The organism is Bacteroides sp. M10 (assembly GCF_014334015.1).
Classification (GTDB): domain Bacteria; phylum Bacteroidota; class Bacteroidia; order Bacteroidales; family Bacteroidaceae; genus Bacteroides; species Bacteroides intestinigallinarum.
Window position 1 is genome coordinate 6700325 of record NZ_CP060488.1, and the last position, 45610, is coordinate 6745934.

At 40.8% G+C, this 45610-nt stretch carries 38 protein-coding genes, 1 tRNA gene and 4 pseudogenes (1 of these 43 only partly in view); 25 read left to right on the forward strand and 18 right to left on the reverse strand.

Translation table 11 applies throughout. From position 1 onward, the window contains the following. The 3 genes in view from H8796_RS25030 to H8796_RS25040 are tightly spaced (at most 41 nt apart) and all read right to left on the reverse strand, a layout consistent with a single transcriptional unit that may run on beyond the window. Positions 1-3014, reverse strand: partial view of a TonB-dependent receptor gene (locus tag H8796_RS25030; protein ID WP_117934189.1) — the 5' portion only. 34 nt of this gene lie to the left of the window's left edge; only the first 3014 of its 3048 coding nucleotides appear in the window; the start codon lies at positions 3012-3014; its stop codon lies off the left edge, out of view. 41 nt (positions 3015-3055) lie between these two features. Further along, the gene (locus H8796_RS25035) at positions 3056-4156 is read right to left on the reverse strand and encodes an ROK family protein (protein ID WP_117934191.1); all 1101 of its coding nucleotides are present in this window, start codon (positions 4154-4156) and stop codon (positions 3056-3058) included. Positions 4157-4193: 37 nt separating this feature from the next. Further along, entirely contained in the window at positions 4194-5924 is a 1731-nt protein-coding gene (locus H8796_RS25040; protein ID WP_117934193.1) for a class I mannose-6-phosphate isomerase, read from the reverse strand. 141 nt (positions 5925-6065) lie between these two features. On the opposite strand from H8796_RS25040, the gene H8796_RS25045 reads away from it, so the two are divergent. Further along, positions 6066-6794, forward strand: a complete 729-nt coding sequence (locus H8796_RS25045; protein ID WP_008998882.1) for a GntR family transcriptional regulator — start codon at positions 6066-6068, stop codon at positions 6792-6794. 119 nt (positions 6795-6913) lie between these two features. Here the strand turns inward: H8796_RS25045 and H8796_RS25050 are convergent, their stop codons facing one another. Beyond that, positions 6914-7705 (reverse strand): hypothetical protein, encoded by a 792-nt coding sequence (locus tag H8796_RS25050; RefSeq protein ID WP_117934195.1) that lies wholly within the window; start codon positions 7703-7705, stop codon positions 6914-6916. Between the two features lie 1198 nt (positions 7706-8903). Between H8796_RS25050 and H8796_RS25055 the strand changes: the two genes are divergently transcribed. The 5 genes from H8796_RS25055 to H8796_RS25075 all read left to right on the forward strand — a co-directional run bounded on the left by H8796_RS25055 (position 8904) and on the right by H8796_RS25075 (position 14925). Then, positions 8904-9581: a VWA domain-containing protein gene (locus H8796_RS25055; protein WP_117934204.1), complete on the forward strand. Its 678-nt coding sequence runs from the start codon at positions 8904-8906 to the stop codon at positions 9579-9581. A gap of 15 nt (positions 9582-9596) precedes the next feature. After that, complete coding sequence (locus H8796_RS25060) at positions 9597-10361, forward strand: VWA domain-containing protein (protein WP_117934205.1); 765 nt, start codon at positions 9597-9599, stop codon at positions 10359-10361. Further along, the gene (locus tag H8796_RS25065) at positions 10294-12291 is read left to right on the forward strand and encodes a PP2C family serine/threonine-protein phosphatase (protein ID WP_147340096.1); all 1998 of its coding nucleotides are present in this window, start codon (positions 10294-10296) and stop codon (positions 12289-12291) included. Before H8796_RS25060 ends, H8796_RS25065 begins: the two co-directional genes overlap by 68 nt. Before the next feature lie 2 nt (positions 12292-12293). Then, the gene (locus H8796_RS25070) at positions 12294-13733 is read left to right on the forward strand and encodes a hypothetical protein (protein WP_117934209.1); all 1440 of its coding nucleotides are present in this window, start codon (positions 12294-12296) and stop codon (positions 13731-13733) included. A gap of 64 nt (positions 13734-13797) precedes the next feature. Beyond that, positions 13798-14925 carry an SUMF1/EgtB/PvdO family nonheme iron enzyme gene (locus H8796_RS25075; protein WP_117934211.1) on the forward strand — a complete coding sequence of 376 codons (1128 nt, stop codon included), beginning with the start codon at positions 13798-13800 and terminating at the stop codon, positions 14923-14925. A gap of 179 nt (positions 14926-15104) precedes the next feature. Here the strand turns inward: H8796_RS25075 and H8796_RS25080 are convergent, their stop codons facing one another. Continuing rightward, the gene (locus H8796_RS25080; RefSeq protein WP_117934213.1) at positions 15105-15530 is read right to left on the reverse strand and encodes a DUF3836 domain-containing protein; all 426 of its coding nucleotides are present in this window, start codon (positions 15528-15530) and stop codon (positions 15105-15107) included. A 340-nt stretch (positions 15531-15870) separates the two neighbouring features. On the opposite strand from H8796_RS25080, the pseudogene H8796_RS25085 reads away from it, so the two are divergent. Beyond that, a pseudogene (locus H8796_RS25085) lies at positions 15871-16082 on the forward strand (LD-carboxypeptidase); the annotation flags it as partial. A gap of 2 nt (positions 16083-16084) precedes the next feature. Here H8796_RS25085 and H8796_RS25090 read toward each other — a convergent pair. The 3 genes and pseudogenes from H8796_RS25090 to H8796_RS25100 form a co-directional block, all read right to left on the reverse strand. After that, positions 16085-16270: pseudogene (locus H8796_RS25090) on the reverse strand (helix-turn-helix domain-containing protein); the annotation flags it as partial. 199 nt (positions 16271-16469) lie between these two features. After that, a complete protein-coding gene (locus H8796_RS25095; protein ID WP_370449144.1) occupies positions 16470-16919 on the reverse strand; it encodes a GNAT family N-acetyltransferase in 450 nt (149 codons plus the stop codon). Next, positions 16916-17068, reverse strand: a complete 153-nt coding sequence (locus H8796_RS25100) for a hypothetical protein (RefSeq protein ID WP_004326181.1) — start codon at positions 17066-17068, stop codon at positions 16916-16918. Before H8796_RS25100 ends, H8796_RS25095 begins: the two co-directional genes overlap by 4 nt. A 286-nt stretch (positions 17069-17354) precedes the next feature. Between H8796_RS25100 and H8796_RS25105 the strand changes: the two genes are divergently transcribed. Next, the gene (locus H8796_RS25105; RefSeq protein ID WP_117934215.1) at positions 17355-17954 is read left to right on the forward strand and encodes a DsbA family protein; all 600 of its coding nucleotides are present in this window, start codon (positions 17355-17357) and stop codon (positions 17952-17954) included. 35 nt (positions 17955-17989) lie between these two features. Here H8796_RS25105 and H8796_RS25110 read toward each other — a convergent pair whose 3' ends face one another. From H8796_RS25110 to H8796_RS25120, 3 genes are read right to left on the reverse strand one after another with little or no spacing between them, the layout of a single operon-like run. Further along, positions 17990-18193 (reverse strand): DUF3791 domain-containing protein, encoded by a 204-nt coding sequence (locus tag H8796_RS25110; protein WP_004299389.1) that lies wholly within the window; start codon positions 18191-18193, stop codon positions 17990-17992. Positions 18194-18202: 9 nt separating this feature from the next. Beyond that, on the reverse strand, positions 18203-18694 hold the full coding sequence (locus H8796_RS25115) for a DUF3990 domain-containing protein (RefSeq protein ID WP_117934217.1): 492 nt from the start codon (positions 18692-18694) through the stop codon (positions 18203-18205). Then, on the reverse strand, positions 18691-18957 hold the full coding sequence (locus H8796_RS25120; RefSeq protein WP_117934219.1) for a DUF3791 domain-containing protein: 267 nt from the start codon (positions 18955-18957) through the stop codon (positions 18691-18693). The genes H8796_RS25115 and H8796_RS25120 overlap by 4 nt, the downstream gene beginning before the upstream one ends. 330 nt (positions 18958-19287) lie before the next feature. Between H8796_RS25120 and H8796_RS25125 the strand changes: the two genes are divergently transcribed. The 3 genes and pseudogenes from H8796_RS25125 to H8796_RS25135 all read left to right on the forward strand — a co-directional run. Next, positions 19288-19767: an HU family DNA-binding protein gene (locus H8796_RS25125; RefSeq protein WP_004313515.1), complete on the forward strand. Its 480-nt coding sequence runs from the start codon at positions 19288-19290 to the stop codon at positions 19765-19767. A 139-nt stretch (positions 19768-19906) separates the two neighbouring features. Beyond that, positions 19907-20152, forward strand: coding sequence for a DUF4248 domain-containing protein (locus H8796_RS25130; protein WP_004299385.1), 246 nt, complete (start codon positions 19907-19909; stop codon positions 20150-20152). Between the two features lie 73 nt (positions 20153-20225). Then, positions 20226-20315, forward strand: a pseudogene (locus H8796_RS25135) (AraC family transcriptional regulator); the annotation flags it as partial. Here the strand turns inward: H8796_RS25135 and H8796_RS25140 are convergent. Then, the gene (locus H8796_RS25140; RefSeq protein ID WP_117934221.1) at positions 20305-21657 is read right to left on the reverse strand and encodes an MATE family efflux transporter; all 1353 of its coding nucleotides are present in this window, start codon (positions 21655-21657) and stop codon (positions 20305-20307) included. The pseudogene H8796_RS25135 and the gene H8796_RS25140 sit on opposite strands and share 11 nt — an antisense overlap. 105 nt (positions 21658-21762) lie before the next feature. On the opposite strand from H8796_RS25140, the gene lysS reads away from it, so the two are divergent. Genes lysS through H8796_RS25155 form a run of 3 tightly spaced genes read left to right on the forward strand, consistent with a single transcriptional unit; the run spans position 21763 to position 25868 of the window. Continuing rightward, the gene (gene lysS, locus H8796_RS25145) at positions 21763-23490 is read left to right on the forward strand and encodes a lysine--tRNA ligase (protein WP_004306657.1); all 1728 of its coding nucleotides are present in this window, start codon (positions 21763-21765) and stop codon (positions 23488-23490) included. Between the two features lie 26 nt (positions 23491-23516). Beyond that, the gene (locus H8796_RS25150) at positions 23517-24512 is read left to right on the forward strand and encodes an NAD(P)H-dependent glycerol-3-phosphate dehydrogenase (RefSeq protein WP_004299378.1); all 996 of its coding nucleotides are present in this window, start codon (positions 23517-23519) and stop codon (positions 24510-24512) included. 18 nt (positions 24513-24530) lie between these two features. Next, on the forward strand, positions 24531-25868 hold the full coding sequence (locus H8796_RS25155; RefSeq protein WP_117934223.1) for a glucose-6-phosphate isomerase: 1338 nt from the start codon (positions 24531-24533) through the stop codon (positions 25866-25868). 99 nt (positions 25869-25967) lie between these two features. Here H8796_RS25155 and H8796_RS25160 read toward each other — a convergent pair whose 3' ends face one another. After that, on the reverse strand, positions 25968-26474 hold the full coding sequence (locus H8796_RS25160; protein WP_117934225.1) for a DUF5035 domain-containing protein: 507 nt from the start codon (positions 26472-26474) through the stop codon (positions 25968-25970). A 190-nt stretch (positions 26475-26664) separates the two neighbouring features. On the opposite strand from H8796_RS25160, the gene H8796_RS25165 reads away from it, so the two are divergent. The 4 genes and pseudogenes from H8796_RS25165 to H8796_RS25180 all read left to right on the forward strand — a co-directional run bounded on the left by H8796_RS25165 (position 26665) and on the right by H8796_RS25180 (position 32529). After that, positions 26665-27474 carry a hypothetical protein gene (locus H8796_RS25165; RefSeq protein ID WP_117934227.1) on the forward strand — a complete coding sequence of 270 codons (810 nt, stop codon included), beginning with the start codon at positions 26665-26667 and terminating at the stop codon, positions 27472-27474. 36 nt (positions 27475-27510) lie between these two features. Continuing rightward, positions 27511-28194 carry an HAD family hydrolase gene (locus tag H8796_RS25170; protein ID WP_004312359.1) on the forward strand — a complete coding sequence of 228 codons (684 nt, stop codon included), beginning with the start codon at positions 27511-27513 and terminating at the stop codon, positions 28192-28194. Positions 28195-28313: 119 nt separating this feature from the next. After that, a pseudogene (locus H8796_RS25175) lies at positions 28314-31169 on the forward strand (bifunctional fucokinase/fucose-1-phosphate guanylyltransferase); the annotation flags it as partial. Between the two features lie 502 nt (positions 31170-31671). Next, complete coding sequence (locus H8796_RS25180; RefSeq protein ID WP_117934408.1) at positions 31672-32529, forward strand: Bro-N domain-containing protein; 858 nt, start codon at positions 31672-31674, stop codon at positions 32527-32529. A 63-nt stretch (positions 32530-32592) separates the two neighbouring features. Here H8796_RS25180 and H8796_RS25185 read toward each other — a convergent pair. Then, positions 32593-32664: transfer RNA gene (locus H8796_RS25185), tRNA-Arg, on the reverse strand. A 277-nt stretch (positions 32665-32941) separates the two neighbouring features. Between H8796_RS25185 and asnA the strand changes: the two genes are divergently transcribed. After that, positions 32942-33979 carry an aspartate--ammonia ligase gene (gene asnA, locus H8796_RS25190; protein WP_074559127.1) on the forward strand — a complete coding sequence of 346 codons (1038 nt, stop codon included), beginning with the start codon at positions 32942-32944 and terminating at the stop codon, positions 33977-33979. A 6-nt stretch (positions 33980-33985) separates the two neighbouring features. Beyond that, the gene (locus tag H8796_RS25195) at positions 33986-34648 is read left to right on the forward strand and encodes a uracil-DNA glycosylase (protein WP_117934231.1); all 663 of its coding nucleotides are present in this window, start codon (positions 33986-33988) and stop codon (positions 34646-34648) included. A 144-nt stretch (positions 34649-34792) separates the two neighbouring features. On the opposite strand, the gene H8796_RS25200 is transcribed toward H8796_RS25195, so the two are convergent. Further along, positions 34793-37510 carry a putative LPS assembly protein LptD gene (locus H8796_RS25200; RefSeq protein ID WP_117934233.1) on the reverse strand — a complete coding sequence of 906 codons (2718 nt, stop codon included), beginning with the start codon at positions 37508-37510 and terminating at the stop codon, positions 34793-34795. Between the two features lie 89 nt (positions 37511-37599). Continuing rightward, the gene (locus H8796_RS25205; RefSeq protein WP_008998896.1) at positions 37600-38136 is read right to left on the reverse strand and encodes an HDIG domain-containing metalloprotein; all 537 of its coding nucleotides are present in this window, start codon (positions 38134-38136) and stop codon (positions 37600-37602) included. Positions 38137-38206: 70 nt separating this feature from the next. Here H8796_RS25205 and H8796_RS25210 point away from each other — a divergent pair, with 70 nt between their 5' ends. The 3 genes from H8796_RS25210 (at position 38207) to H8796_RS25220 (ending at position 41350) form a co-directional block, all read left to right on the forward strand. Next, positions 38207-39373 carry an exo-beta-N-acetylmuramidase NamZ domain-containing protein gene (locus H8796_RS25210; protein ID WP_117934410.1) on the forward strand — a complete coding sequence of 389 codons (1167 nt, stop codon included), beginning with the start codon at positions 38207-38209 and terminating at the stop codon, positions 39371-39373. 130 nt (positions 39374-39503) lie between these two features. Then, complete coding sequence (locus H8796_RS25215; RefSeq protein ID WP_117934235.1) at positions 39504-40841, forward strand: YgcG family protein; 1338 nt, start codon at positions 39504-39506, stop codon at positions 40839-40841. A gap of 143 nt (positions 40842-40984) precedes the next feature. Beyond that, positions 40985-41350, forward strand: a complete 366-nt coding sequence (locus H8796_RS25220; RefSeq protein WP_117934237.1) for an MmcQ/YjbR family DNA-binding protein — start codon at positions 40985-40987, stop codon at positions 41348-41350. A 222-nt stretch (positions 41351-41572) separates the two neighbouring features. On the opposite strand, the gene H8796_RS25225 is transcribed toward H8796_RS25220, so the two are convergent. Both H8796_RS25225 and H8796_RS25230 read right to left on the reverse strand, forming a co-directional pair. Further along, positions 41573-42043, reverse strand: a complete 471-nt coding sequence (locus tag H8796_RS25225) for a GNAT family N-acetyltransferase (protein ID WP_004312343.1) — start codon at positions 42041-42043, stop codon at positions 41573-41575. An 18-nt stretch (positions 42044-42061) separates the two neighbouring features. Beyond that, positions 42062-43015 (reverse strand): transporter, encoded by a 954-nt coding sequence (locus tag H8796_RS25230; protein ID WP_083852305.1) that lies wholly within the window; start codon positions 43013-43015, stop codon positions 42062-42064. A gap of 81 nt (positions 43016-43096) precedes the next feature. On the opposite strand from H8796_RS25230, the gene H8796_RS25235 reads away from it, so the two are divergent. Together H8796_RS25235 and H8796_RS25240 are read left to right on the forward strand one after the other, a co-directional pair. Further along, positions 43097-44356 carry an N-acetylmuramoyl-L-alanine amidase gene (locus tag H8796_RS25235; protein WP_117934239.1) on the forward strand — a complete coding sequence of 420 codons (1260 nt, stop codon included), beginning with the start codon at positions 43097-43099 and terminating at the stop codon, positions 44354-44356. A 9-nt stretch (positions 44357-44365) separates the two neighbouring features. Beyond that, positions 44366-45259 (forward strand): MlaD family protein, encoded by an 894-nt coding sequence (locus H8796_RS25240; RefSeq protein ID WP_008998901.1) that lies wholly within the window; start codon positions 44366-44368, stop codon positions 45257-45259. Positions 45260-45610 lie beyond the last annotated feature (351 nt).

Below are 45610 nucleotides of genomic sequence, written 5' to 3' on the forward strand. Positions count from 1 at the left end.
CTTGCCACAGGATAAGCACGACCACTGCCGTCTCCGGTATATTCCGGATCCCATCCGCCTTTCATCTTTGTGAAAGTCAACGGGTTCTGCACGCTGGCAAAAATTCTCAAATTCTTGACATAGAGTTTTTTCATCCATTGCTGCGGGAAAGTATATCCGATCTGCGCATTTTTCAGACGCAAATATTTAGCGTCCTGAATCCAGAAATCTGATTTTGCAGCATTATTAGCAGATTCCGCTCCCATTGTCAGACGGGGATAAGTAGCATCCGGATTATTCGGAGTCCAACGATCCTGATGGAAATCCATTACCGGACCTTCATTATTATTATGGAAAGCCTCAACAGATTCCCCACGCATCCACTTGTTACGTTTTCCCACTCCTTGCCACATCATAGAGAAATCAAATCCTTTATATTCCAGCCCATAAGTAAAGCCGAAAGTATATCTCGGAAAATCATTGCCTACGATAAAACGGTCATCATCCGGCTTAATCACACCATCGCCATTTTTATCCAGATAGCGGATATCTCCCGGTTTCGGTGTAATACCTTCCAAATGGGGTCCTTTCTGACATTCTTCCTCATTCTGGAAAAATCCGTCTGAACGATATGCGTAATAAGAATACAAAGGATAACCTTCCTTAATAATGGTCTGTACATCGGAACCACCGATAATCTCCGTGCCGCGCGTATCTATTACTTCATTAAAGCTATCTGAAATATTTCCGGCAAAGTTATGCACAACCGGACCGGTTTTCAGGCGATAATTCACAGACAGCTCCCATCCTCTTGTCTCTACCTTACCAGCATTCTGAATCGGCGCACCATTACCAAACAGTCCGGGAACCGGTAAATTCACCAAAATATCTTTTGTACGATTATTGAAGCAGTCAAAAGTAATATTCAAATCATTATTCAATAACCCCAATTCAAAACCGATATTAGCCATACGGGTAGTTTCCCACTTTAGATCGGGATTTGCAGAAGCAAATTCAGCCGTCTGCGCCAGCTTGTCGCCGAAACTGATACCGTTCTTTACAGACACCGTCTGCATATATTGATAAGCACCAATACGGTTATTACCTACCAATCCCCAAGAACCTCTGATTTTCAAAGAAGGAACATACGGTTTCAATACAGACCAGAATTTTTCTTCCGAAATACGCCATCCTGCAGAGAAAGAAGGGAAGACTCCCGAACGGTTTCCTTTAGCAAAATAAGAAGAGTAGTCATTACGGATATTAAATTCCAGTAAATATTTCTCATCATAATTGTAAGTGGCTCTTGCAAAACCGGAATAGATAGCCCAGTCACTTGCCGAACCAGTATTGCTTACCTTATCACCACTCAAATCACCTACAAAAATGTCGTATTTAGAATCTTCCGTCAAGCGGCTGGTAGAGAATTGTTTTTCAGAGAAACCTTCATAAGCATAACCCAGTAATCCACCGATAGAGTGCTTTCCTATCTTCGTATTATAAGTCACCATCAGATTGGTAGTGATATTCTTAGAGCGGTAGAACTGTTCGGTCAACTTGTTTTCCGAATCTCCCGTACCTTCAAAAGCTTTCCGGTTTTCATGCAATTTATTATTCCACACGCGTCCACCAGCACTTCCTATCAGTTTCAATCCTTTATATACTTCCCATTCGGCTTGTATAGTTCCCAACAATTCGTCGTTTACATTCTGGCGATAACCACCTTCTTCCAAACGTTGCAAACCGTTTGAGTTACTTCCGGCAGGATAATTATAACTGCCATCCTCATTTTTGATCGGATAAATCGGCGGCATACGGTTTGCCTGCTCGATAATCCATTCCGTCCAGTAAGCATGTTCTTTAATGTCATTACGGGCAAACTGTGAAGTCAGATTCAACGTAAAATTATTCGTCACCTTATGGCTTACATTCAAACGGGCGTTGTAGCGTTTGTAGCCATAATCCGGCCCCTTGAACATACTGCTCTGATCTAAATATCCCAGAGAAGCCATATAAGACAGTTGGTCATTTCCTCCTGTCATTGAAACGCTGTGTGAGCTTTGAGGAGAATTGCGGTTATACAGTTCTTTCACCCAATTCACATTCGGGCCGCCATTTCGATATTGTGCAATCTGTTCGGGAGTGAATTTTGCCGATCTTCCCGAATTAACCGCCGCTTCATTATATAATTCCGCATATACCCATGAATCCGCAATTTTAGGCAGCGAAGTAGGTTGCTGAACACCATACATAAAATCATAGGAAATTTCCACCTTACCGGCTTTTCCTTTCTTTGTAGTTACAAGCACTACACCATTAGAAGCGCGTGAACCGTAAATCGCAGTAGAAGAAGCATCTTTCAAAATAGAAACTTGTTCAATATCTGCCGGATTCAAATTAGCCAGCGATCCTTCAATTCCATCAATTATCACCAACGGATCATTATTATTCATCGTATTCAATCCGCGGATGTTTATAGAAGGCACGCTACCCGGTGTAGAAGTTCCCTGCTGGATAACCAAACCGGGAGTAGTTCCCTGCATAGCCTCCAGAACGTTGGCAATAGGTTTTCCTTCCAATTCGTCCGTTGAAAGAGAAGAAACAGCTCCTGTCAGATTCACTTTCTTCTGTACGCCGTAGCCCACTACTACCACATCTTTCAACGCAACCACGTCCGACTTCAGCACCACATTAATCAATGTACGACCGTTCACCGGAACTTCCTGTGTTTCATATCCAATTGAGGAAACTACCAATACCGCTTTTGAAGCAACATTCAGTGTAAAATTTCCGTCCATATCCGTAGCCGTACCCGTAGATACCCCTTTCACCAGTACGGTAGCCCCAATCACGGGCTCTCCGTCTGCCATCACTTTACCTTTCACTGTGATTGTATTAGATTGCGCATACAGTTCGAAACCAACAGCCACATTCATACAAACAATCAACATAACAGCCAATAATTGCCAACTCGAAAATACCGTTCCAAAAAGCCGGCGGGCAAATTGCGCGTTCAATAGATTAGATTGTTTCATAAAATATTTTATATTTGAATTAATAGAAGAGTTATCATGTATTATAAGATATTAAGTTGGGACAAAGCAAAAGAATAAGCTCCCAAAGCGACCGCCCTGCTTGCCCCCAGAGAAGAAACGGCAATACCTATTTTCTTATGACAGGCATACTGCACCTGCCTCTCCGAAAATGGGATTTTCACCATCTTGTCCTTTTCTTCCAAGAATTTATCCCATGCTTCTTTTTCAGCCAGATTGAACACCTCCATCTGCAAACAAGGGAAAGAAGCTCCTGCAAAAGTGCCAATCTGTCGATTCATTTCATTCATGATTCCCGGAAGTATGTATTTAGCCGCTCCGGCCACTCCTCCGCCAATCACCACCAGACCGTCTACAATATTCAATGCACGGATAATGGCATCACCCGCCATTTCTCCCAATTCATTGAAACTCCGGACAGCAGCCTGCCGGTCTCCCTCTGCCGTTCCTTCGGCAATATCAAAAATATCTTTGGGAGTCAAAGCAGAAGCATCCTTTCCTGTCAGTTCCTGATATACTCGTCTGACGGCCCTGATACTGACACTTTCTTCCGCAATCATTTCGGGATATTTCTTGTTCCGCATAATCCAGACGTCGCCGCCGCAACCGTTATCTCCGGTCAGTAACCGGTTGTCAATCACCACTCCGGCACCAAATCCCGTACCCAGTGTTATTCCGAGCAGATTTTTATATACCTTACTGCTGCCTGCCTCTTTCAGACGCTTATTTACTTCGGGTAAAGTGCCCGCCAAAGCTTCACCATAGGCGAACAAATTACCGTCATTATTAATAAAAACCGGAATACCAAATTGCTCTTTCAAATAAGGTCCGAGTGCCACTCCTCCCCTGAAAGCCGGGAAGTTAGGCAAGTCACCAATAATTCCATGCTCATAGTCAGCAGGCCCGGGGAAAGCAAAACTGATAGCTACCGGGAGTTTAGGCAATCGTTTTTCAACTTCCAGGAAGCCTTCTACAAGAACAGACAAGCAACGCTCCAAGTCATCGGACGCTGCCGGAAGGCAAATAGGTTCCACTATTTCGCGACAGTCCTGTATGGCTGAAAACACAAAATTAGTGCCTCCCGCATCAAGCGTCATTACGATTCGTTCATCATGTTCGTACATAGTTTTCAAGATATTAGATGATTGAATTATTTCATTATTAAAAGCGTACGTAGGCTTTTATCGTTACACATTCTTCTCCTGCCGATTTACCATACGGGGCAATGGTATATTCTTTCACTCCGGCAGGAATGATAAATGTTTCCGCATAATGCACCACGAAAGGTTCAAAGGCGTGAGTAGGACTCTCAACAACGGCCTCTTCTCCCTCCAGCAGATTCAGCACATTTACACTGTCGTTTGTGTGATGCAGCACCGGTGACGAGAAACGGTGACGGCGGGTTTCGATAAATTCATTCGGATGCAATCCGGTACGTTCCTCAATCCACCCATCTCCGGAAGCCACTTCTTTAAACTGGTTGCGAAGATGTTCATTTACATATTCCGTATCCCGGTTCCAGTTGATTACGCATTTACCACGTTCCACATTGATTGGGCGTGGTTTTCCATCCAGTCCCAGACGTTGCCAGTCCCATAGTTTGAAAGTAAAGAGGTTCGGAGTCGAACTTATTTCAAGCACCATGCTATTCGCACCGGAACAATGAATCGTTCCTCCCGGAATCAGGAAGTGATCGTGTTTCTTTGTCGGAATCTTGTTGACATACTTTTCTGCGTCGAACACCAATTCACCTTTTTGTGCCTTACGCAAATCGTCGATCATCGCTTCTTTATCAACACCCGTTTTCACTCCCAGATAAACTACGGCATCTTCTTCCGCGTCTACCATGTAGTAGCTTTCATCCTGTGTATAGTACATACCGAAACTATCACGGATAAATTGAGTGGTAGGATGTACCTGCAAACTCAAATTACCTCCACCTATCGTATCCAAAAAGTCGAAACGGATGGGGAAGTCTTTTCCAAAGCGTGCTTCCACCGGTTCGCCAAGCAACTCTTTACTTTTCAGCAAAACCAAATCGACCGAAGGAAGTTCGAAGCGCACTCCGTTCACCTCAAAATAGAGGCTGTTTTCTTCGGGCACACAGTCAAAGCACCAGCCAAAATTTTCGCGTTCACGATCCAAGTCGCAAACTTCTTTCATCCATTGACCACCCCAGGGAGCCGGATCGAAGAAAGGAACTACCCGGAACGGTGTTTTCACCGTTGCCTCTACCCCTTTAAAGAAAGTATCCTTATCAATCATCTTCGGTGTTCCGGCCACATGGGTGTCAATCCAGAATTCTACCCTGTCAAACAATCTTTCCTTATACCTATCACATACTCTCCAATCATTGAAATAGCCTCTCTTGTATTGCAAAGAAACGGCATCTTTCCGATTGTCTATCCCTAAAGCTTTTACCTCATGCCGACGGAAACGTTGTTGAATTTCCCAACGTGCCATATCCGCATATACAATCATCGCATCCTGCGGAGCCACCATGGCAGCTCCCGTACCTATTATTACAATAGTATCCTCCGCTTCACTAATTTGCTTTTGCGCAGCAGCCAATTTATCCGCATCAAAATAATCTTCCAGCTTCAAATTGGTCACATAGCCAAACAACACATCTTCCGTCATGAAGCGTTCCGTCAAAGTTTGGATCTCTTGTTCCGGTTTCATCAAATCACGTACATTCATCACCTTTCCGGAGAATTCTTTTGAAAAAGCATCCAGCACTTCTTCTTCATATACTCCAGTATATAAATCCACTGCCAGCACTTTTCTTGCATCCATTTGCTTTTTTAACACAGAAATGATAGCATCCCAACCCTGAACAAGCATCCCCGTCAACTTCGTAGAAGGAAATTTATCATAATTAGCTTTTCTCATATTATAGTTGTTTTTAATTTTATATGTTCATACATATTTTAGATTGTGCAAATATATAGATTTTATTTTTATTCCAAACAAAACTTGGATTATTTTTTGATAAATCTTATATTTGCTGAAAATAAACCAATCAGGATAGATATGAAAATAGACCATAGCAGTGACAAACCTCTTCATATTCAGGCAGAAGAGATACTTAGAAGACTCATAGAATCTGAAGAGTACAAAAACGGGAAGCTATTTCCCAATGAAGTCGAATTGTCTGAACAATTACACATTTCAAGGAACACATTAAGACAAGCTATCAACAAACTCGTATTTGAGGGACTTCTGGTACGAAAGAAAGGATACGGAACGAAAGTGGTAAAGAAAGGTATCGTAGGCGGAGTAAAGAACTGGCTTAGTTTCTCGCAGGAAATGAAGATGTTAGGTATCGAAATTCGTAATTTCGAACTACATATCAGTTTGAAACGTCCGACTGAAGAAATCGGCACATTCTTTAATTTAGGTTCTAACCCTGATGCCCGCTGCGTAGTAATGGAGCGCGTCAGAGGAAAAAAGGAATACCCGTTTGTCTACTTTATCTCTTATTTCAACCCGAACATTCCATTGACTGGAGAAGAAGACTACACACGCCCATTATATGAAATGCTGGAAACTCAATATAACATAGTGGTAAAAACCAGCAAGGAGGAGATTTCAGCGAGACTTGCAGGGGAATTTATCGCAGAAAAACTGGAAATAAAATCCAGCGATCCTATATTAATAAGGAAAAGATTTGTTTATGATGTGAACGGAGTGCCGATTGAATACAACATCGGATACTACCGGGCAGACAGTTTTACTTATACAATAGAGGCGGAAAGATAAAGAGTATGTTCATACATACACGATATAAAAAGACTATTTTAAAGGCCGAAATTCTTATCTTCCTTTAAAATAGTCTTTTTACATTCCATTTCTTTGCATTATGCTTTATCCATTATTTATCATCTCTTCTCAAACCGACCAACAGAGTGTCCGGCAAGAATCCGATCCAGACTTTCATCCACAACACCTATCATCTGAAGCTTGGACAATAAATGATAATAGGAGATTTTTCCTACTCCTTCTATTCTCAACATACTTTTCCATCCTCTTCCCGATACTATTTCCAACAAATCTTTTACCGTTCGAACATCTTGATTATACAAAACATTAGCCAGCCGAGTATCAGCTACTTTACAAACGGGTAATTGAAGTATCCACTCCTCCTGCTCAATATTTATATTCTTATTATTATCTGACAAAGATAGAAAACGAGCATTGATAGCACGTTTTCGATAAGTAGCCAATATATCTTTCTTCAGTTTTAATCCTTTAAGTATAGAGTTATAAATTTGCAATGCCTTTTGATAGGTAATTCGATGCCTACCAGCCACTTTCTCTACTGATTCTCCTGTAGAAATAGAATAGAAAACATTGCGGGTAACAGGGTGAAGAATCAATGCTGCCAGTTCACGAATGATTATTTCATATAGAGGTTTACAAGTCTTCTGTGTTCTCAACACATACAGTAGATCATCGTATCTGGAAATGATAAAGTCACGTTCCAATTTCTTTTCTTCTACGATTTTAGAAAGGTAATCTGCTTCTAAACCAAGTCTTTTGTGAGCTTCCAGATAAGCATCCAAACTCTCATCATCCAAAAACAACTGATCGTCGATTCGGGAACTCGTAATGTATCCAAGATTTGCCCAATTCTTTAAAATAGCTTCTTGAATGTCGTGTCTTTCGGACATCTGTTTTGTTGTGAGCCAATTTGCCATAAAAAAACGGAACTAGATTAATAATATTAACTAGTTCCGTACCTTTTATTATAAAAGAGTACGGAGCTGTCACAATCCCGCCAGTAGGAGGTTGTAGCGAACACCCAACACACACGGGCAGACAGCCCGTACCCTATGAGAAGTCATAGAAGTACAGGCGTCTTCCCGGCGTGAGTTTAAAAATTCGCTACAATTTCCTACTGGGCCGAGGAAACACACAATCGCATACCATAAAACGGCATGCTACGTTCCAATGACAAAGGTACAAATACTTTTCGGAAAACAACAAAAGAGAGCCGCAAATGTTTTAGGAAAATCAAAGACAAAACAAGTTCTGCTACATATCTCCATTTTCCGACAGACTATCAATCACATAATCATGGATACAAAAAACGATTTATCTGTAACCTGATAGTGACTGCCTCTTACTTATCCTAACATTAGATTAGAAAGCCATTCATTTGTATGAAATAATTCTCACCATTCTTTGTATGATTCAGTCCTCTGTTTCTTCTCTTACACAAAATACATTTTCACCTATTCTTATTTATTTGCGCAGATTTTCGATAATTTTGTTTGATTTTACAGTTTATTTTCGTAGTCTTGTATTTCAAAACAAAACACCTTGAAGACATATATCTATTTTGATTATGGAAAACAGTAAAAAGTTAGCACACAAAATACATCTTTGTAAATACGAACACGCATTTATCAAGGAATCCTTCATTGTTCTAAAGAGTACTACTGGACAGAATATATTTGAAATGTTTATACCCAAAAACACAATAAAGAAATACTACGCCATACGATATATCGGTAATTATTTAAAGGTAACCAAACAAAGCCATCTACAGATGTGTATTTTTTTCAAAAATGCTTCTCTAGTTCTTGATCCCCACAAGCTTTATCATATAATGACGTTAATCATTAACGATATTATCGACCGGATTCCATTCGGACAGGTAGGTACTGCTCCACTTCGATATTCACACTATATTATTGGAGTAGAACATCAGAGTTCACGGCAGATAAGACAGGTGTTGACGAAAATTCATTCTCATAGCAGATTCCAATCATTCATGGATAGTTACTCATGTCAATCAACTCACAGGCTATCTCAATGCGGGAAGGATAAAAAATAGAATGCAAACTTATTAAAAAAATAAAGAAAATGGCAAAAAATGATTTTTCAGCAGAAGCTGCAGAGAACTTTGAACAAAAATGTTTATGTATTTTAGTTTTAGATGTATCTGGCTCCATGTCAGGCAAACCCATTGAAGAATTAAATAAAGGTCTTCAAGATTTTTACAATGAAATCTCTTCTGATGATACTACAAGTCAGCGTCTTGAGGTCTCTCTTATCACATTCAGCCATGTTGTCCAGACTTTACAAGAGCCCGCATTAGTTGAGAATTTCACCATGCCTACTCTCATTGCAAGTGGTTCGACAGCGATGGTTAATGCCGTAAATGAAGCTATTGACAAAGTTGCATCTCGTAAACAATGGTACAAATCAACCAATCAGGCTTACTACAGACCTTGGATCATACTAATGACAGACGGAGAGCCTGATAGAGATCAAGATGTTGATGCTCTCGCACAGCGCATCAAGCTGGACACGGTTAACAAACGCTATGCTTTTTTACCTATCGGAGTAGAGGGCGCAAACATGAAAGTACTGGACAAGATTCAGGGGAATATCCCACCAATGAAACTGCAAGGAACAAAATTCAGCTCTTTCTTTAAATGGTTAAGTGCAAGTATGGGAACTGTCGTAACTGCAGAAGAAGGACAACAAGTAGATTTGTCAGCTGGAGCAGATGACTGGATGGCCGCTTTTACAATCTAACAATATTCAACAACTATGGCAAACAATGATTTCTCAACGGAAGTAGCTGAAAACTACGAACCAAAGTGCTTTTGTATCCTCGTTCTTGATATTTCAGGTTCAATGAATGAAATAATTGAAAACACCTCTGAAACAACCCAAACAGGTCAAACCATTTTCGTTGATGGCAAAACCTACAATGTCGTAAACGGAGGCACTTCAAAACTTGATAACCTTAATAAAAGTCTAAAACAGTTCTATGATAACATTGAATCTGACGATACCATGAGCCAGCGTTTAGAACTTTCGGTAATCACATTCAATGATAATGTAACCATAGTACAAGAACCATCCTTAATATCCAACTGCGAAATACCAATCCTTGAGGCCAATGGAGACACAGCACTTGTGGATGCAGTATATGAAGCAATAGAACTAGTAGATGCCCGTAAAAAATGGTATAAAAGTACGAATCAGGCATATTACCGTCCATGGATAGTGCTCATAACCGACGGTGAGCCGGATGAATGCCAAGACATTGCCACTTTAGCGGAACGAATCAAGGAAGATACGGCCCATAAACGCTATGCATTTCTGCCAATAGGAGTAGATAATGCAAATATGTCCGTACTCCAAAGTATTCAAGGACAAATTCCTGCTATGAAATTGAAAGGAACCAAATTTAGTTCTTTCTTCAAATGGTTAAGTGGAAGTATGGAAGTAATAATATCAGGTGGAACAGGACAAAAAATTAATATTTCCAACGGTGCTTCCGATTGGATGGATTCATACACAATCTAATAAAAATAATATGAGGCGAACAATTACCATCTTATGTTTATGTCTTACTTGCATATCGCATCTTCAGGCTCAACTGAATGCTGAAACTTTGATAGACCAATATGGGGCTATAAGGAGTGATATAACAAAAGAAGCTTGCAAAATAGTAGGATTTAAAGATAAAGAAACTATCAAATTAATAAATAACAACAGCATCAACGACTTCAAGGAGGCATTGAATAAGCAAAAAGAATGGACACAATTTTATATGATTGTGAACTTTTCCAATAAGCCTCTTAATGGAACAAATATTGATGAATACAACAAAAAGATTTGCGATATTCGAAAAAATTATGAATTGAAATTGCTTGAGAACTATGCTGATAAACGAGACGCTATTATTGACGCATTTGGCAAATATATCGCGAAAATTTCCAGCCTTACTGAAGAATGCACTCTTTTCAACAGTGATAAAGGTAATAATTACAAAAATTATCTTGACAAATACAACAATGGACATTTTGTTAAATTGATAGAGACAGATGGCATTTCCCAAGACGAGAATAAATCTACAGAGAGCAAAGAGACAATAAAGGAGGGACAAAACAACGCGAATCCTGTCCCAAAAGGCTCACAGACAACAAACAATGACCCTGATAATCCAGCAAATAATATCACCATTCAATTTGATATTTCTCACATAAAATACCTTATCTATATATTGGCATTGATAGTGCTTATTGTGCTAACAAAAAAGTATCTAAAGTATAAAAAAATGGCTAAAACAAATATTATGATTGAACAACCCAAAGAGAATACTGAATCAAAAATAGATTTAAACAATGACCCTGAAGATACAGATAATAATAAAAATGATAACTGTAATTTAGAAAAAGAGCCCTCTGTACCAACTACAAACGAAACTGATATAGAATCTTCAAAGATTACACCGGCAACTGATGCCTCTTCCGATTCAGACGCTTTGACTCCACATGAAGATCCAGTCCCCCCTGTAGTACCAATCCCCCCTATTGATAAAGTAGATCCTCCCGCACCTAGTCCTTCTCAATCCCAAATAAATGCTTTTGCAGAAGATGCTGACGAGTGGATTATTGTAGGCGCATCCGTTCAAGGCAATGGTCATATAGCTACTAACACCCCTTGTCAAGACAACAATAAATACGAATATCTAGGTAATGGTTGGGGAATAGCGATCACTTCAGACGGTGCCGGTTCAGCCAAGAACTCTCACGTTGGTTCTGGAATTGTTGTAAATAGAGCAATGATCCATTTCAAAAATCTCATAAAAAAGGAAGAATGGATTAAAAAAGACAAATTGCCAACAGAAGTTCGTTGGACCAAACTTTCATACCAAGTTCTCAAATTAGTACATGATGAACTTGAAAGTTTTGCAAAAACAAAAGAGTGTGACTTTAAATCTTTAAGCGCAACGGTCATAGTGGTTATTCATTCTCCGACAGGATTGTTGGTAACGCATGTTGGTGACGGCCGTGCCGGATATAAAGATATGGATGGCGAATGGCATTCTATGATTACTCCGCATAAAGGAGAAGAAGCCAATCAAACCATCTTTTTATCATCCGAATTCTGGAATATTCCATTTTATGAAATGTCTGGTGTCATGGTACCAGAAGCCCGAATAATTAAAGAAAAAGTGCAGGCATTCACTCTCATGAGTGATGGCTGCGAAAACACTTCGTGGAAATTCAATCAATATGATGAATCCACAGAAAAGTATTATGATCCCAATTTGCCTTTTGCTAACTTTTTCGACCCAATACTCGCCACTTTTCGGTCATTCCGTTCTAAAAAAGTCTCGTTGGAAAAGAGAAAGACAAAGTGGCATGATTTTATCAAGGAAGGTAACAAGTCGTTTATCAAGGAAACTGATGATAAGACGATGATACTTGCAGTACTTTATAAGTTATAACTATGGAAGTATACACATCAAAGCATGAAAAAATAGTTCTAGCAGATGATGCTTTTTCTTCAGGTGGAGAAGGAGAAGTTCGGCATATCTTGTTTGGGCCATCCCGATTCAAAAATGTATGCGCCAAGATATACTATCAAAAAAAGCGTACCCAACAACAAGAAAACAAGATAAAATATATGGTAGCGACCCCTCCTGCTAAAGTCATAGGGGACGGTTTTATGATAGGATGGCCTCTTGATTATGTGACAGATGCCGGAGGGAATTTTCTTGGTTTCATCATGCCTCTAGCCTTTCCAGACAGCAAGCAGTTGATAACCTTGACAGCACCAAAACTCAATAAGAAACTTGGGACGCCATGGCATAACAGATATGATAGAACTAATGGGAAAAGTGCGCTTATCTCTCGCCTGAAGTTGATATGTAATATTGCAATACCGATACATATTTTGCATTCTACAGGTAAATATGTCCTAAAAGACTTCAAACCGGAGAATATATTGATCACTCATGACGGCCACGTAACTATTGTAGACATGGACTCTGTTCAGATCTGTGAAGGTTCAAAATTGTTATTTCCGGGAACTGCTGCTACCCCCAATTATATGCCACCCGAATATTATACTAAAGGTATTGGAAAAGCAGCGACTGTTCCCCTGAATAAATCTTGGGATAATTTTGCCATAGGTATCGTTTTCTATCAAATATTGTTCGGACTACACCCGTATGTAGTTACTCCAAGAGTTCAACAAGATGCGGATAGCAATGAGATATTCCAAAGTATTTCATCTAACCTGTTCCCTTTTGGACCTAATCAATATAAAATAGAAGGGTATCCAGATCTCCATAATAAGTTTAAAATACTACCGAAAACTGTACAATCATTATTTCTCCGTGCATTTTCTGACAATGCAAGCCAACGTCCAAATGCAGAAGAGTGGGGAAAATGTATATACGGTTTAGTAGTTAACGCAAACAATATTCCAACGCCACAACCCATGTCAATCCAGACACCACAACCAGCATCAAAGCCGACACCAGTGCCGAAGCCAACGCCAATACCTACTCCCAAACCTGCTGTGACACCGATTCCCCAACCGACGCCATGGCCATCGTCGGTTCCTACTCATCCAACAGAGAGCGAGCTCGACAGTTGGAACTGGGGTGCGTTTTTCTTCAACTGGATATGGGGGCTTTTCAATGGGGTATATTGGCCTTTATTACTCATCGCCATTGGTTGGATTCCATATGTCGGACAAATTGGAGCCCTTATTGGTGCAATTTATCTAGGTACCAAAGGCACAAGACAAGCATGGAATGCAAAAAAATGGGATAGCTGGAATTCGTTCAAGGAAACACAACATAAATGGGCTGTTGCAATATGGTGGGTACTCGGTGTCTCTTTCATATTGGGGCTGATAATTGGTAGTATGTCCTCCTAATATACTTGATGAGTAGTGTCATTAGCGACATTACTCATCAATATTTTACTTATTTTTAAATAATATGAATCAATACGATATTTTCATAAGCTACTCCAGAATAGACAGTCAGCTAGCAGCAAAAATACAAGAAATCTTGCAAAAGGCTGGATTCAAATGCTTTCGCGATGTAAGTATCCATACAGGTGACGCCTTTATGGAAACATTAGCAAATAGTATCATTGAAAGTCGTGTATTTCTTCTGCTGGGAAGTTCTCACGCTTATAAGTCAAGATATACTAGGAAAGAAATAAAATACGCATTTGACAAAAACAAACTAATATTGCCATATCTAATAGATGACACAAATTTACCTAAAGGATTAGAATTTCTTTTGAGTGATCTCAATAAGAGATGCATGAAAGAATATCCTATCAATTCTCTCATACAAGAATTAAAAGATATTATTCCCCATTCAACTACAACTACACCAACGCCATCACGACCACCTTTTATTGAGGGTAAACCTGTTACTTTCTCTGTCAATGGGATTAGCTTTAACATGATGCCAGTAAACGCCGGAAAGTTCATTATGGGATCGAAAGAAAAAAATAATGGTTACCCGGCTCATGAAGTTAGATTATTAAAAAATTACTATATAGGTGAAACGGAAGTGACCCAGGCCTTGTGGCAAACAGTCATGGGCAATAACCCATCGACTTTCAAAAAACACGACCTGCCCGTTGAACAAGTTAGTTGGAATGATTGCCAACTGTTCATTGCCAAATTAAACAAAATAACAAAATGTCACTTCCGGTTGCCTACAGAAGCCGAATGGGAATTTGCAGCCCGTGGAGGCAATCATTTTCAAGGCGATAACTATGCAGGAAGTTCAGAGGTTTGGAATGTTGCTTGGTATAATGGCAACAGCCAACAGTGTACACATCCCGTTAAACTGAAAGTCCCGAATGAATTGGGTATTTATGACATGAGTGGCAATGTAAACGAATGGTGTTTTGACCTTTACGGAAACTACTCAGATACACCACGTATTGATCCTCATGGAGCAAAGAGTGGTGAATTTCGTGTAATCCGTGGTGGTAGTTGGTACGAAAGTGAAGTAAAGTGTCGTATATACATCCGGAATAGAGCTAATCCCTCAATAAAGAGTGCCAATCTCGGACTACGATTAACATTGAGTTATGGAAGCTAACACCGCAAACGTTACTTGATACTAATGTTCCCACGGAATCAAAATAGTAAATACGACTCTTTGTTTTAATACTTCTATTCTTTATGCGTACATTATAAGAAACAATAATAAAAGCCGGTCATTGAATGAGCTTCCCAATAACCGACTTTTACAATTTATCTGTTATCCTATATCCTGTTTTATTTTGTGCTTGCCAGCAACAGAGTTGCATTGTTGTCATTCAGCGCATAAACCGCCTTTTCTACATTACTGTTATAAGTCTTGCTTCTATCATCCCAACGAGCATAGTCCACAGTCACTTCATTGGCACTGTATTCCACATTCATTCTGAAGTAAGGAGTCCAAACTTCCTTTACACTATCCCACTTGGCGGCTTCTTTGCTTATCACACGATTTTCGTTATCGTAAGTATAAGTATAGCGAAGGTGGCGATACAAGTGACCGTCTTCATTACGATAAATATTCTTAGCGGTTATTACTTCACCAGTCATTTCATTATTGGTTACAAATTCTGTAGGGTTCATTGCACTTGCAGAGAAGTTCATTACACTTGCCATTACTACGGCTACCATCACAACTGCTTTTGAGAATAAATTTGTTTTCATAATCGTTATTTTTTATTGTTATTATTCTTCGTTTATAGTGGTTGTTGTTTCGCAACCGCTTTCGCTTATATATAGTCAATCGGCGTGCCAAAACAATAAATCTCTGATAATCAACAGATATTCAAATTTACACGATGTTCATTATCGGACAACTGTCCGCACAGAAGCGGACAATAACAGCCCGATTGTTACTTTTTCTATGTATAAATCAGTCCAACGACCATTGATTTGAGTCGTTTTAAAGTTTATGCAATCCAGTTTTAATGAGGAAACATATCCGGCATCATTTTTTTCGTGTATTTTTGCAGAAGAATCACTCAAGTAACAAAACAATATGAAGATAGTCAAGAATCAATTCACCAAATATGAAGAAGATGGTTCGCCAGGCAAAGATTTATATGCTGCGCTGGCTGATCTGGTGAAAGAGTATGACTATCCGGTCTGCTTCAATTTTCCGGCAGAGCACGTGACTCATAACCTGCCGCTCATTAATGGAGCGAAAGTGGAATTTATCGTCGGGAAAAGGAGGTGGAATTAAAGTTCGTTTTTTAGAAGATAGAAACAGTAGGCAACCCCTTTTCCACTCGTGAAACCGTAAGTTCCGAACAAGTAGCGCGTTCTGCTACCTGTGCAATACTCAAATTTCGTCTCAAACGAGCCAATTTTATTTGTTCGCCCACAATCTGCATTTTCGAAATCAACTTGCGGGGAAGTTTAGTTCCCATCGTACTCTTTGTCATAATCGTAATCTATCATATAATATACAAAGATAAGATTTATTATTTATTATATGATTGGTTGATAAGAAAAAGATTGGATCAGGCGTATGTATACAAAAAGGCAGACTTCAATAAAAGGTTTTTCGTTTCATATATAGAATAAAAGGTACACCATTTTGTTTTGTATACAAAACAAAATATTTGATAAAGCTGCTCTAATCTATTTCACAATATCATTCAAGTCAAAATAAAGCAAACGTGTAGCAGAATCCACATCTTCATTATTCAAAGGAATAAATCCATTTTTCTCATAAAAAGGAACAGCTGCCGCATACGCATCTACAGTTAAAAAGCGACAACCCGTTTTATTTTCAATAACAAAGTAACTTTTGATAAAATTCAACAGGAATGAGCCTATTGATTGACCTTTCACAGATAAATCGACTCCTAAACGACAAATTTTAGCGGCAGGATAACTTTTTAAACGTTTCTCATTCACAAACCGATGCTTTCGAAAACGATTAAATTCTGTTTTATTCTCAAAATCAGACAAAGAAATACGATCATTAGCAAGGCTAAAATATGCGACTGTTTGTTGTCCCATTTTATTTTCAAGTACATAACTTACAGCTAACAAAGCTTCCCGATAAAAAAAAGATTCATTTTTTATTTTTTAAAGATTTTCATTGCCAGTTCATAGTCTTTCAACCTTTTTTCCCGCTGCTCCGGCGTTTCACTACGCTTCTCTTTCATCCGTTCTTCAAATCGCCGAGCATCTTCTCCGAAAAGTATCGGAGTTTCCTTAATTGGCCTTGCCATACTTATACAACTCCTTTCTTTTGGTTTATACGCTACAAAAGTAATTGAATAAATCAGGAAGTACAAGTTATTACGAAGTTATCTTATTCATATAAAAAACTACTCTACAATTAAAGCACCTCTCTCTTGCATAAAGTAGCTACTTTTGTAGCACATATCAATTCGTTCCACAAATATGGAACGAAACAATAACAAATGTGGAACTAAAGGGAAACAACTGTAGAACTAAAAGTCAACAGTTGTAGAACGAATTAATAGTAACTATAAAATCATTAAACATTAGTATATGAGTGCAATATATGACCTATTTGAGACTCCTAGTCCAAACAAAGAAGAGAAACAACCGCTACACGCCCGTATTGTCTCCAAAGGAACCGTAGGTAAAGAAGAGTTTCTGGATCGTGTCCACAAGTTTACCGGTATCAGCAGAAGTTTATTGGCAGGAGCCATGGAAGCCTTTGCCAATGAAGCACGGGATTTACTAGCCGACGGCTGGAATGTAGAAATAGGGAACTTCGGATTCTTCTCTACCTCGCTGCAATGTCCGCCGATTAAAGATAAAAAAGAAATTCGGTCAGCGTCTGTCCAAATGAAAAATATTAATTTCCGCGCAAGTCGTCCATTCAAGAAAGAAGTAGGCGACAAAATGAGGCTGCAACGAGGAGAATCTATCACACGCCCTAAGAAAAATAGTATCTCCCGAGAAACGTGTCGCGCCCGCCTCAACACATATCTGGAAAATCACCTATTTATCAGCCGAACAGATTATAGCCATCTGACAGGACGAAATAAAAAAGTGGCTATTGAGGAATTAAATTCCTTTATCACTGACGGAATAATACAGAAAGAAGGGATTGGAAAGTTGACTGTATATATAAAGGTATAAACTCTTGGAACAGAGAATTAAGAGTTACAACAAGATTATTGTTGTTGTAACTCAAGTATGATTTCATCAGTGATGTAAGCATCACTCAACGTTATAAGCGGATATTGTTTATTAAGAAGCAATGCATATACCTTACTGTTATAAAACAAGTGTAATGCTTTTTCGGGGGAAATATTCAAACGCTCCGCTAATTGCATCACTACACGAGTGTATTTATTCCATACTAATACATCTATCATAAGCGTAAGTTATTTTATTGTTATATATTCTTTGAAAGAGAGACACTCGTCAATAAGACGTTGATTGAGAATGCATAACTGATTGTTGGGCTGCTCAAAACGCAAACGTCCTAAAGCGACTTCTTTAGTAATCTGGTTTTCCATGAAATTTTCTATTGTGTCGAAAACCCGATCATTAGCAATACCGCCTTCTACAATGTCGTACTCCAACCATGGCTGTTTTCCTAAACGACTACTGACAATAAATTCCAACCAGTCATTGTCATACCCGTCAAAGCGAAGCCATTTGTATCCGGATGAAGTTATCTTTTCAAGGTCAAGCTCATATATGTTTACTACAGATGTGCTGCCGGGATGGCGTAGTGCCATGACAGCTCCCCAACGTTCAGCTTGGGCATAGATATCTGTCACATAGAATCCTTTACCAAAGTCGAGGTTTTCACGTCCGACACCGACCAAAGGATATTCTACGGCCTGCGTGCTACCATGATAGACTTTCATACAGGTTCTCCTTTCTCTTTATAATGAGCTTCCCAATTTTCAAGAGCTTCTATCAACGTATCGGCTATGTACTCACGACTCTGGGTGTGGAGCATGTCATATCCACTTATCAGGTATTGACGGATAAGGTTCAGCTTTTCCAAACGGTTATAGAGAGCAGGAGCCGGAACACCCAACTTCCGGGCGGCACTCTCAATGGCAAAAATCACAAACTCCATCACTTTGCCATCAATAACAGGGGCTGATTGGTTTGAATGTAACATAGCTATATCTCTATTATCTTGGTGTAATATGTACAAATATAGTGTTTATTCTTGCAACATTCATCGTTTTTCAGCATAATTTATGATTATCAAGAGCGTTTGAGTATCGTGAAACTGATTGAAATACTCCCTATTTGGAAACAGCTATTAAAGCAGAAGATCTAAAAATCTATAAATCAATAATATACAAACAAAATAAATAAAAGTGAATCAAAGTACGTACATCTAGGACCGTTAAAGCACCTCTCCGGAAAGTACCCATAGTATCTTTGCATCGTGATCACAAAGAGAATTGATAAGTAAAGTAACCAATTAAAAAAACAAAAAACTATGGCACTTAGATACGTCATTAAAAAAAGAACGTTCGGCTTTGATAAAACTAAAGCTGAAAAGTATGTAGCACAAAATGTAATCACCAACACGGTGGATTTCAGAGATTTGTGCGAGGAAATCACCAAAGTCGGAATGGTTCCCAGTGGAGCGGTAAAATTTGTACTCGATGCTTTGATCGATACATTAAATCTCAACCTTAGAAAAGGTATCTCTGTTCAGTTAGGAGATTTCGGATGTTTCCGTCCAGGTATGAATTGCGAAAGTCAGGATACTGAAAAAGAGGTAGATAGTGATACGATACGCAGAGTAAAAATCATTTTCACTCCGGGCTACAAATTCAAAGAGATGCTAAGCAAAGTCAGTGTTCAAAAAGCGGTGGCTTCCGATGATGGTTCCATCAGCCCGGAACAACCGGACCCCAACCCGAATCCAAACCCGGATGACGGCAAAGGAGAAGCACCGGACCCGGCAGCATAAGATTAATTATCAGCCTTTAAGAGCAGGAAAACAGTACCCGCCTACGGGCGGATACTGTTTCCCAAAGTATTCCTGTAAAAGACTTGACAACGCCTTTTTTATTTTGTATCTTTACAACATCTTAAAACATTATATCAACATGAAAGAATTGCCATCAGAAGAGGAAGAAATTCCGTTTCGCATTAAAACTTATAAGAAAAAAGAATTGGCTTGTATGTACAATCCGAACATTACACCCCGTTGCGCCATACGCATATTCACCAAATGGATTAAAATAAATAAAGAACTGCTCCGGTTATTGACTGCCACAGGTTATCATCCGCGTACACGAACGTTCACTCCCCGACAGGTACAAATCATAACCAGTATTCTGGACATTCCATAAGGATGTCCAGAATACTGGTATTATTTGCAGTTGTCCCGCTGCTTTCAAATAAGCCATATAATCCACATACTATTTCACTACACAATCATTCTTCGGGAAATATTTCAAGCAGTATGTCGGTATATCTCCTAAAGAACATCGGAACAAACTTATCAAACAGTAACTTTCTTAAATTGTCGGAACTGCCACCACAACATTCCTCCGGATATAAGACTAGCCGCCAAATCTGCCACAGGCATACTGGCCCAAACGCCCATTTGTCCATAATAGTGAGGTAGAATCAACAGGCAGGGAACCAGAAATAACATCTGCCGCGTCAGCGACAAGAAAATGGCTTTACTTGCCATTCCGATACTCTGAAAGAAGTTGGAAGCTACCATCTGAAACCCAACAATCGGGTAGAAAAATACCACAATACGAAAACCTTTAGAAGCAATGCTGATTAATTCTTCGTCCGAAGTAAAGATGGAAGATACGATTTCCGGAATGAACATACCTATCAGGAAACCAATCGTCGTCACTACAGTAGCACAGCAAATGGTTGCTTTCAGTACTTTCGTCACACGAGGATAGAGCTTCGCACCAAAATTATATCCCGCAATAGGTTGCATTCCCTGGTTCAATCCCAACACAATCATAATAAAGACAAAAACAATACGATTAACAATACCGAATGCACCGATCGCCAAATCACCTCCATGCTCTTTTAATCCCTGATTAATCAGAATCACAATAAAGCAAGAAGCCATATTCATCAGGAAGGGAGACATACCGATAGCCAATGAATCCAATACGATTTTCCGTTTCAAACGGAAAATACCCTTTTTCAACCGTATCAGTTCATCTTTGCGGCAAAACAAATGAAGCTGCCAGACCAATGCGATCAACTGTGCACAAACCGTAGCCGTAGCCGCCCCACGGATTCCCCAGTCGAATACAAAAATAAACAATGGAGCAAGCAATACATTAATTATCACTGTCGTTATTGTTGCCATCATCGCTTTCTGCGGATGGCCCGAAGCACGGAGCACTGCATTCAGCCCCAAATATAAATGGGTAACCACATTTCCGAGCAAGATAACCTGCATAAATTCACGGGCATATTTCACCGTTTCATCGCTTCCCCCGAAAAAGTAAAGTATCGGATCGAGAAAAGGAAGAACGATTACCGTAAAAGAGATACCTATAATAAGATTTAATACAAACACATTTCCCAAAACCCGCTGTGCGGTATCATAATCTTTCTGTCCCAGCTTCACCGAAATCAATGTAGCCGCACCGACACCGACCAGCGAGCCGAAAGCCGCGGCAAGATTCATTAGCGGGAAAGTCAGTGCCAACCCGGAAATAGCCATCGCACCCACCCCGTGACCGATGAAAATACTATCTACCATATTATAAAGAGAAGACGCCGTCATGGCGATAATTGCCGGAATGGCATACTGCATTAAAAGCTTCCCAATCTTTTCCGTACCCAACGCAGTGGGTGTCTTTTGTCCTGTCATACCTATTAGTTTGAGGCGGCAAAGATACAAAAAAGAGGTGGATTACAGGATATATGAGAAAAGTTTCGTATTTTTGCCTCCAAAATTGAGTTAATACGTAACGAAATGAATATATTAGAACTAAGTGAACAGGAAATCATTCGACGCAACAGCCTGAATGAGCTTCGTGCGATGGGTATTGATCCGTACCCTGCAGCAGAGTATGTAACCAATGCTTTCTCTACAGATATTAAAGCTGAATTTAAAGACGACGAGGAGCCACGCCAAGTTTCCGTAGCCGGCCGTATCATGAGCCGCCGCGTGATGGGTAAAGCATCTTTCGTTGAATTGCAAGACTCTAAAGGTCGCATCCAGGTGTACATCACCCGCGATGATATCTGCCCGGGAGAAGACAAGGAACTGTACAACTCTGTATTCAAACGCCTGCTCGACTTAGGTGACTTTATCGGTATTGAAGGTTTCGTGTTCCGCACACAAATGGGTGAAATCAGTATCCATGCTAAGAAACTGACTGTACTTGCAAAGTCTATCAAACCGTTGCCTATCGTTAAATACAAAGACGGGGTAGCTTATGACTCTTTTGAAGATCCCGAACTCCGTTATCGCCAACGCTATGTAGACCTGGTAGTGAACGACGGTATCAAAGAAACATTCCTGAAACGTGCCACTGTTGTGAAAACATTGCGCAATGCTTTGGACGAAGCCGGTTACACGGAAGTGGAAACTCCCATCCTGCAATCTATTGCCGGTGGAGCAAGCGCACGCCCGTTCATCACTCACCACAACTCACTGGACATGGATCTTTACCTGCGTATCGCAACAGAACTTTATCTGAAGCGACTGATCGTAGGTGGTTTTGAAGGTGTATATGAAATAGGTAAGAACTTCCGTAACGAGGGTATGGACAAAACCCATAACCCGGAGTTCACTTGTATGGAACTCTACGTACAATATAAGGATTACAACTGGATGATGAATTTCACCGAAAAGTTGTTGGAACGTATTTGTATCGCAGTAAACGGTAGCACAGAAACAGTGGTTGACGGAAAAACCATCAACTTCAAAGCTCCTTACCGCCGTCTGCCTATTCTGGACGCTATCAAAGAGAAGACAGGATATGACCTGAACGGCAAGAGCGAAGAGGAAATCCGCCAAGTCTGCAAGGAACTGAAGATGGAAGAAATCGACGAGACGATGGGTAAAGGCAAGCTGATTGATGAAATCTTCGGAGAATTCTGCGAAGGTACATATATCCAGCCGACTTTCATCACCGATTATCCGGTTGAAATGTCTCCGCTGACCAAGATGCACCGCTCTAAACCGGGACTGACCGAACGTTTCGAACTGATGGTGAACGGTAAAGAGCTGGCTAATGCCTACTCGGAATTGAACGATCCGCTGGATCAGGAAGAACGTTTCAAAGAACAAATGCGTTTGGCCGACAAGGGAGACGACGAAGCGATGATTATCGATCAGGACTTCCTGCGCGCTTTACAATATGGTATGCCTCCTACATCGGGTATCGGTATCGGTATCGACCGTCTGGTGATGTTAATGACCGGACAGACTACCATTCAGGAAGTATTGTTCTTCCCGCAAATGCGCCCGGAAAAAGTAGTGAAAAAAGACGCTGCTGCCAAATACATGGAATTGGGAATTGCAGAAGACTGGGTTCCGGTGATTCAAAAAGCCGGTTACAACACAGTTGCCGACATGAAAGATGTCAATCCGCAGAAACTGCACCAGGACATCTGCGGCATTAACAAGAAATATAAATTAGAACTGACCAATCCGTCGGTAAACGACGTAACTGAGTGGATACAGAAAATTTAATAAGTTCTTCATCCAAATCCATACAAATGAAATTACCCGGCAAGATAGCGATAATGGGCGGAGGAAGTTGGGCTACAGCCATCGCAAAGATGTGTCTGGCCCAGGAAGACTCTATCAATTGGTACATGCGGCGAGACGACCGCATTGCCGATTTTAAACGATTAGGGCACAATCCGGCTTATCTGACAGGAGTGAAATTTGATACGAGACGCATCACTTTCAGTTCCAACATCAACGATGTTGTGAAAGAATCGGATACACTGATCTTCGTCACTCCCTCTCCTTATCTGAAGGCGCATCTGAAAAAGTTGAAAACCAAGATAAAAGATAAGTTTATCATCACCGCTATCAAAGGAATCGTACCCGATGACAACGTTATTGTATCGGAATACTTCACTAAAGAATATGGTGTGCCACCAGAAAACATAGCAGTCCTTGCAGGTCCCTGCCACGCAGAAGAAGTAGCTTTGGAGCGACTCTCCTACCTGACTATCGCCTGCCCTGACAAAGACAAAGCACGTATCTTCGCACGCCGTCTGGGAAGCAGCTTTATCAAAACATCTGTCAGTGATGACGTGGCGGGTATCGAATACAGTTCGGTACTCAAAAACGTGTATGCCATTGCTGCCGGTATCTGTAGCGGGCTGAAATATGGAGACAACTTCCAGGCTGTATTGATCTCTAACGCCATTCAGGAGATGAATCGTTTCCTGAACACGGTGCATCCGTTGAACAGAAACGTGGATGAATCTGTTTATCTGGGGGATTTATTGGTGACCGGTTACTCCAACTTTAGTCGTAACCGTACTTTCGGAACGATGATAGGTAAAGGGTATTCCGTGAAGAGTGCGCAAATTGAAATGGAAATGATTGCAGAGGGTTACTATGGTACGAAATGTATCAAAGAAATCAATAAGCATCATCATGTCAATATGCCGATACTGGACGCTGTGTACAACATCCTGTACGAACGTATCTCACCAATGATCGAGATTAAATTGCTGACTGACTCTTTTAGATAATCTTTAAACAAGAACGATATGATTAGTTTAAACATTGAAAAGACATTTGGATTTATCTCCAAAGAAAAGGTTTTTGCTTACGAAGCTGAAGTAAAAGCCGCACAGGAAATGCTTGAAAAAGGTACAGGCAAAGGTAATGACTTTTTAGGATGGTTGCATTTGCCTTCTTCTATCACTAAAGAACACTTGGCCGACCTGAACGCTACAGCAAAAGTATTAAGAGATAACTGTGAAGTAGTAATCGTTGCCGGTATCGGTGGCAGCTATCTGGGTGCCCGTGCCGTAATCGAAGCTTTGTCTAACAGTTTCACTTGGCTGCAGGAAAAGAAAACGGCTCCTGTCATGATCTATGCAGGACACAATATCAGCGAAGATTATCTGTACGAACTGACTGAATATCTGAAAGATAAGAAATTCGGTATCATCAATATTTCTAAATCAGGAACTACTACCGAAACTGCTCTTGCTTTCCGTTTGCTGAAAAAGCAATGTGAAGATCAGCGCGGTAAAGAAACTGCAAAGAAAGTAATCGTTGCTGTGACGGACGCTAAAAAAGGTGCTGCCCGTGTTACAGCTGACAAAGAAGGATATAAAACATTTATCATCCCTGACAACGTAGGCGGACGTTTCTCTGTACTGACTCCGGTTGGTTTGCTGCCTATCGCAGTAGCCGGATTTGATATCGACAAACTGGTTGCCGGTGCTGCCGATATGGAAAAAGTATGCGGATCGGACGTTGCATTTGCTGAAAACCCGGCTGCTATTTATGCTGCTACCCGCAATGAGTTGTACAGAAATGGCAAGAAGATCGAAATCCTCGTTAACTTCTGTCCGAAACTGCACTATGTAAGCGAATGGTGGAAACAGCTTTACGGAGAATCGGAAGGAAAAGATAATAAGGGTATTTTCCCCGCATCGGTAGATTTCTCTACAGACCTTCATTCTATGGGTCAATGGATTCAGGAAGGCGAACGTTCTATCTTCGAAACTGTGATTTCAGTAGAGAAAGTGAACCACAAACTGGAAGTTCCTTCTGACGAAGCAAATCTGGACGGTTTGAACTTCTTAGCCGGCAAGCGTGTGGACGAAGTGAACAAGATGGCCGAACTGGGAACACAGCTGGCTCACGTAGACGGTGGCGTACCTAATATGCGCATCGTACTTCCGGAATTGAGCGAATACAACATTGGTGGTCTGCTCTATTTCTTCGAAAAGGCTTGTGGTATCAGCGGTTATTTGCTGGGTGTGAACCCATTCAACCAACCGGGTGTGGAAGCATACAAAAAGAATATGTTTGCCTTGCTGGACAAACCGGGTTATGAAGAGGAATCCAAAGCGATCCGCGCAAAACTATAAATCAAGAACGTTTTATAAACGGTAAACTATAAACAATGAACGGTGAACAACTATGCTATATGCATGGATTTGTTCACCGTTCATTATTTATTATTACTCTTATTTATCATCTTCGGCTTTTGTCTTCAAGCCGATTTCTTCCTGTGCTCCTTCACATTCGGCTTTGGAAGAAAGATAGAACTCTAATTTTACATCACCGTTCTTATCTACTTGTTTAATGGTCGCCATAACCATAATTCTGGCCTTTGACACACCATCCTTAAAACGAAGCTGTCCTTTCTCCACATCTGTCAGATTTCCCTCTGTAGATACTTCTGTTTGCTCATAAAAGAGTTTAGTATCCACTTCATCGTCATTCTGAAGTTTAAAGGTTTTCAGTTCTGCCCCATTTCCATCCAAAAGCAGAAAGGCTTTCACTTCATCTCCCACTTTCAAGGCCGGCAATTCCTCCCTCTGATTCGCATAGTCTTTTTCATCGGAACTGGTATTTTCACCGTCCGATTCGATCTTTGCATAAAGCTTTTCTATCTTAATCACAGGACTTTCCCCACTATTAGAGCAGGCGCCTAAAAACAATGGTAGCAACAATAATACTCTCTTTTTCATGCTATCGTCGAGTTTATAACGTTACAAAAATACACATATTCTTCTAAACAGCAAATAATTATGTAGTTAATCGCTTGGGAGCATCATTTGCAACTATCTTCCCTTTCTAACTTATCTCTCATTTTTTATCGTTATCTTTGCCTCGTATACAGTTGTAGATGAAGCGAATCAAACTTAAAAAACAAATAGAATGGCAGGAAATTTATTAAAGAAGTCCAGTGGACTCATGTTACTGTGTAGCGTATCATTGCTAATGATAGTCATGACCGGTTGTCAGGAAGCCAAACTCAAAACTGTAATCGGGATAGCCAACAAACAATGTCCGCTGGACATGGGAGAAGTCGGCAAGATTACCAGCATCATCTACGACGGGGATAACGTAGTGTACACTCTCAACATGAACGAGGAAATTACCAATATTAAGATTTTGAAAGATAATCCGGAAAGCATGAAATCATCTATCAAAATGATGTTTCAAAATCCGGCTGCTGATGTAAAGGAAATGTTGAAGTTGATGGCTAAGTGTAATTCCGGATTACACATGATATTTGTAGGGAATAAGTCGGGCGAGCAAGCGGTTTGCGAACTTACTGCCGAAGAATTGAAAGAGGTTATCAATACAAATGCCGACCCGGCACAAAGCGGACAGACAAAGCTTGAAGCACAACTGAAAATGGCGAATCTGCAATTTCCAATGCAGGCCAGTGAAGAAGTCGTTGTCGAAAAGATCGAAAGCATAGGTGAATCGGTTGTTTATATATGCAGTGTGGACGAGGAGTTGTGTCCTATCAGCCAGATTGAAGAAAACGCAGCCGAAGTGAAAGAGAGTATCGTGTCAACGCTGGCAAGTCAGACCGATCCTGCCACCCAGATATTCATAAAAACCTGCGTGGAGAACAATAAAAATATTACCTACAGATATATCGGCAAGGATTCCGGGAAACAATATGATGTGATTATCCCCCGGTCCGATCTAAAGAAAATGATTATAGAAAAATAAAATATTATCTTAAAAAGATTCCGCAACGTACAAAGTATGAAAAAGAAACTGAAAGCCGTCCTGTTTGACATGGACGGCGTACTTTTTGACTCTATGCCTTATCATTCGGAAGCCTGGCATAAAGTAATGAAATCTCATGGGCTCACTCTTAGTCGCGAAGAAGCATATATGCATGAAGGACGGACAGGAGCCTCTACAATCAATATTGTTTTTCAACGTGAATTGGGTAGAGAAGCCACACAGGAGGAAATAGAAAGTATCTATCAGGAGAAAAGTGTTTTGTTCAATTCATATCCTGAAGCAAAGCCTATGCCCGGTGCATGGGAGTTGCTGCAAAAAGTGAAGAAGGACGGTCTGATTCCGATGGTGGTCACCGGTTCCGGTCAGTTATCCCTGCTCGAACGGTTGGAACACCACTATCCGGGAATGTTTCATAAAGAACTGATGGTTACAGCGTTCGATGTAAAATATGGCAAACCCAATCCTGAGCCGTATTTGATGGCTTTGAAAAAAGGAGGGATCAAAGCGGATGAAGCGGTTGTAGTAGAAAACGCTCCGTTAGGAGTGGAAGCCGGACACAACGCGGGTATTTTCACCATAGCAGTCAATACGGGTCCTTTGAATGGACAAGTGTTGCTGGATGCCGGGGCTGATTTATTATTTCCATCCATGCAGGCGCTTAATGACACCTGGGACATGATGACTGAAAATGACATCTAAAAGCTGAAAAGAAAATTTATTCTTCAAAACAGAAGAAAAATATTGAAAAGCAGGAATATAAATAGTATTTTTACGGGAGTTTAATTCGCTTAGATTCTATCTAAGCCAACGCAGATTCTACTATGCAAAAGTTATTATCTTTACCACCCAATTTGATCCATTGCTTCCACGAACTGGAAGAAGTTAACCATACCGATTGGTTTTGTACATCAGACCCCATAGGGAGCAAACTAGGCTCCGGCGGCGGAACTACGTGGTTATTACAAGCTTGTCATCAGGCATTTGCTCCACAAGAGTCTTTCAGCAACTGGATAGGACATGAAAAAAGAATATTGCTCCATGCAGGCGGACAAAGCCGTCGGTTACCCAGCTACGGCCCTTCCGGCAAAATATTAACTCCTATCCCGATCTTCAGTTGGGAAAGAGGACAAAAGCTGAGACAGAATCTGTTATCATTGCAGCTCCCGCTCTATGAAAGGATTATGAATCAGGCTCCGGCGGGTCTGAATACGCTGATTGCTAGCGGAGATGTATATATCCGTTCGGAAAAACCGCTTCAGGATATTCCGAACGCAGATGTAGTATGCTACGGACTGTGGGTGAATCCGTCATTGGCAACTCATCATGGTGTGTTTGTTTCCGACCGGAAAAAACCGGAGGTGCTCGACTTCATGTTGCAGAAACCTTCTCTGGAAGAGTTGGAAGGATTGTCGAAAACTCATCTTTTCCTGATGGATATCGGCATCTGGATTTTGAGTGACCGCGCCATAGAAGTATTGATGAAACGGTCATTGAAAGAAGGTACGAAGGATATTACTTATTATGACTTATACTCGGACTACGGTTTGGCTTTGGGAGAGCATCCTAAAACGGAAGATGAAGAAATCAATCAGTTGTCCGTAGCTATATTGCCGTTGCCGGGTGGAGAATTCTATCATTACGGCACAAGTCACGAACTGATTTCTTCTACTTTAGCCATACAGGATAAGGTACGGGACCAAAGAAGAATCATGCACCGGAAAGTAAAGCCGAATCCGGCTATCTTTATACAGAATTCCATCACACAAGTGTCTCTTTCTGCCGACAACGCCAATTTATGGATTGAGAATAGCCATGTGGGAAAAGAATGGAAATTAGGTTCCCGCCAGATTATTACAGGAGTTCCTGAAAACCAGTGGAGCATCAATTTGCCGGATGGGGTTTGCATCGACATTATTCCTATCGGTGAGAATGAGTTTGTTGCGCGTCCGTATGGATTGGATGATGTATTCAAAGGAGCGTTGGACAAAATAACGACTACTTATCTCAATGTTCCTTTCACCCGTTGGATGGAAGATAGAGGAATTACCTGGGAGGATATAAAAGGGCGTACAGATGATTTACAATCGGCATCCATCTTCCCTAAAGTGGCTTCTGTGGAAGATTTAGGCATATTAGTACGCTGGATGACCTCGGAACCACAACTGGAAGAAGGGAAAAAACGTTGGTTGAAAGCAGAGAAAGTTTCTGCAGATGAAATATCCGCAAGCGCCAACCTCAAGCGTCTTTACGAACAGCGCAATGCTTTCCGCAAGGAAAACTGGAAAGGATTGGCGGCCAATTATGAGAAGAGTGTGTTCTATCAACTCGATTTGCTGGATGCCGCAAATGAATTTGTACGTTTCAATCTGGACATGCCTGATGTCTTGAAAGAAGATGCCGCCCCCATGTTACGGATACACAACCGGATGCTTCGTGCACGTATCATGAAACTACGTGAAGACAAGGATTGTGCCAAAGAGGAACAGGCAGCCTTTCAACTGCTTCGCGACGGTTTATTGGGGGTAATGAGCGAACGAAAGAGCCATCCCATACTCAATGTTTATTCCGATCAAATCGTATGGGGACGCAGTCCTGTGCGTATTGATGTGGCCGGAGGATGGACGGACACACCTCCCTACTCTCTTTATTCAGGAGGAAGTGTTGTAAATCTTGCTATCGAACTGAACGGTCAACCGCCGCTACAAGTATATGTGAAACCTTGCAAGGAATATCACATCACTCTTCGCTCTATCGACATGGGTGCAATGGAAGTGATAAGGAATTACGAGGAACTGCAAGATTATAAAAAGGTAGGTTCTCCATTCTCTATCCCGAAAGCTGCCCTTACATTGGCGGGTTTTGCACCGGCATTCTCTACGGAATCTTATCCTTCTTTAGCTAAACAGCTGGAAGATTTCGGTTCAGGAATCGAAATTACTCTGCTGGCTGCTATTCCTGCAGGTTCTGGCTTGGGAACCAGTTCCATACTGGCATCTACCGTGCTAGGAGCAATCAATGATTTCTGCGGACTGGCTTGGGATAAAAATGATATATGTAGTTACACATTAGTATTAGAGCAGCTCCTGACCACAGGAGGAGGTTGGCAAGATCAATATGGCGGTGTCTTTTCCGGTATTAAGTTGCTTCAATCCGAAGCAGGTTTCGAGCAGAAGCCGTTAGTACGCTGGTTACCCGATCAGCTCTTTATTCATCCTGATTACCGCGACTGTCATCTGTTATATTATACGGGAATTACTCGTACTGCTAAAAGTATTTTGGCAGAGATTGTCAGTTCCATGTTCCTCAATTCCGGTCCGCACCTAAGTTTGCTGGCCGAAATGAAAGCTCATGCAATGGATATGAGTGAAGCTATTTTACGGAGTAATTTCGAAAGTTTCGGTCGTTTAGTCGGCAAAACTTGGATACAAAACCAGGCATTAGACTGCGGGACCAATCCTCCGGCAGTAGCAGCCATTATCGAGAAAATCAAGGATTACACCTTGGGATACAAACTCCCCGGTGCAGGTGGCGGCGGTTATTTATATATGGTAGCCAAAGACCCGCAAGCAGCCGGACAAATCCGACGGATACTGACGGAACAAGCTCCTAATCCTCGTACTCGTTTTGTAGAAATGACTCTTTCTGATAAGGGACTTCAGGTTTCAAGAAGCTAAAGAGAAAGTGTTACCATAAGGCCGGTCAATCATCCGGAATCATAAAAAACAAGCTTGGACAGATTCAAACGAAATGTCCAAGCTTTAATTTTTCAATGCCATAATGATCTGTTTTACATGTTGAGACTTGAAATAACTGTAAAGTAAATCACAATAATGATAAAGCCAATAGCTCCGATAACCAGCGCAACACTAGCCCATTTCTTTTTTCTAGCTTCTTCCATTCTTATTTATATTTATTGGGATTAATATAATTTATCGTTAAATGTCTACATCTGGAAAGCTATGAACATACTACTACAGAATATCATTCTTTACTTTTTCATATCTACAAAGTTAGCATTTCTCACGAGAATTTTCTTATTTAAATCAACTTTTTCATTCTATTTAGGCTAAATTATACAACTACACACAATAATATGGAACACAACAATTTACCTATTACGACTTTTATATCATGCAAAAGTTGTACATTTGCGCAAGAATCAAAACACAGGAGGCTATGACTAAAAAAGATGCCATAAAAATATTCGAAGACAAAAAGATTCGTGCTGTATGGGACGATAAGAAGGAAGAGTGGTATTTCTCTATCGTAGATATCATAGCTGCGTTGACTGAAAGCAACAACCCTCAAACATATTGGCGTGTACTGAAAAAGAGACTATTAGACGAGGGAAACCAAAGCGTTACAAATTGTAACGCTTTGAAAATGCCTGCTGCAGATGGTAAAATGCGTCTGACTGACGTGGTCACAACAGAACAGTTATTCCGCCTCATTCAATCTATTCCATCGCCTAAAGCCGAACCATTCAAAATGTGGATGGCACAGATTGCAAAAGAACGCCTCGACGAAATGCAGGATCCCGAATTAACCATTGATAGGGCAATGATGGAGTATAAAGCACTAGGATATTCTGACAACTGGATAAACCAAAGATTGAAATCCATAGAAGTTCGAAAAGAGCTCACTGACGAATGGAAAAGAAACGGAATGCAAGAAGGTATTCAATTTGCAGCCCTAACAGACATCATATACCAAACATGGGCTGAAAAGTCTACGAAAGGATATAAGAAGTTCAAGGGATTAACAAAAGAAAATCTTCGCGATAACATGACAAATACCGAACTGATTCTCAACATGCTCGCAGAGGCAGCCACTACCGACTTGTCAAAAGAGAAAAATCCTTCCGGCTTTGTTGAAAACGCACAAGTAGCACACGAAGGGGGAAAAGTTGCAAAAGTTGCACGGGAGCAGCTAGAAAGCCAACTTGGGCATTCTGTCATCTCACCACTTAACGCAAAAAACATATTGCAGATTAATAATAAACCTGAAGAAGAAAACAAAAAAGAAGATAAGTAAACACACCAAAGTGTAGAATACAATAATAAAAAAGCCATACTCTCTGCAAGTACGGCCTTAAAGTACACCCGAAGGGAATCGAACCCTTATCTGAGGTACCGGAAACCTCCATTCTATCCATTGAACTACAGGTGCTTATACTTATTTTATCAAATTAGAAAAAACACCTTTGTTGCTTAAACAAGGAAGCCATTCTTTCTAAATGCGAGGACAAAAGTATAAAAAATCTTCTCATCTTCCTAATGATTCTCCTTTTTTTATAGTTCTTAAGGTACTTCCCTATATTAGGAGACTGTTATTTTGAAATGCTTTAGAGCATTTACTTTATCAAATTGACAATCTTTTAGAGAATATCCATTACATATATCAATTTTATTCCTATCTTTGCCGACAATTAACATTTAACAAACCTATGAGTTACTTGATAAAACCTAAGAACTATAAGCCGCTACTCGACCTCAAACAGACCGAGCTGGGAATCAAGCAAATAAAAGAGTTCTTCCAATTAAACTTGTCATCCGAACTGCGCCTTAGACGTGTGACTGCCCCTCTTTTCGTATTGAAAGGAATGGGTATCAATGATGATTTGAATGGAATAGAACGACCTGTTTCTTTCCCAATCAAAGATCTGGGCGATGCGCAAGCCGAAGTGGTTCATTCATTGGCTAAATGGAAAAGGTTGACCTTAGCTGACTATCACATCGAACCGGGATATGGTATTTATACGGATATGAATGCAATTCGGTCGGACGAAGAACTGGGCAATCTGCATTCTCTCTACGTAGACCAATGGGACTGGGAACGTGTCATCACCAATGAAGACCGGACTGTGAACTTCCTAAAGGAAATCGTCAACCGTATTTATGCGGCTATGATCCGTACAGAATATATGGTATATGAAATGTATCCGCAAATCAAACCTTGCCTGCCACAAAAGCTACATTTCATTCATTCAGAGGAATTGCGCCAGCTTTATCCGAACCTGGAACCTAAATGCCGCGAGCACGCCATCTGTCAGAAATACGGAGCTGTGTTTATCATAGGAATAGGCTGTCAACTTGGTGATGGCAAGAAGCACGACGGACGTGCACCAGACTACGATGACTACACTACCAAAGGGCTGAACGACCTGCCCGGACTGAATGGCGACCTTTTGCTGTGGGACGATGTTCTGCAACGCTCCATCGAATTGTCATCCATGGGAATCCGTGTAGATAAAGAAGCTTTGCAACGTCAGTTGAAAGAAGAAAAAGAAGAAAAAAGGCTGGAACTTTATTTCCACAAGCGATTGATGAATGACACTCTCCCGCTATCTATCGGAGGAGGTATCGGACAGTCCCGCTTGTGTATGTTCTACCTTCGCAAAGCTCACATCGGAGAAATACAAGCCAGTATCTGGCCCGAAGATATGCGCAAAGAATGTGAAGAACTTGATATACACCTTATATAATAGACTATGAACGTACAGATTGAAGAAAGCTGGAAAGCTCATTTAGAACCAGAATTCGACAAAGACTACTTTCGCACGCTGACCGATTTCGTCAAAAGCGAATATAGCCAGTATCAGATTTTCCCTCCGGGAAAACTGATCTTCAATGCTTTCAACCTTTGTCCTTTTAATAAAGTGAAAGTTGTGATTATAGGGCAGGATCCCTATCATGGGCCGGGACAAGCACATGGCCTTTGTTTCTCCGTAAACGATGGTGTGCCTTTCCCTCCTTCATTAGTAAACATATTCAAAGAAATTAAAGCCGACATCGGCACAGATGCCCCTGCTACGGGAAATCTGACTCGCTGGGCAGAACAGGGAGTATTGTTGCTCAACGCTACGCTGACCGTACGCGCTCACCAAGCTGGTTCACACCAGAACCGTGGCTGGGAAACATTTACTGACGCTGCAATCCGTGCCCTGGCAGAAGAAAAAGAAAACCTGGTATTTATCCTGTGGGGATCATACGCTCAAAAGAAAGGAGCGTTTATCAACCGTAACAAACACCTGGTACTCACTTCCGCCCATCCCTCTCCTCTTTCTGCTTACAACGGCTTCTTTGGAAACAAACATTTCAGCCGTACAAACGATTATCTAAAAGCACATGGAGAAACAGAAATCGCATGGTAGATAGATAAGAGTGAATAAAAAAACAATGAGCGGTGAACAAGATATGCATTTATATTGCATTAGTTGTTCACCGCTCATTGTTTTTCTTTTATGATCTATCGCTTACTCTTTTGTTATCGCTAAACATTCATTATCGTTTCCCCTTTAATACCACTGAATGTTACTTTGCGTCTGACTTCTCTGCTCATACTTCAAGTCTTGCAGAATACTTGCATTCGCACGGATTGTAACATTGTAATATTTCCAACGTCCGAAAGGAGAAAGACTGGCGGACAAGTTGAAACAGTGCAAGTCACGGGATATTGTACAAGAAGTCTGGGTAATCTCTTTAGCTTGAAAATCATAACCCGAGTTGAACGAGAGCGACCAGTTATTAGAAATCTTTATATTTCCGTTTGCATTGATATTATGCGTATACGTATAAGGATATCGCATGGAATAACGGTTGATAGGCTTCGTTCTATCTTCACGGATATTAAACGAATAGCTAAGGCTCAATGACCAAGGCATCTTAAATACCTGATAACCATCCGGGTCAGCCTGTGCTTTCTCTACTTTCTTAGGCGTAGTACCGTCTCCTTCCGTTCCATCGGATTCCTCATCATCGCTATCCTCCGACTTATTCTTATCTTTCCCTTTTTCATCCTCTTCTTTCGGACCGAACCATTTCTTCCATGTGTCATTATTGAAGGTATAGTTGAAAGAAGAACCATATCCCTGGAAACGTCCAAAACGACCATACGACCATTCTGTACGGTTACTGGTTACTACATTACCACTTTTATCGAACGTATAAGCATACGTAGCGAACGATGCGTTCATGTTGAATGTATAATTCTTAGTCAGTTTCAGACGTAGGTTCATGCTTAAATCACTCCAAGGCCTCTCTTTGGCAGCCATATTATAAGACATACTTGCTCCCAATTCATCAATCAGACTAACCTTTTTAAGCGTATCTTTCTTTGCATCATAATACTTCATCTCTAAGTTATTAGAAATAGAGAAACTGACTGTTCCCGATCCTTCCCGCGAAGGTACGCCATAAGGTTGACCGGTGAAAGGAGAATAATACTGCGTATTGCCATTATAATCGGTATATTCTTCCCAATACTTGCTGAATCCCGGAGCACCGCTAAGACTTACCTGAGGCGTAACTACGTGACGAATCTGTATCTCTTTCTTTTTAGCAAAAAGAGGTTTGTACATACCATATACTTTCGTACTCAAGCTCAAACTTGCCGAGTAATTGGATACCCGATAGAAACCGTTCAGTGTATCACCCGGCAATGCCTCCAACTTATGATCGACCTCATTATATTGCTGATTGATCTTACGAGTATACCAACGCTCTGTATAATTGACCGAAGGAGAAACCTGCAAATATTTGAATAACGTAAAAGTAGCACTGATAGGAATGTTATGATTCATCGCATTTTCCCATTCGCTTAGCCCGGCTTTAAACAGACGGTCGTCTTTTGTACGGATACTGTTTGTCAAACGTCCCGTATAGCTAATGGAAATCTTTTCGTACCAGCGTTCAGCTCCCGCCGCCTTCTTACGTTTGAACGGGAACAGACGGCTTAATGTGATATTCAAGTCAGGCAAAGTGACCGCAATAGAAGAGTCACGCATCGTCTGTGCGATATTGGTAGTTCCGGATAAGGTCAGACCGATATCAGGGAAACTACGAGAATAACTGATACTTGATGTTTTGGTATTTTGAGTCAACAACTGCGAATTATAAAGGTTGTTGATATTGGAACGTTCGTAACTACTGGTTGAGAAGTTTACACTAGCGGAGAATGTGCTGTTCGGACTGGCTTTAGCATCCTGGCGATGGTTCCATACTACCTTAAAGTCCTTAGCAACTGTATAGTCCGGCATACCTTTATCTCCTGTCTTGGTGACCTGATAGTCCGCTTGCAGCGTACCGGAATATTTATAGCGTTTATTATAGTTTGTCAATCCGGATAATCTCCATGAACCTTTCGTGAAGATATCACCCGTCAACTTCAAGTCCATGATGTCACTCATGGCAAAGTAATATCCTCCTTCTGCCAGACCGAAACCACGACTGGAGTCGTCCATATAAGTCGGCATAATGAAACCGGAAGAATAACTGCTGGAGAATGGGAAGAAAAAGAACGGTACGGCCAACGGCAAAGGCACATCTTCCACTACTAGATAAGCAGGTCCTGTCACCACATTCTTTTTAGGACGCACTTTAGCTCTCGTCAGCTGCATATAGAAGTGAGGATGGTCATGATGATCGCAGGTTGTATAACGCCCATGCTCCATGAAAATTTCATCATTAGCTCCTTTCTTCGCCTTGCTTCCGGTCACATATCCTTCTCCCTGCTGGGTGACGATATCGGTAATTCCCGCTTTCTTGGTTTTGAAATTATATCGGATGGTTTCCGTATCATAAGAGGTATCTCCTTCTTTAAATACCGGTTTACCTTTTTCCACCCCGGTAGTATCCTTGATACCGTAAGCATGCACAGTACTACTATCCAGATTCATCGAAATAACTTCCGCAGCGAGTTCGATGTTCTGATAATTAACTTTTCCGCTACCATAAAGTGTAGCAGCTCCTCCCAGAGTAAAGACAGTGGAGTCGTTGGATTCATAAACAACCGGTGCATCGAGTGGTTGTTTCTTCTTTACCGGTGCGATGGAATCAATGCGTACCGTTACCGTATCTGCTTTCAACGAATCATTTCCCTGAAGGGAATCCGTTTGTGCGGTATTGGAGGCAATCATTCCTCTTCTTCGACGCTGAGACGTAGCCTCATCGGGAAGCATCAGTAAGACAATCAGCAGTATGAATGATATAAGTATTTTTGCTTTCAATGGCGCCATTAACTAATAGTTTACGCTTGAAGTGGCAAAAGTACACAAACTTCACCAAATATGAGTTAGAATCTTCGTTATTTAATTATTTTTTAGTGCTATAAAAAGAGAGAACACCATCTATCAAAGCGGCTTAGGCCTTCTTCACCATATTTTGCAATACTTTTCCGTGCTTTCTCCACTGTTTTCTCTTCATCCAGATGGGTTTTAGAAAAGAATTTATCCGCAAAACAAATCAATTGCTCTTCCAAAGTGATGGGTAACATCTCACGATGAGGAACGGGAAGTTGCTGGGCGATGATATCTTCCAACGAGAGTCCGGCTCCGGTATGGCGTTCACACACCAATGCGTGTTGGGGGAAACCTTCCGCCCGCAAGATTTCTGCTCCCAAATATCCGTGAGCGATATAAGGATGGGGACCAAAACACTGAATAGTTGGAGCATCGGTCTGAAAAATACCAATATCATGCAACAGAGCAGCTTCTTTCACAAAGCTCCGGTTTAAACGTAGTTCGGGATGAGCATCCAGCATTTTCATTGCTTTTCCGGACACTGCCAAACTGTGTATTACTAATATTTGTCTCTGCTGCGTATTCTCCGGATAATATTTATCAATGATTTCGTATGGATTCATGTGCTTTATTTTTTGCTCTCTTGACGAGAAATTAATATTTTTGTGCAATATTACAAAAAAAATCACCGATATGCAAACTAGAGTTTTCTTCATTCTTATATTTCTGTTCATTATGCTGTTTCCAATGCGTGTAAACAGTCAAATTGTCACGGGAGCAGAACAGATGGATCAATACCTACCGCTGTTGAAAGGGAAACGCGTTGGAATGGTAGTCAACCATACTTCCATTGTGGGGGCAAAGCAAACTCATCTTCTCGACACCTTATTAAAAAGAAATGTTCAGGTCGTCAAAGTATTTGCCCCCGAACATGGCTTCCGAGGTAATGCAGATGCGGGTGAAACGGTGAAAAACGGAAAAGATTCCCGTACTGGTACTCCTATCGTTTCACTTTATGGCGACAACAAAAAACCGTCCGCTGCCCAGCTAAAAGATATTGATGTTATTTTGTTCGATATTCAGGATGTGGGAGCACGCTTTTATACCTATATAAGTACAATGTATTATGTAATGGAAGCTTGCGCAGAGAACAAGAAGGAAATGATTGTGCTGGATCGTCCCAATCCGTGCGATTATGTGGATGGCCCGATACTCAAACCGGGCTACAAGAGTTTTGTCGGCATGCTTCCCATTCCTGTACTTCACGGATGTACCATCGGCGAACTGGCACAGATGATAAACGGAGAAGAATGGATTGCCAACAAGAAAAATCCTTGTTCATTAAAGGTAATTCCAATGGTCGGGTGGAAACATGGAGAACCTTATTCACTTCCCATCAAACCGTCACCCAACCTCCCGAACGACCAGTCTATCCGATTGTACGCCTCACTCTGTCCTTTTGAAGCCACCCGTATCAGCGTGGGACGAGGAACAACTTTTCCTTTCCAGGTATTGGGCGCACCTAATAAGAAATACGGAAGTTTTACTTTTACTCCCCGCTCCTTACCCGGTTTTGACAAAAATCCGATGCACAAAGGTATCACCTGTTATGGGGAAGACCTCCGGAATGTAACCGATGTGAATGGCTTTACGCTTCTCTACTTCTTGAACTTTTATCGCTTATCCGATGAAAGCGCAGCCTTCTTCTCCCGTGCCCGATGGTTTGATTTGCTGATGGGTACTGACAGCGTACGCAAGGCTATCCTCAAAGGGGAATCGGAAGAGGCTATCCGGAATAGTTGGCAAAAGGAGTTACAGGATTACAAAGAGATTAGAAAAAAACATCTTCTCTATGAGTAAAAAACTAGTATCATACTCTCATTCATTTTTATAAACCACTTATAATTAAAAGAATAAGTATATTAGCAAAAAGAATGAGAGTTATGATAGTTATTTTCTACTCTAAGAACAATCAGTTAATAACACAATAATGAAAGATAAAACACAAAAAAGTTTCAGGGGAATAGTCCGGATATTACTTCTTGTTTTCTGTTATACCTTTGGTAGTCATGCTTTTGCATTGGCTTTAGAGCACGAACAAACAGTAGATATCTATAAAGTAACAGATGTCCCCAATCCGCGTAATGAAAGCTCTTCCAATTGGGTCAGCAATCCGAATCAGATATTGGATGAAAGTTATGTGTGGGAAATAAATAATATGTTGTCACAGTTAGAAGATTCATTGAGTATTGAAGTGACAGTTGTTGCACTCCCTTCTATCGGTGAAGATATTCCGGCAGAGTTTGCCCACAAGCTTTTTGAACACTGGGGCATCGGAAAGAAAGCGGACGACAACGGATTACTGATTCTTTTAGTGCTCGATCAACGTAAAGTCACTTTCGCAACCGGATACGGTTTGGAAGGAGTACTTCCCGACGCTTTATGCTTTCGCATTCAACAGAATGAAATGGTTCCGTGGTTTAGAAAAAACGACTTTGACAGAGGAATGACAGAGGGAGTCCGGGCTGTAACATTGGTGCTTTATGGAAGCGACTATGAGCCCGTTTCTCAAGGCACTTCTGATAATTACTGGAAAAGTGCCGGCAATACGTTGTGGAATTTTCTGGCAAATCAGCCGCCTATGCTTTGGGTATTCTTGATACTGGTAAATGTTATCACTTACCTCATGAAGGTAAATAAAGCTCGCCCCAAAGACAGTTCAGCATTAGCAGCAATCAAAGTCCTGACACTTTACAACCCACTTGGATGTCTTGTATTGTTTTTTCCAGTCTGGCCTGCACTTATTGCGGTATCCTTATGGTACAAGTTCTACCAAAAACAACGTGTTATTTTGCAGAGTAAAACCTGCGATTCTTGCAAAGCTGTGGCTTTACAACTTTTACCCAATGAGCTTGCAACCCCTTTATTATCTGCTTCCGAACAAATGGAACACAAACTAGGTTCTGCCATCCACCGTATTTATCAATGTACTTCCTGCGGCTGGCTTTTACGGTATAAATCTATCACCATAAGCGAATATAGGATGTGTAATCAATGCCATACCATTGCTTCCAAGCGTATCAGCCCGTGGAAAACAATTAAAGAGCCCACATATTCCGATGCCGGATTGGAGGTTGCCGACTCTCTTTGCCTGATGTGCGGAGATAAAAAGCAGACAACACAGAAGATTCCCCGCAAGACACCCCCCAATAGTGACAGTTCTAGTAATAGTCACAGCAGTAGTAGTGGCAGAAGCAGTAGTAGAAGTAGTAGCGGCAGTTTTGGTGGTGGACATAGCGGTGGCGGTGGAGCGTCAAGTAGTTTTTAAGATCAACTATCCATCCGAAGAAGTCGACTAACCAAATAAAGGACATGAAAACACATCTCACCTGAATATTTTCATAGAAAGATGGTTGTCCACTCCCTTATTCTAACTATTTTTGCATAGATAACCGAACATAAAAAAGTGAAATGAATATCGAAGAATTTAGAGAATACTGTCTTTCTTTTAAAGGTGTTCACGAGAAGATGCCTTTTCCCAATGTACCCGACCAATATAGCCGTGACGTTCTATGCTTTTATGTTGCGGACAAATGGTTTTGTTTCGTTAACATTGAGATTTTCGATTTTTGTTGCATCAAATGTAACCCTGACGAATCTGGAGAACTGCAAACTGAATATGCCGGTATAAAACCAGGCTGGCACATGAATAAGAAATATTGGATCAGCGTTTATTTCAATCAAGACGTATCTGATGATAAGATCAAAGAACTTGTAAGCAAATCCTATGATATTGTAGTCAAAAGTCTGACAAAGAAAGAACAGGTTTCTGTTTGAGATTGCAAAAAGTCCTCCAGTGCTTTCAAGTCTTTTATTTCAAATATTCTTTCCATCATTTTCATTTTCAGCTCCGATGTCTTGTGTTGGGGAATGTTTTACATTTTTCACAGCGTGCACTATTCAATTGCGCTCCCAGACAAGGATTTTTTTGCCGTGTATAGGTAGGACACCCACCACAAAACACGCCACATGCCGGGACACGACCATTATAAATTTTCATCATACAAGGCTTTTGGCCATCCAATAGTTAGTAAGAGACAGCTGATTAGCCCTGCGTTTTTGCTCTACTTCTACTATATACCCTCGCTTTTCAAAAAATGGACGGGCTGTTATACTCACTTCAGAGGTAATCCGCGTAATCCCGGCTGCGACGGCATAACGTTCTATCTCATTCAACAATAGTGTAGCAACACCTTTGCCCTGAAAATCCTTATGAATAAACATTGAATGCAAATAGCCCTGAGGTGTAATGGATGAAAAACCGACGATTTCAGATTGCCGATTAACAGCAACAATAAAATAGTGAGTTTTTATCATACCCTCTATTTTAGAAGGATCATCTCCGCACGATGCCCAATCTTCAACCTCGGCCTGTGAATAGTCACGCCTGTTTATCACTAACACTGTGTTTCGATATAGAGACTGAATTTCCTCTATATCCGTATTTAAAGCTATCCTTATAGTAATCATATAATCCCTAATTATTTACTATTTTACCTCTTTTTTTCGCATTTTCCACAACTGCCAGCTATTGATAATATTCTGCCACAACACATACGAACCCGGTGCAACGGAAGACAGCGGATTCAGATAGGTATGCGCCATCCAAATAGCCAGAATTGTATTCTTTTGTCCAAGTGCTTGCCCACCACTGATACGGTCATTATAAATCGAGCCGATTGTCTTCCCCAAAAAGAACTGCAAACAACAGGCAATCAGTGCTCCGACAGCAATCATGATTTCCGTAAAACCATCCGCCGGGTCATTGAGCAAAGAATACAATGTTTGCGCAGTTACGATAGCTAAAGATACAGCCCACAAATAAAAAGCAAGTTCATGATAACCCAATAACTTCTGATGTACTTTCGGCAAACACTTGCTCAACAACCAGGCAACCAAAAAAGGACAAATCAACAACGGAAATACCTTACCCAAAATAACAAGAAACGCCTCCCAAAAAGTGACATCAGGATGGACTTCCACCAAAGGAAAAAGAATGGGCACAGCAATAGCCGCTCCGATATTTGCTATCAATGTATAGGTAGTCAGACTGGCCGCACTCCCTCCCAACTTGGTAGTAATCACCGCAGCAGCCGTAGCCGTTGGACAAATAATGCAAACCATCACTCCTTCTGCTACAATTTTATCAAAGCGATAAAGCAACAGATAAGCAGCCAACGCTCCACCAATCTGAATCAATAACAACCACATATGAAGAGGTTTTGGCTTCAAATCACGAGGAGATACCTTACAGAAGGTCAATAGCAACATCGTAAAAATAAGATAAGGAGTCAGGAAAGAAAGACTGATAAACAGCGGATAACCTACAGCACCTACCAGCATAGCAATAGGTAATGTCCAATTCTTCAAAAACTTAAGCATCGTCGTACATTTTAACTTCGAAGCACAAAGTAACGGAGATTTAGGGAAAAAAGCTATCATTAAACCGAAAAAAACACAAAACTTAATGACAAATCATGAGTTTTCTACAAATTTCTACTACATTTGCACCGTATTATAGATATGAAACTGAATAGACCGTACATATTATACATATTTATTTGCCTCTGGCTACTTTTTCTACCCTCATGTACCAACCACTTATGGGGGAAGGATTTCGTAGTAGTTATTGACGCCGGACATGGTGGACATGATCCTGGTGCTATAGGCAAAATCTCGAAAGAGAAAAATATCAATTTGAACGTTGCCTTGAAAGTGGGGAATCTGATTAAAAGGAATTGCGATGACGTCAAAGTGATTTACACCCGTAGCAAAGATATATTCATCCCTTTGGACCGACGCGCAGAAATTGCGAACAACGCGAAGGCTGATCTCTTTATTTCCATTCACACCAACGCACTGGCTAACAACCGTACCGCAAAAGGTGCTTCAACCTGGACACTGGGTTTGGCCAAATCAGACGCTAATCTGGAAGTTGCCAAGCGAGAGAACTCCGTAATCCTCTACGAAAGCGACTATAAAACAAGATATGCCGGTTTCAACCCGAACTCTGCCGAGTCATATATTATATTTGAATTCATGCAAGATAAATATATGGAGCAGAGTGTACACCTGGCTTCGCTGATGCAGAAACAATTTCGCCAAACCTGTAAACGGGCAGACCGGGGAGTGCATCAAGCAGGATTCCTCGTCTTAAAAGCAAGTGCGATGCCAAGCATTCTAATAGAATTGGGATTTATTTCTACTCCGGAAGAAGAACGCTATCTGAATTCCGAAGAAGGGGCCGGAAGTATGGCCAAAGGTATTTACCGGGCTTTCCTGAATTACAAACGAGAACATGAGTTACGCCTTACGGGAGTCAGCAAAACGATTATCCCAACCGAGCAGGAAGAAGACAACGCCCCGGAAATTGCCCAAAAGGATACTGAAAGCATAAACACAGCTCCTCAACAGCAAGAATTACTAGCCGAAGCAAAAACCAAACCAACTGCAACAGCAAAAACAGCACCAAAGCGTCCAATTGTTGCAGAAAGCGCAACCAATGACAGTGAAATTACGTTTAAGATACAGATACTCACTGCTTCCAAACCTCTCGCCAAAAACGACAAACGGCTGAAAGGACTGAAAGACGTGGATTATTATAAGGAAGGGGGAATATACAAATACACGTATGGAGCCTCCACCGATTACAACAAAGTGTTGCGCACGAGGCGCACTATTACGGCTGAATTTAAGGATGCCTTCATCATCGCTTTCCGAAATGGAGAGAAAATGAACATCAATGAAGCGATTGCCGAATTCAAGAAAAGAAAAAATAAATAAAAAGATAAAATGAAGTACATTACAAAAGAAGTCAGAATAGGTATTGCAGGTATCGTTGCACTATGTGTGCTTATATATGGAATCAACTGGCTGAAAGGTATACACATGTTTCAGCCTTCCAGCTATTTCTATGCCAAATTTGAAAACGTAAACGGACTCACTAAATCAAGCCCGGTATTTGCCGACGGTGTCCGTGTAGGTATTGTACGTGACATCTATTATGATTATGTCAAACCCGGAAATGTGATTGTTGAAGTAGAACTGGACACTGAGTTGCGGATTCCTAAAGGAAGTACCGCCGAACTCGTATCCGAACTAATGGGAGGCGTACGTATGAATATTCTCCTGGCAAACAACCCACGTGAAAAATATGCCGTAGGAGATACGATCCCCGGCACACTAAACAACGGAATGATGGAAAGCGCAGCACAACTGATACCGAAAGTGGAAGAGATGCTGCCTAAGCTGGACTCTATCCTCATCTCCCTGAACAATATCTTAGGTGACAAGAGCATTCCTGCCACTCTGCACTCAATAGAAAAAACGACCGCCAACCTGGCAGTAGTCAGTTCACAAGTGAAAGGACTAATGAGTAACGATATTCCTCAACTCACAAGTAAACTGAATACCATCGGAGACAACTTTGTGGTCATCAGCGGAAATTTGAAAGAAATAGATTATGCAGCCACTTTCAAAAAAATAGACGAAACACTGGCTAACGTAAAAATACTTACAGAGAAATTAAACAGCAAAGATAACACGCTCGGTCTGCTCTTCAACGACCCGACTTTATACAATAATCTGAACGCTACAACAGAAAATGCAGCTAGCTTATTAGAGGACCTGAAAGAGCACCCGAAACGATACGTTCACTTCTCATTATTCGGCAAGAAAGATAAGTAGCAAAATCTTGTTATATAGATTTCATCTAAATAACAAGGGGCTTTCAAAAGAAAGTAGATTGCTCTTCAAATGTCTATCTATAAACCGAAATAATATTCCCGTACAAACGTACAAAGATGAGAAAAAACGCTAATTTTAAGTATATAAGACATTAATATACAGATACTTATAAAATCGCGAGAGAGGGTAAGCTGACTGTGTCCAACAACAAATGCATAAGTCATTGAAAGTAAACACATTATTGTTCGCATGAAAAAAACAAGAAAAAACAGATTTGTTTTTTCCGAATAAGATTCCCAATTTTGCAAACGTAGAAGTTTTGCTTAATTAATAAATGTATTAAAAGTTACT

What these genes read in the sequence shown, in the direction of transcription:
- H8796_RS25035 (WP_117934191.1), bottom strand. Translation starts at nt 4,156, where the DNA reads ATGTACGAACATGATGAACGAATCGTAATGACGCTTGATGCGGGAGGC.
- H8796_RS25040 (WP_117934193.1), bottom strand. Translation starts at nt 5,924, where the DNA reads ATGAGAAAAGCTAATTATGATAAATTTCCTTCTACGAAGTTGACGGGG.
- H8796_RS25045 (WP_008998882.1), top strand. Translation starts at nt 6,066, where the DNA reads ATGAAAATAGACCATAGCAGTGACAAACCTCTTCATATTCAGGCAGAA.
- H8796_RS25050 (WP_117934195.1), bottom strand. Translation starts at nt 7,705, where the DNA reads ATGTCCGAAAGACACGACATTCAAGAAGCTATTTTAAAGAATTGGGCA.
- H8796_RS25055 (WP_117934204.1), top strand. Translation starts at nt 8,904, where the DNA reads ATGGCAAAAAATGATTTTTCAGCAGAAGCTGCAGAGAACTTTGAACAA.
- H8796_RS25060 (WP_117934205.1), top strand. Translation starts at nt 9,597, where the DNA reads ATGGCAAACAATGATTTCTCAACGGAAGTAGCTGAAAACTACGAACCA.
- H8796_RS25070 (WP_117934209.1), top strand. Translation starts at nt 12,294, where the DNA reads ATGGAAGTATACACATCAAAGCATGAAAAAATAGTTCTAGCAGATGAT.
- H8796_RS25075 (WP_117934211.1), top strand. Translation starts at nt 13,798, where the DNA reads ATGAATCAATACGATATTTTCATAAGCTACTCCAGAATAGACAGTCAG.
- H8796_RS25080 (WP_117934213.1), bottom strand. Translation starts at nt 15,530, where the DNA reads ATGAAAACAAATTTATTCTCAAAAGCAGTTGTGATGGTAGCCGTAGTA.
- H8796_RS25100 (WP_004326181.1), bottom strand. Translation starts at nt 17,068, where the DNA reads ATGGCAAGGCCAATTAAGGAAACTCCGATACTTTTCGGAGAAGATGCT.
- H8796_RS25105 (WP_117934215.1), top strand. Translation starts at nt 17,355, where the DNA reads ATGAGTGCAATATATGACCTATTTGAGACTCCTAGTCCAAACAAAGAA.
- H8796_RS25110 (WP_004299389.1), bottom strand. Translation starts at nt 18,193, where the DNA reads ATGATAGATGTATTAGTATGGAATAAATACACTCGTGTAGTGATGCAA.
- H8796_RS25115 (WP_117934217.1), bottom strand. Translation starts at nt 18,694, where the DNA reads ATGAAAGTCTATCATGGTAGCACGCAGGCCGTAGAATATCCTTTGGTC.
- H8796_RS25120 (WP_117934219.1), bottom strand. Translation starts at nt 18,957, where the DNA reads ATGTTACATTCAAACCAATCAGCCCCTGTTATTGATGGCAAAGTGATG.
- H8796_RS25125 (WP_004313515.1), top strand. Translation starts at nt 19,288, where the DNA reads ATGGCACTTAGATACGTCATTAAAAAAAGAACGTTCGGCTTTGATAAA.
- H8796_RS25130 (WP_004299385.1), top strand. Translation starts at nt 19,907, where the DNA reads ATGAAAGAATTGCCATCAGAAGAGGAAGAAATTCCGTTTCGCATTAAA.
- H8796_RS25140 (WP_117934221.1), bottom strand. Translation starts at nt 21,657, where the DNA reads ATGACAGGACAAAAGACACCCACTGCGTTGGGTACGGAAAAGATTGGG.
- lysS (WP_004306657.1), top strand. Translation starts at nt 21,763, where the DNA reads ATGAATATATTAGAACTAAGTGAACAGGAAATCATTCGACGCAACAGC.
- H8796_RS25150 (WP_004299378.1), top strand. Translation starts at nt 23,517, where the DNA reads ATGAAATTACCCGGCAAGATAGCGATAATGGGCGGAGGAAGTTGGGCT.
- H8796_RS25155 (WP_117934223.1), top strand. Translation starts at nt 24,531, where the DNA reads ATGATTAGTTTAAACATTGAAAAGACATTTGGATTTATCTCCAAAGAA.
- H8796_RS25160 (WP_117934225.1), bottom strand. Translation starts at nt 26,474, where the DNA reads ATGAAAAAGAGAGTATTATTGTTGCTACCATTGTTTTTAGGCGCCTGC.
- H8796_RS25165 (WP_117934227.1), top strand. Translation starts at nt 26,665, where the DNA reads ATGGCAGGAAATTTATTAAAGAAGTCCAGTGGACTCATGTTACTGTGT.
- H8796_RS25170 (WP_004312359.1), top strand. Translation starts at nt 27,511, where the DNA reads ATGAAAAAGAAACTGAAAGCCGTCCTGTTTGACATGGACGGCGTACTT.
- H8796_RS25180 (WP_117934408.1), top strand. Translation starts at nt 31,672, where the DNA reads ATGACTAAAAAAGATGCCATAAAAATATTCGAAGACAAAAAGATTCGT.
- asnA (WP_074559127.1), top strand. Translation starts at nt 32,942, where the DNA reads ATGAGTTACTTGATAAAACCTAAGAACTATAAGCCGCTACTCGACCTC.
- H8796_RS25195 (WP_117934231.1), top strand. Translation starts at nt 33,986, where the DNA reads ATGAACGTACAGATTGAAGAAAGCTGGAAAGCTCATTTAGAACCAGAA.
- H8796_RS25200 (WP_117934233.1), bottom strand. Translation starts at nt 37,510, where the DNA reads ATGGCGCCATTGAAAGCAAAAATACTTATATCATTCATACTGCTGATT.
- H8796_RS25205 (WP_008998896.1), bottom strand. Translation starts at nt 38,136, where the DNA reads ATGAATCCATACGAAATCATTGATAAATATTATCCGGAGAATACGCAG.
- H8796_RS25210 (WP_117934410.1), top strand. Translation starts at nt 38,207, where the DNA reads ATGCAAACTAGAGTTTTCTTCATTCTTATATTTCTGTTCATTATGCTG.
- H8796_RS25215 (WP_117934235.1), top strand. Translation starts at nt 39,504, where the DNA reads ATGAAAGATAAAACACAAAAAAGTTTCAGGGGAATAGTCCGGATATTA.
- H8796_RS25220 (WP_117934237.1), top strand. Translation starts at nt 40,985, where the DNA reads ATGAATATCGAAGAATTTAGAGAATACTGTCTTTCTTTTAAAGGTGTT.
- H8796_RS25225 (WP_004312343.1), bottom strand. Translation starts at nt 42,043, where the DNA reads ATGATTACTATAAGGATAGCTTTAAATACGGATATAGAGGAAATTCAG.
- H8796_RS25230 (WP_083852305.1), bottom strand. Translation starts at nt 43,015, where the DNA reads ATGATAGCTTTTTTCCCTAAATCTCCGTTACTTTGTGCTTCGAAGTTA.
- H8796_RS25235 (WP_117934239.1), top strand. Translation starts at nt 43,097, where the DNA reads ATGAAACTGAATAGACCGTACATATTATACATATTTATTTGCCTCTGG.
- H8796_RS25240 (WP_008998901.1), top strand. Translation starts at nt 44,366, where the DNA reads ATGAAGTACATTACAAAAGAAGTCAGAATAGGTATTGCAGGTATCGTT.